General features: G+C 58.6%; 54 protein-coding genes (1 of these 54 cut by a window edge). 25 read left to right on the top strand and 29 right to left on the bottom strand.

What is annotated here, in order from left to right; all coding sequences use genetic code 11:
• The first annotated feature begins 227 nt into the window (after positions 1-227).
• Both GFN93_RS07530 and GFN93_RS07525 read left to right on the top strand, forming a co-directional pair.
• On the top strand, positions 228-3578 hold the full coding sequence (locus GFN93_RS07530; RefSeq protein WP_153500223.1) for a hybrid sensor histidine kinase/response regulator: 3351 nt from the start codon (positions 228-230) through the stop codon (positions 3576-3578).
• Positions 3575-4465: a response regulator transcription factor gene (locus tag GFN93_RS07525; RefSeq protein ID WP_153500221.1), complete on the top strand. Its 891-nt coding sequence runs from the start codon at positions 3575-3577 to the stop codon at positions 4463-4465. Before GFN93_RS07530 ends, GFN93_RS07525 begins: the two co-directional genes overlap by 4 nt.
• A gap of 133 nt (positions 4466-4598) precedes the next feature.
• Here the strand turns inward: GFN93_RS07525 and GFN93_RS07520 are convergent, their stop codons facing one another.
• On the bottom strand, positions 4599-5123 hold the full coding sequence (locus tag GFN93_RS07520; protein ID WP_153500219.1) for a hypothetical protein: 525 nt from the start codon (positions 5121-5123) through the stop codon (positions 4599-4601).
• A gap of 278 nt (positions 5124-5401) precedes the next feature.
• On the opposite strand from GFN93_RS07520, the gene GFN93_RS07515 reads away from it, so the two are divergent.
• Entirely contained in the window at positions 5402-6664 is a 1263-nt protein-coding gene (locus tag GFN93_RS07515; protein ID WP_153500217.1) for a 6-phosphofructokinase, read from the top strand.
• 154 nt (positions 6665-6818) lie between these two features.
• Here GFN93_RS07515 and murI read toward each other — a convergent pair whose 3' ends face one another.
• The 3 genes from murI to upp form a co-directional block, all read right to left on the bottom strand.
• Positions 6819-7610, bottom strand: a complete 792-nt coding sequence (murI, locus tag GFN93_RS07510; RefSeq protein ID WP_153500215.1) for a glutamate racemase — start codon at positions 7608-7610, stop codon at positions 6819-6821.
• Positions 7611-7718: 108 nt separating this feature from the next.
• On the bottom strand, positions 7719-9023 hold the full coding sequence (locus GFN93_RS07505; protein WP_153500213.1) for a uracil-xanthine permease family protein: 1305 nt from the start codon (positions 9021-9023) through the stop codon (positions 7719-7721).
• A 61-nt stretch (positions 9024-9084) separates the two neighbouring features.
• Entirely contained in the window at positions 9085-9711 is a 627-nt protein-coding gene (upp, locus tag GFN93_RS07500) for a uracil phosphoribosyltransferase (protein ID WP_153500211.1), read from the bottom strand.
• Between the two features lie 142 nt (positions 9712-9853).
• Between upp and GFN93_RS07495 the strand changes: the two genes are divergently transcribed.
• The 3 genes from GFN93_RS07495 (at position 9854) to ppa (ending at position 11092) form a co-directional block, all read left to right on the top strand.
• On the top strand, positions 9854-10039 hold the full coding sequence (locus tag GFN93_RS07495; RefSeq protein WP_153500209.1) for a hypothetical protein: 186 nt from the start codon (positions 9854-9856) through the stop codon (positions 10037-10039).
• A complete protein-coding gene (locus GFN93_RS07490; protein WP_153500207.1) occupies positions 10036-10401 on the top strand; it encodes a rhodanese-like domain-containing protein in 366 nt (121 codons plus the stop codon). Before GFN93_RS07495 ends, GFN93_RS07490 begins: the two co-directional genes overlap by 4 nt.
• A gap of 160 nt (positions 10402-10561) precedes the next feature.
• A complete protein-coding gene (gene ppa, locus GFN93_RS07485; protein WP_153500205.1) occupies positions 10562-11092 on the top strand; it encodes an inorganic diphosphatase in 531 nt (176 codons plus the stop codon).
• A 235-nt stretch (positions 11093-11327) separates the two neighbouring features.
• Here the strand turns inward: ppa and GFN93_RS07480 are convergent, their stop codons facing one another.
• Complete coding sequence (locus GFN93_RS07480) at positions 11328-12356, bottom strand: helix-turn-helix domain-containing protein (protein ID WP_153500203.1); 1029 nt, start codon at positions 12354-12356, stop codon at positions 11328-11330.
• A 160-nt stretch (positions 12357-12516) separates the two neighbouring features.
• Between GFN93_RS07480 and GFN93_RS07475 the strand changes: the two genes are divergently transcribed.
• Complete coding sequence (locus GFN93_RS07475) at positions 12517-13380, top strand: metal-dependent hydrolase (protein WP_153500201.1); 864 nt, start codon at positions 12517-12519, stop codon at positions 13378-13380.
• A 172-nt stretch (positions 13381-13552) separates the two neighbouring features.
• Here GFN93_RS07475 and GFN93_RS07470 read toward each other — a convergent pair whose 3' ends face one another.
• Genes GFN93_RS07470 through GFN93_RS07440 form a run of 7 tightly spaced genes read right to left on the bottom strand, consistent with a single transcriptional unit; the run spans position 13553 to position 19470 of the window.
• Complete coding sequence (locus GFN93_RS07470) at positions 13553-14560, bottom strand: DUF2333 family protein (RefSeq protein ID WP_153500199.1); 1008 nt, start codon at positions 14558-14560, stop codon at positions 13553-13555.
• A 28-nt stretch (positions 14561-14588) separates the two neighbouring features.
• A complete protein-coding gene (locus GFN93_RS07465) occupies positions 14589-15923 on the bottom strand; it encodes an ATP-binding protein (RefSeq protein WP_153500197.1) in 1335 nt (444 codons plus the stop codon).
• Positions 15920-16585, bottom strand: coding sequence for a response regulator (locus tag GFN93_RS07460; RefSeq protein ID WP_153501882.1), 666 nt, complete (start codon positions 16583-16585; stop codon positions 15920-15922). The genes GFN93_RS07465 and GFN93_RS07460 overlap by 4 nt, the downstream gene beginning before the upstream one ends.
• Positions 16566-17486, bottom strand: a complete 921-nt coding sequence (locus GFN93_RS07455) for an FAD:protein FMN transferase (protein ID WP_153500196.1) — start codon at positions 17484-17486, stop codon at positions 16566-16568. Before GFN93_RS07455 ends, GFN93_RS07460 begins: the two co-directional genes overlap by 20 nt.
• Positions 17487-17505: 19 nt before the next feature.
• A complete protein-coding gene (locus GFN93_RS07450) occupies positions 17506-18789 on the bottom strand; it encodes a DUF3570 domain-containing protein (protein WP_153500194.1) in 1284 nt (427 codons plus the stop codon).
• A gap of 10 nt (positions 18790-18799) precedes the next feature.
• Positions 18800-19027, bottom strand: a complete 228-nt coding sequence (locus GFN93_RS07445; RefSeq protein ID WP_153500192.1) for a DUF4266 domain-containing protein — start codon at positions 19025-19027, stop codon at positions 18800-18802.
• The gene (locus tag GFN93_RS07440) at positions 19024-19470 is read right to left on the bottom strand and encodes a TlpA family protein disulfide reductase (protein WP_153500190.1); all 447 of its coding nucleotides are present in this window, start codon (positions 19468-19470) and stop codon (positions 19024-19026) included. Before GFN93_RS07440 ends, GFN93_RS07445 begins: the two co-directional genes overlap by 4 nt.
• A gap of 146 nt (positions 19471-19616) precedes the next feature.
• On the opposite strand from GFN93_RS07440, the gene dsbD reads away from it, so the two are divergent.
• From dsbD to GFN93_RS07380, 12 genes are all read left to right on the top strand, one after another.
• Entirely contained in the window at positions 19617-21485 is a 1869-nt protein-coding gene (dsbD, locus tag GFN93_RS07435; RefSeq protein WP_153500188.1) for a protein-disulfide reductase DsbD, read from the top strand.
• Positions 21486-21934: 449 nt separating this feature from the next.
• Positions 21935-22378: a type II 3-dehydroquinate dehydratase gene (gene aroQ, locus GFN93_RS07430; protein ID WP_153500187.1), complete on the top strand. Its 444-nt coding sequence runs from the start codon at positions 21935-21937 to the stop codon at positions 22376-22378.
• Between the two features lie 17 nt (positions 22379-22395).
• The gene (gene accB, locus GFN93_RS07425; RefSeq protein ID WP_153500185.1) at positions 22396-22854 is read left to right on the top strand and encodes an acetyl-CoA carboxylase biotin carboxyl carrier protein; all 459 of its coding nucleotides are present in this window, start codon (positions 22396-22398) and stop codon (positions 22852-22854) included.
• 14 nt (positions 22855-22868) lie between these two features.
• Positions 22869-24215 (top strand): acetyl-CoA carboxylase biotin carboxylase subunit, encoded by a 1347-nt coding sequence (gene accC, locus GFN93_RS07420; RefSeq protein WP_153500183.1) that lies wholly within the window; start codon positions 22869-22871, stop codon positions 24213-24215.
• Between the two features lie 277 nt (positions 24216-24492).
• On the top strand, positions 24493-25374 hold the full coding sequence (gene prmA / locus GFN93_RS07415) for a 50S ribosomal protein L11 methyltransferase (protein WP_153500181.1): 882 nt from the start codon (positions 24493-24495) through the stop codon (positions 25372-25374).
• A 129-nt stretch (positions 25375-25503) separates the two neighbouring features.
• Complete coding sequence (locus GFN93_RS07410) at positions 25504-26730, top strand: zinc-ribbon and DUF3426 domain-containing protein (protein ID WP_153500180.1); 1227 nt, start codon at positions 25504-25506, stop codon at positions 26728-26730.
• A 178-nt stretch (positions 26731-26908) separates the two neighbouring features.
• Positions 26909-27949, top strand: a complete 1041-nt coding sequence (gene dusB / locus GFN93_RS07405; protein WP_153500178.1) for a tRNA dihydrouridine synthase DusB — start codon at positions 26909-26911, stop codon at positions 27947-27949.
• A gap of 44 nt (positions 27950-27993) precedes the next feature.
• The gene (fis, locus tag GFN93_RS07400; protein WP_022984641.1) at positions 27994-28278 is read left to right on the top strand and encodes a DNA-binding transcriptional regulator Fis; all 285 of its coding nucleotides are present in this window, start codon (positions 27994-27996) and stop codon (positions 28276-28278) included.
• Positions 28279-28372: 94 nt separating this feature from the next.
• A complete protein-coding gene (gene purH, locus GFN93_RS07395) occupies positions 28373-29941 on the top strand; it encodes a bifunctional phosphoribosylaminoimidazolecarboxamide formyltransferase/IMP cyclohydrolase (RefSeq protein WP_153500176.1) in 1569 nt (522 codons plus the stop codon).
• Positions 29942-30061: 120 nt separating this feature from the next.
• A complete protein-coding gene (gene purD / locus GFN93_RS07390) occupies positions 30062-31348 on the top strand; it encodes a phosphoribosylamine--glycine ligase (protein WP_194285764.1) in 1287 nt (428 codons plus the stop codon).
• A 349-nt stretch (positions 31349-31697) separates the two neighbouring features.
• Complete coding sequence (locus GFN93_RS07385) at positions 31698-32762, top strand: cyclic nucleotide-binding domain-containing protein (protein ID WP_235901724.1); 1065 nt, start codon at positions 31698-31700, stop codon at positions 32760-32762.
• A complete protein-coding gene (locus GFN93_RS07380) occupies positions 32725-35526 on the top strand; it encodes a hybrid sensor histidine kinase/response regulator (protein ID WP_153500172.1) in 2802 nt (933 codons plus the stop codon). The genes GFN93_RS07385 and GFN93_RS07380 overlap by 38 nt, the downstream gene beginning before the upstream one ends.
• Here GFN93_RS07380 and GFN93_RS07375 read toward each other — a convergent pair.
• A complete protein-coding gene (locus tag GFN93_RS07375) occupies positions 35468-36496 on the bottom strand; it encodes an AraC family transcriptional regulator (protein WP_153500170.1) in 1029 nt (342 codons plus the stop codon). The two genes, GFN93_RS07380 and GFN93_RS07375, sit on opposite strands and share 59 nt — an antisense overlap.
• Positions 36483-37958 carry an AAA family ATPase gene (locus GFN93_RS07370; protein WP_153500168.1) on the bottom strand — a complete coding sequence of 492 codons (1476 nt, stop codon included), beginning with the start codon at positions 37956-37958 and terminating at the stop codon, positions 36483-36485. The genes GFN93_RS07375 and GFN93_RS07370 overlap by 14 nt, the downstream gene beginning before the upstream one ends.
• A 157-nt stretch (positions 37959-38115) precedes the next feature.
• Between GFN93_RS07370 and coq7 the strand changes: the two genes are divergently transcribed.
• On the top strand, positions 38116-38778 hold the full coding sequence (gene coq7, locus GFN93_RS07365) for a 2-polyprenyl-3-methyl-6-methoxy-1,4-benzoquinone monooxygenase (RefSeq protein WP_153500166.1): 663 nt from the start codon (positions 38116-38118) through the stop codon (positions 38776-38778).
• Between the two features lie 515 nt (positions 38779-39293).
• Here coq7 and speD read toward each other — a convergent pair.
• Positions 39294-40154, bottom strand: a complete 861-nt coding sequence (speD, locus tag GFN93_RS07360; protein WP_153500164.1) for an adenosylmethionine decarboxylase — start codon at positions 40152-40154, stop codon at positions 39294-39296.
• An 84-nt stretch (positions 40155-40238) separates the two neighbouring features.
• Positions 40239-40655 carry an OsmC family protein gene (locus GFN93_RS07355; RefSeq protein WP_153500162.1) on the bottom strand — a complete coding sequence of 139 codons (417 nt, stop codon included), beginning with the start codon at positions 40653-40655 and terminating at the stop codon, positions 40239-40241.
• A gap of 289 nt (positions 40656-40944) precedes the next feature.
• Here GFN93_RS07355 and crp point away from each other — a divergent pair, with 289 nt between their 5' ends.
• A complete protein-coding gene (crp, locus tag GFN93_RS07350; protein ID WP_035233015.1) occupies positions 40945-41574 on the top strand; it encodes a cAMP-activated global transcriptional regulator CRP in 630 nt (209 codons plus the stop codon).
• A gap of 393 nt (positions 41575-41967) precedes the next feature.
• Here crp and trpC read toward each other — a convergent pair whose 3' ends face one another.
• Genes trpC through trpE form a run of 4 tightly spaced genes read right to left on the bottom strand, consistent with a single transcriptional unit; the run spans position 41968 to position 45903 of the window.
• Positions 41968-42765, bottom strand: a complete 798-nt coding sequence (trpC, locus tag GFN93_RS07345) for an indole-3-glycerol phosphate synthase TrpC (RefSeq protein ID WP_153500160.1) — start codon at positions 42763-42765, stop codon at positions 41968-41970.
• An 11-nt stretch (positions 42766-42776) separates the two neighbouring features.
• Positions 42777-43820 carry an anthranilate phosphoribosyltransferase gene (trpD, locus tag GFN93_RS07340; protein ID WP_153500158.1) on the bottom strand — a complete coding sequence of 348 codons (1044 nt, stop codon included), beginning with the start codon at positions 43818-43820 and terminating at the stop codon, positions 42777-42779.
• Positions 43817-44410, bottom strand: coding sequence for an anthranilate synthase component II (locus GFN93_RS07335; protein WP_194285763.1), 594 nt, complete (start codon positions 44408-44410; stop codon positions 43817-43819). Before GFN93_RS07335 ends, trpD begins: the two co-directional genes overlap by 4 nt.
• Positions 44410-45903 (bottom strand): anthranilate synthase component I, encoded by a 1494-nt coding sequence (gene trpE / locus GFN93_RS07330; RefSeq protein ID WP_153500156.1) that lies wholly within the window; start codon positions 45901-45903, stop codon positions 44410-44412. The genes GFN93_RS07335 and trpE overlap by 1 nt, the downstream gene beginning before the upstream one ends.
• A 408-nt stretch (positions 45904-46311) precedes the next feature.
• Between trpE and GFN93_RS07325 the strand changes: the two genes are divergently transcribed.
• The 3 genes from GFN93_RS07325 to GFN93_RS07315 all read left to right on the top strand — a co-directional run bounded on the left by GFN93_RS07325 (position 46312) and on the right by GFN93_RS07315 (position 47932).
• Positions 46312-46767 carry an MOSC domain-containing protein gene (locus GFN93_RS07325; RefSeq protein WP_153500154.1) on the top strand — a complete coding sequence of 152 codons (456 nt, stop codon included), beginning with the start codon at positions 46312-46314 and terminating at the stop codon, positions 46765-46767.
• Between the two features lie 260 nt (positions 46768-47027).
• On the top strand, positions 47028-47594 hold the full coding sequence (locus GFN93_RS07320) for a DUF1415 domain-containing protein (protein WP_153500152.1): 567 nt from the start codon (positions 47028-47030) through the stop codon (positions 47592-47594).
• On the top strand, positions 47591-47932 hold the full coding sequence (locus GFN93_RS07315; RefSeq protein WP_328594377.1) for a DUF3301 domain-containing protein: 342 nt from the start codon (positions 47591-47593) through the stop codon (positions 47930-47932). Before GFN93_RS07320 ends, GFN93_RS07315 begins: the two co-directional genes overlap by 4 nt.
• A gap of 81 nt (positions 47933-48013) precedes the next feature.
• Here GFN93_RS07315 and GFN93_RS07310 read toward each other — a convergent pair whose 3' ends face one another.
• From GFN93_RS07310 to cyoA, 8 genes are all read right to left on the bottom strand, one after another.
• Entirely contained in the window at positions 48014-48436 is a 423-nt protein-coding gene (locus GFN93_RS07310; protein WP_153500150.1) for a VOC family protein, read from the bottom strand.
• A gap of 180 nt (positions 48437-48616) precedes the next feature.
• Positions 48617-49168 (bottom strand): response regulator transcription factor, encoded by a 552-nt coding sequence (locus tag GFN93_RS07305; protein ID WP_153500148.1) that lies wholly within the window; start codon positions 49166-49168, stop codon positions 48617-48619.
• 1 nt (position 49169) lies between these two features.
• Complete coding sequence (locus GFN93_RS07300; protein ID WP_235901722.1) at positions 49170-50504, bottom strand: ATP-binding protein; 1335 nt, start codon at positions 50502-50504, stop codon at positions 49170-49172.
• Positions 50505-50546: 42 nt separating this feature from the next.
• A complete protein-coding gene (locus GFN93_RS07295) occupies positions 50547-51242 on the bottom strand; it encodes an SURF1 family protein (RefSeq protein ID WP_235901720.1) in 696 nt (231 codons plus the stop codon).
• 127 nt (positions 51243-51369) lie between these two features.
• The gene (cyoD, locus tag GFN93_RS07290; protein ID WP_153500145.1) at positions 51370-51726 is read right to left on the bottom strand and encodes a cytochrome o ubiquinol oxidase subunit IV; all 357 of its coding nucleotides are present in this window, start codon (positions 51724-51726) and stop codon (positions 51370-51372) included.
• Positions 51723-52352, bottom strand: coding sequence for a cytochrome o ubiquinol oxidase subunit III (gene cyoC, locus GFN93_RS07285; RefSeq protein ID WP_153500143.1), 630 nt, complete (start codon positions 52350-52352; stop codon positions 51723-51725). Before cyoC ends, cyoD begins: the two co-directional genes overlap by 4 nt.
• A complete protein-coding gene (cyoB, locus tag GFN93_RS07280) occupies positions 52345-54345 on the bottom strand; it encodes a cytochrome o ubiquinol oxidase subunit I (RefSeq protein WP_153500141.1) in 2001 nt (666 codons plus the stop codon). The genes cyoC and cyoB overlap by 8 nt, the downstream gene beginning before the upstream one ends.
• 38 nt (positions 54346-54383) lie before the next feature.
• On the bottom strand, positions 54384-55376 hold the full coding sequence (cyoA, locus tag GFN93_RS07275; RefSeq protein ID WP_153500140.1) for a ubiquinol oxidase subunit II: 993 nt from the start codon (positions 55374-55376) through the stop codon (positions 54384-54386).
• A gap of 148 nt (positions 55377-55524) precedes the next feature.
• Between cyoA and GFN93_RS07270 the strand changes: the two genes are divergently transcribed.
• Positions 55525-56826, top strand: coding sequence for an MFS transporter (locus tag GFN93_RS07270; protein WP_153500138.1), 1302 nt, complete (start codon positions 55525-55527; stop codon positions 56824-56826).
• Positions 56827-57209: 383 nt separating this feature from the next.
• Here the strand turns inward: GFN93_RS07270 and GFN93_RS07265 are convergent, their stop codons facing one another.
• Positions 57210-57286: the final stretch of an NADH:flavin oxidoreductase gene (locus GFN93_RS07265; protein WP_153500136.1), read on the bottom strand. 1033 nt of this gene lie beyond the right edge of the window; only the last 77 of its 1110 coding nucleotides appear in the window; the start codon falls outside the window, past its right edge — the gene reads right to left on this strand; its stop codon occupies positions 57210-57212.

Here is a 57286-nt window from a genome sequence, read left to right as displayed (position 1 = left end):
GCCTCCCATTCGGTGATTGCGCCATCGCACTACGTCATTTGACGCATACCCTCCGCCAGCAATGCCGCCTACCGTAATGCGCGTACACATGCGGGCACGATATATGCATAAAGCTGAGAAGGTGAATTTTGTTCACATATTGCAGCCGCTGACCGGGCAAGGTGGCCCGGCAACGATTCCTGACGGCATCCGCGAAACGGACCTCCGCAGCCGGCAACGGTACTGACATGGCCATTGAGCAACGCATCTTTCGCGTACGCCGCAGCTACAACCAGTGGGTAGCCAACCAGACACTGGAAGACTTTGCCTTGCGCTTCACCGGCAAGGGAGCCCGGCGTTGGTCTGCTGGAAGGGTGGCCGGCACTGCCATCGGCGCGATAACCTTCCTTGCCCTGGAAGCCATCGGTGGGGCGCTCACGCTGAACTATGGCTTTACCAATGCAGTAGCTGCCTGTGTGGCCGTGATGGCGGTGATCTTCCTGCTTGGTCTGCCGGTAAGCTATTACGCCGCCCGCTATGGAGTGGATATCGACCTGCTCACCCGCGGTGCCGGCTTCGGGTATCTGGGCTCTACCCTCACCTCGCTGATCTATGCCTCGTTCACTTTCATTTTCTTCGCGCTGGAAGCCGCCATCATGGCCATGGCGCTGGAGATCCTGTTCGGCATCCCACCGACGATCGGCTATCTGGTCAGCTCTCTGGTGGCCATTCCTCTGGTGATCCACGGTATTACCACCCTGACCCGTTTCCAGCTGTGGACACAGCCGGTCTGGACGATCCTGCAGCTACTCCCTTTCGTCTTCATCCTGCTGCAGGACCCCTCCACCCTGCCGCGCTGGGCCTCTTTCGAAGGGCTGAATAACAGCACCGGCGGATTCAATCTGGTCATGTTCGGCGCAGGTGCCACGGTAATGTTTTCGCTGGTGGCCCAAATCGGGGAACAAGTGGATTTTCTGCGCTTCATGCCGGAAGCGCAGAAAGGCAAACGCGGGCGCTGGTGGCTCGCCCTGCTGTGTGGCGGACCAGGCTGGGCCGTACTCGGCGGGCTCAAGATTCTCGCGGGCTCGTTCCTGGCCGTGCTGGCGTTCTACCACGGCCTGCCGCTGGAGCAGGCTCAGGAGCCCATGCACATGTATCTGGTGGCATTCAGCCATATCACCACCAACCCCACCATGCTGCTGGCACTGGCCGGTATCTTCGTGATTCTCTCCCAGCTCAAGATCAACGTGACCAACGCCTACGCGGGCTCCATCGCCTGGTCCAACTTCTTTTCCCGACTCACCCACAGCCACCCCGGCCGGGTGGTGTGGCTGGTGTTCAATGTGGTGATCGCCCTGGTGCTGATGGAAATCGGGATCTACCGGGCGTTTGAATCCATTCTGGGCAGCTACGCCATGGTGGCGGTGGGCTGGATGGGCGCGCTGGTGGCGGATCTGGTGATCAACAAGCCACTGGGTCTGAGCCCAAAACATATCGAGTTCAAACGCGCCTATCTGTATGACCTGAACCCGGTGGGTTTTGGTTCCATGCTCATCGCCACCGGCATCGGCCTCAGCGCCATGACCGGCGTCTGGGGCGAAACCATCCATGCACTGGCCTCGTTCATTGCGCTGGCCAGCACCTTCATCACCACGCCCTTGCTGGCCATTCTGACCCGCAGCCGCTATTACATTGCTCGCACACCGGACTCCAGCCGAGAACTGGAAGGTCGCGCTTGCTGTATTTGCGAGCACACCTTCGATCGGGAAGACATGGCCTTCTGCCCTGCCTACAACGGCCCGATCTGCTCGCTGTGCTGTTCGCTGGATGCCCGCTGTAACGATAGCTGCAAGACCAACGCGCGCGTCTCTGAACAAGTTATCGACTGGGTCGGAGGCTTCCTCCCGGCTGGCCTGATCAGCCACTTGCGTTCACGGCTGGGTCACTTCCTTGGCCTGCTAGTCACTATCACCCTGATCATGAGTGGCTTCCTGGCGCTGGTGTACTACCAGATTCCGGTCGTCGACCCCCATGTCAAAATCCTGATGGCCGATACGCTCACCAAGGTGTTCGCCATCCTCATCATCATCAGTGGCGTGATCGCCTGGCTATTTGTCCTTGCCCACGAAAGCCGGGTGGTGGCCCAGGAGGAGAGCCGCCGCCAGACCCGCATGTTAATGGAAGAGATCAAGGCCCACGAAAAGACAGACCGGGAACTGCAAAAGGCAAAGGAACTGGCTGAAGCCGCCAACCAGGCCAAGAGTCGCTACCTCACCGGTCTCAGTCACGAACTGCGCTCACCGCTCAATGCCGCCTTCGGTTATGCCCAGCTTCTGGAGCAGGACCCTACCATTCCCGAAAACCGCCGCGATGCCATCGGCGCGATCCGTCGCAGCACCGAGCACCTTTCTGACCTGATTGAAGGGTTGTTGGAAATTTCCAAGATTGAGGCCGGCCGGCTGGAGCTGTATCGCAACCAGGTGTGTGTGCCGGAGCTGATTGATGAGCTCGTCACCATGTTCCAGCTGCAGGCCGCCGAGAAAGGCATCGGCTTTGAATTCCTCAGCAAGAGCACCATCCCCAATTGGGTCACCACGGATGAAAAGCGGCTTCGCCAGATTCTGATCAACCTACTCTCCAATGCCATCAAATTCACCCGCGAAGGTCAGGTGACCATGACCTTCCGCTATCGCAATCAGGTGGCGGAATTCCGCATTGCCGATACCGGTGTCGGCATTGACGAGGAAGACTTGCAGCGGATTTTCAGGCCCTTCGAGCGAGTGCGAAAACCCGGCATCCCCAGTGTCCACGGCACCGGTCTCGGGCTGACCATTACCAAACTGCTGGCCGACATCATGGGCGGCGATATCCAGGTCAGCAGCGTACCCGGTCAAGGCAGCGAGTTCCGCCTGTCGGTGATGCTCTCGCGTCTCAACGGCCCCGACCCGGTGAACCCGGAACGGCGCCCGGTGATCGGCTATACCGGCGAACGCAAAAGCCTGCTGGTGGTGGATGATGATCCGTCTCATCGTGGCCTGATCAGCGACCTGCTGACGCCGCTGGGCTTCATCATCAACGAGGCTCCAGACGGAGAAACCGGCATGCAGCTGGCCCGGCATACCCAGCCGGACCTGATACTCATGGATATTTCCATGCCCGGCATGAATGGCTGGGAAACGGTGCAACACATTCGCCGCCAGGGCTACCGTGGTCCCATCGTCATGCTGTCTGCCAACGCCCGGGAGAATCACCCGGACATCCCTGACGGCATGCACAACGATTACCTGACCAAACCCCTGAAACTGAGCGCGCTACTGGACAGCTTTGCTCGCCTGCTCAATCTTGGCTGGCTACACCAAGCCACCGAGCCCAAACGCATCCCGGTGGTCACTGCTGAACCGCATGCCTCTCTTGACCAGGACGTGCGCGATGAACTGCTGGCTCTGGCCGAGATCGGCCACCTCTCTGGTCTGCGCGAGCGTCTTCATCAGGCAAAAGCCCAAGGGCTGCTGCCGGACACACTGGCAGCAGATCTGGATTCCCGACTGACCCTGTACGATTTTCAGGCGGTAATCCGCCTGCTGGAGAATGCCTCATGAGCGCCGCTCAACGGAAAGACCTTATCCTGGTAGTGGATGATTCACCGGACTCCCTCGGCATGATTCACCAGGCGCTGGATCAGGCCGGCCTGACGGCACTGATTGCCCTGGAAGGTGAACAGGCACTGGGCATTGCCGAGAAGATGACGCCGGACCTGATTCTCATGGATGCCCTGATGCCAAACCTGGACGGTTTCGAGACCTGTCGCCGACTGAAGCAGAACCCGATGCTGTCTTCCGTACCGGTGATCTTCATGACCGGCCTGACCGAAAGCGCCGATGTGGTGCGTGGCCTGGAAGCTGGCGGCGTGGATTACGTCACCAAGCCCGTGCGCCCCAACGAATTGATTGCCCGTATCAAGGTGCACCTGAATAACGCACGCATGACCCAAAGTGCACACACCACCCTGGATCGGCTTGGGCAAAGCAGTTTTTCCACGGACAACACAGGGCGATGGCGCTGGGGCACGCCGCAGGTGGATCAGCTTCTGGAAAAAACCGACGTGGAGCGGGACGCACTCTCGGAGCAGGTGGGGCAGTGGCTGCGACACAGCCCGGAGCCGGGACAGCAACTCAACCAACTACCCGGCAACCTGCAGCTGCGTTATCTGGGGCAATCGGAAGCCGGCGAGCATCTGTTCCGCCTGCTCCATATCGACAGCGATGCGGAACTGGAGCTACTGAAAAATTCCCTGCACGTCACCCAACGCGAAGCCCAGGTACTGGTGTGGATCGCCCACGGCAAGACCAACCGGGAAATTGCCCAGATCCTGGAACTGAGCCCACGGACCGTGAACAAGCACCTGGAACAGATCTTCCGCAAGCTGGGGGTGGAAAACCGCACCGCGGCGGCGGCCATGGTGATTCAGTATCTGACTCGGTATTGAGAAGCAGTTTCGAGGTACGAGTGACGAGGAGCGAAAGGCAAACAACAGCCCGTATCCGGGTCAGGTTTTGATTTTCGAAACTCGCTTCTCGTAACTCGGTCCTTGAGCCCCGACCCCAGACAGGAGACCAATGCTAGGACGCAGGCACCAGCACGGAAGGCAGCACCGTCGCAATGGTGCCGAAACTCAGCACCAGCAACATCATGGCAATGGCCAGCCCGAGGAACGGACCCACATTCAGGGCGCGGTGAAAAATGAATGCCTGGGCAGCCAGCTGCCAACTGACCAGCAACAGATAGAAGACCTCGAGACCTCCTGAGGCCCCACCCAGCAGAACGCCCGCCGCCAGCAACGGCAGGTTGACGATAGAAAGCACCACGTCCACACCCACCAAGGCGATAGCCGTCTGCATCCAGCGGCCAGCCAACCCCTTGAAGGACAACAACACCAGAGTACTAAAGAGCAGTATGCCCAACGCCAGCCACTGACTGACCAGCAACAGCCCCGCCGGCACATCGTTCTGAGACAGACCAACCACCAGCTGCAGGCCAGTCCACATCATCAACACCACGGCAAGAATGGTGGGGGAATACGGCGTATCTTCCGGCCCGGCCCGAAAAATCGCCAGCCGCCAGAACAAAGTCATCAAAGCTTTCATGGGAGGCTATTCTTCCAGAGCGGGAGGGAAAGGCAAGCGGAGGGACAAGCTACAAGCTTCAAGCTGCAACACGAGCACCTGCATCGCCACACCTTGAACGCTTTCTCCGCGAACCACAACGCCATGGTCGCGGGCACAGCATCGTCGATGCGGTAGCCTGAAACCGCGCCTTGTAGCTTGACGCTTGTGGCTTGCAGCTGCTTCGTCCGACAACATCGGGTGTGTTTCCGCCCCGCCTTCGCTAGAATGCACGCAAATCGAATCAAGGGGTCTGTCACATGGCGCGTAAAAACGCTTTCTACGCTCAGTCCGGCGGTGTTACCGCTGTCATCAATGCTTCCGCCGCCGGTGTTATCGAAGCCGCACGCGAGAACAAGGATGTGATCGGCAAGGTCTATGCCGGCCGTAACGGCATTATCGGTGCCCTCACGGAAGAACTGATCGACACCAGCAAGGAAAGCAAAAGCGCCATCGACGCGCTCAAGTACACCCCCGGTGGCGCTTTCGGTTCCTGCCGCTACAAGCTCAAGGACCTGAAAACTTCCCAGCGCGAGTACGAGCGTCTGATCGAAGTGTTCAAGGCCCACAACATCGGCTACTTCTTTTACAACGGCGGCGGCGACTCTGCGGATACCTGCCTGAAGGTGTCACAGCTGTCCGAGAAGATGGGCTACCCGATCCAGGCCATCCACGTGCCCAAGACCGTGGACAACGATCTGCCCTTCACCGACGTGTCCCCTGGCTTCGGTTCCGTGGCCAAGTACACCGCCGTGAGCTGCCGCGAAGCGGCGCTGGACGTGGCCAGCATGTGCGCCACCTCCACCAAGGTGTTCGTGATGGAAGTGATGGGTCGCCACGCAGGCTGGATTGCTGCTGCCGCCGGTCTGGCCAAGGAAGAAAACGACGACGCTCCGCACCTGATCCTGTTCCCGGAAATCGCCTTCGACAAGGCGGCTTTCATGAAGAAGGTCGAGGCCACCGTGAAGAAAGTGGGTTACTGCGTGATCGTGGTCTCCGAAGGCGCTCGTTACGAAGACGGGACCTTCCTGGCCGACGCAGGCACCACTGATGCCTTCGGTCACAAGCAATTGGGCGGTGTTGCCCCGGTGATTGCCCAGATGGTGAAAGACGAGCTGGGCTACAAATATCACTGGGCAGTGAGCGATTACCTGCAGCGTGCCGCTCGCCACATTGGTTCTGCTACTGACATGGAGCAGGCCTATGCCGTAGGCCGCGCCGCCGTGGAATTCGCCGTGGCAGGCAAAAACGCGGTGATGCCCACCATCGAACGCAAGAAGACCAAGAAATACAGCTGGACCATTGGCGAAGCACCGCTGAAGAAAGTGGCCAACGTGGAAAAAGCCATGCCCCGCAAGTTCATCACCAAGGATGGCTTCGGCATCACCCCGGCGGCGCGTGAATACCTGCAACCGCTCATCGGTGGCGAGTCCTACCCTCCCTACAAGGACGGCCTGCCCCAGTTCGCCAAGCTCAAGCTGGTGCCGGTGGCCAAGAAGCTGAACGATCACTTTGAGGTGTAATGAGCCTTAAAGCGGACACAAAAAAAACGCCCTGCATTGCAGGGCGTTTTTTTTGTGTCCGCTTTAAGGACGCCTGAAGCTGGACGCCTGAAGCTGGACGCCGGATGCCTGACGCGAAACACCGCCTACAGCCAGCTCCTGGCCATATCGGTATTTATGAAAAGGGGTAAATCATTCCACCCTCGCCCCATAGCGTGTCGACCTGGGTTCTGAAGCGAGCCTGATCCCCGGTGGAAACAAACCCAGCCAGTCCTTCCCTGTCGCCTGCCGCCAGTAACCCGTGCTGCTCCAGCCGCCGCGCCACTTCCCGTGCCACTGCCTGCTGGGTGCTGATGATGGTCACATCCGGTCCCGCTACGGCGGCAATCTGCTCGGCTAGAAAATGATAATGGGTACAGCCCAGCACAATGGTATCCGACCCTTCTGCCAACAGCGGAGAGACATATTCCTGCAGCAGGTCATGGGTAATGACGCTGTCGAAATCCAGCGCTTCAATCTGGTGAACCAGACGCGGACAGGGTTGCACCAGCAATTTCACATTACTGCTGAAACGCGCAGCCAGGCTTTCAAAGGAATGGGTTTGCAGGGTTCTCGGTGTGGCCAGAACGCCCACCACACCACTACGAGTACTCTCCACCGCGGGCTTTACCCCAGGCTCCACGCCGATGATGGGAATGGCATAACTGTCACGCAGCTGCGCAATGGCCGCCGTGGTAGCGGTATTGCAGGCCACCACCACCGCCTTGGCCCCGCGGGACAGCAACACCTCGGTAATCGCATGCATGCGATCACGGATAAAATCATCGGCCTTGTCGCCATAGGGCGCATGGCAGGAATCCGCTACGTAGAGAATATCTTCGCCGGGCAAACGCTCGCGCACCGCCCGGGCCACAGACAGGCCGCCAATGCCGGAGTCGAAAATACCGATGGGTGAAGACAGGTTCATCAAGCGATCAATTCAGTCATGCCATTACAGGAAGCCGATTGTACTGTAATGCCGGCTCCGGTCGCAGAACCCAGGTCGGCTTTTTACAAACAGCCCAGGCCCACATTTTCATGGCTGTTTCTTCTCTCTGGCATGTTCCAGCAAGTCATCAACAAACGCCTGCTCTTCATGGAGGTCATCCGCCACCACAGGCGCATCCGGTAAAACCTGGTTGAGAATGACCGCCACCAGCCCACACAGGCTGATGCCCTGCAGGGTGAAATCGCCATTGCCCACCACCATGCCGCCAATACCAAAGATCAGGGTCACCGCCACAATCACCAGGTTACGCTGGGCATGCAGGTCCACCCGGGCCTTGATCAGCGTGTTCATGCCCACGCTGGCGATGGAGCCAAACATGAGGATCAGGATGCCCCCCATCACCGGGGTAGGAATGCTCTGCAGCAACTGCCCGAACTTGCCGATAAACGCCAGGCCAATGGCAAACAGGGCAGTCCAGGTCATCACCACCGGATTGAACACCCGGGTCAGCATCACCGCTCCGGTCACCTCTGAATAGGTGGTATTGGGCGGGCCACCAAACAGGGCCGCCACCATGCTCGCCACACCGTCGCCGGTGAGGGTGCGATGCAGACCGGGCTTGCGTATATAGTCGTTGCCGGTGACGTTACTGATTGCCAGCACATCCCCCACATGCTCAATGGCCGGAGCCAGCGCCACGGGGACCATGAACAGAATCGCAGGCCAGTAAAAGGTCGGGGCAATAAAGGCGGGCACTTCCAGCCAGCGCGACTGGCTGACCGTGGTGAAATCCACCATGCCCATGGCCAACGCGGTGAGATACCCCACCAGCACACCACACAGGATCGGCAACAGCCGGAACAGACCATGGCCCAGCGTGGCCACCAACAAGGTAGTCAACATGGCTGCCATGGAGACCAGCAAGGCATCTGCATAAGGGAACATCTCCATGTCGCCAGTGCCATCCAGGCCCATGGCGAAATTCACCGCGGTAGGGGCAAGGCTGAGCCCGATCACCATGATGATCGGCCCGGTCACCACGGGGGGCATCAACTTGTGCAGGAAGCCTGGCCCCCGCCACTTCACCAAAGCCCCCAGCACCACGTAGACAATGGCCGTACAAAACAGCGCCCCCATGGTGGCGGGCACGCCCCACTGCTTCACTGCGTGGGAGATAGGCGCAACGAACACGAAGGAAGACGCAAGGAAAACGGGAATGGAACGTCGGGTGATCCACTGAAACAGCAACGTGCCAAGCCCGGCAGTAAACAGTGCGACACTGGGGTCCAGCCCCGTCAGCAGCGGCATCAGCACCATGGCGCCGAAGGCCACAAACAGCATCTGCGCGCCAATCAGGATAATTTTCCAGTTCCAGAAGCCAGGCTGATTCATCAACACTTCCCCTCGCCATTTCCTTCGTGATTCAGGCTGCCAACATGGCGCCTTCGACCAATCAACGGGTCCCGAAGATTTTGTCACCGGCATCGCCCAGGCCTGGCACGATGTAGCCATCGGCATTCAGCCCCTGATCCACCGATGCGGTATAAATCTCCACGTCGGGATGGGCGGCCTGCACCTTCTTGATCCCTTCAGGAGCGGCCACCAGCACCAACGCGCGGATCTGCTGGCAGCCCGCTTTCTTGAGCATATCGATACAGGCGACCAGCGACCCGCCTGTGGCCAGCATGGGATCAATGACCAGCGCCAGGCGCTCGTCGATGTCGTGGGCCAGCTTCTCGAAATAAGCCACCGGTTCCAGGGTTTCCTCGTCCCGATACACGCCCACCACGCTGACCTTGGCACTGGGAATCAGCTCCAGCACACCATCCAGCATACCAAGCCCGGCACGCAGGATAGGCACCACAGTCACTTTTTTCCCCTTGATCCGTTGGGCCGGCGCCGGGCCCATCCAGGTGTCCACACTGTAGTCTTCCAGCTCCAGATCCCCGGTCGCTTCGTAGGTCAACAGACTGCCGATCTCCGACGTCAGTTGACGAAAGCTACGGGTGCTCAGGCTCTGCTGCCGCAGCAGGCCAAGCTTGTGTTTGACCAGGGGATGGCTGACTTCATGTACTGACATGGTTCGGACTCCTTGCAGACGGGCCTGTCATTCAGGCTCTTATTGTGCCCGTTACACCCCAAAAGTCACCGATTAGACGCCACCGCTATGCTCCCCTCCCTCGCAGTGCTAACGTGGGGAAAAGAACAAAAAAGGAGAGAGCGTGACCAAGTCCCTTGCTGACATGAGCCGAAAAGAGTTTGTATACGAGTGTGCCAGTCGCGCGCTGGCAGCCAGCTTCTCCAACCCTGCCGCCAAGCCATCCATTGCCAGTATGGTTCGGGATGCCGACAAGCTGTGGGATGAACTTGAGGAATGGGATAACACCCGACAGGAGTCATCATCATGAAGGCGCTACTTGCAACATTGACGCTGTTATTTGTCTGTCTCAGCTCCCCGTTATGGGCTGCAGACAGTATTACCGTCGAGCAACTCAAGCAGGAAATGTCGAGCCAGCAGAGCCCTATCATTATTGATGTGCGGGATGAGGATGAGTTTCTGGCGGGCCATATCCCCGGAGCCATCATGGTGCCGGCCAAAAATATTGAGCACCACCTGGACATGCTCGAACAGTATAAAAAAGACGAAATCGTGCTCTACTGTGTCTCCGGACGCCGTGCCAGTGCCGCAGCAACCGCATTGGAAGATGCCGGTTTCAGGAAAGTGCGTCTGCTGGAGGGCAACTACCCGGCCTGGCAGGCAGCCCAATAGCTTAAAAATTGCATACGCGGCGCCCGCCCGGGCGCCGTTTTCCCTCCAGAATAAGCTTATTCCGATTCTTTAAGCCCCTTCGACCTTCGCCCATTAGCCGCGAGGCCTTGCCGTTGCTATAATCCGCGCCCACCACCAACCCTGTTGAGAAGGACAGACCATGGATTTTGATAAGGTTCCCGCCGGGAAAGACGTCCCTAACGATATCTACGTGGCCATCGAGATCCCGGCCAATGCCAGCCCGATCAAGTACGAGATCGACAAGGACAGCCACGCCATCTTCGTGGACCGCTTCATGGCGACCCCCATGTTCTATCCGGCCAACTACGGCTACATCCCCAACACCCTGTCTGAAGACGGCGACCCGCTGGACGTTCTGGTAGTCACCCCCTACCCGGTGGTTCCTGGCTCCGTGATCCGTTGTCGCCCGGTGGGCATCCTCAACATGACCGACGAAGCCGGTAAGGATGCCAAGCTGGTTGCGGTACCGCACAGCAAGCTGACCAAGTCCTACGACAACGTGCAGGACATCAACGACCTGCCCGAGCTGCTGCTGGCCCAGATCAAGCACTTCTTCGAGAACTACAAGGATCTCGAAGCGGGCAAGTGGGTGAAGGTAGATGGCTGGGACGGCGTTGAAGCTGCTAAAGCCGAGATCCTGAAGTCTGTTGCTGCTTTCGAGAACAAGTAAGACTTCCGCCAACTGGCAAGCGACTGTCAGTTTATAAAAAGGCCGCGCCCGGCATCGGGCGCGGCCTTTTTTGTTGGCGAGTTTCGAGTTTCGAGTTTCGAGTTTCGAGTTTCGAGTTTCGAGTTTCGAGTTTCGAGTTTCGAGTTTCGAGTTTCGAAAAGCAAAATCCAAAGCGCCTCTCTGCGGAAGGGTTTTGATCTTCGTAACTCGAAACTCGTCACTCGCTTCTGCAGTGCTAATGCTGCTCCCGATACCCCTTCGGCGTCAGCCCACTCCAGCGCTTGAACGCCTTGGAGAAGTTGGCCACATCGCTATACCCCAGTGTGTAGGCCACTTCACTGACGCTGTTTTCCGGGCTCGCGAGCAGACGCTGAGCCTGGCGATAGCGCTCTTCATCCTGCAATTGCCGGTAGCTCAGACCGGCCTGTTGAAGGTGGCGCTTCAGGGTGCGCGCCGACACCGCCAGCTTGTCGGCCATGGCTTCCAACGATGGCAACGGGGCTGGCCGGTCCTGCAGAGCAGACCGAATCCGCTCGGCCATCACCCCCTCTCCCTCGGTGCGCCACTGGCGAAACTGCATCTCGCACTGTTCACGGGCAATAGCCGCCACCTGTGGATCCGCCAACCGGGGCCGGGCTTCAAGGGCTGACATGGGAAACACCAGCGCATCGTCTGGCTGATCGAACAGCACCGTCACCCCCACATCGTGCTGCAGGGCATCCAGATAATCCGGCGCCGGTCCTCGGCGGTGGATCTCCACCCCGTCAGGCAACGCCTCCAGCAATTGCTCCACCATGAACGCCAGCCCCACCAGCATGGCCTCAATCACAAAGTCATGGGCCACCCCCAGCGGCACCGTGGAACGCAATTTCAGGTGGGCCATTTCCCCCTGACGAGTCTGCTCAATTTCCAGAAAGGGAGCACGCAGACCGAGAAAACGGCATGCTGCCGCCAGCGCATCCTGGGCACTGGCACTGGACAGCGCAAGCAGGCCAACGGGCCCATGCAAGGTAATACTCATGGCACGGGCATAGCGAAAGCCCAGCCCTCGCGCGCCCACCATGGCCACGCCGCGCTCGGCCACGGTCTGAGCCAGCGACATGGAGACCCGCCGATCCGGCGCCAGCAACTCGTCACGACTGACGCCCAGTCCAGCCAGCAGCGCGGGCGCATCCAGCCCAAGATTGACCAGCAGGTCGTACAACAACACCACGTAAATGCCCGGCACACCGGCATTTCCCCAGGGACGGCCCGAACTCACCATTTGTTGGCCCTCCACGACAAGACCCTTGAATGCAAGACACCGCATAGTAGTTGTCATTGAACAATGTCATCAATCTTCAATCCATAGGCCAGCAATGCTTTATGAGCCATTTGCTGAAACCATCTGGATTCAGGGTTGAGTATTCATGGCAGGAGACAACATGAAACTTTCACTGAAGAAAAACAAAAGCACACCCGTGGTACCGATTATTCCGCGCAGGATGGGCTTTTCCTTCGATGGCATCCAGCACGATGACTACTGGTTCGATAACGATCCGGTCCTGACCCACCTGCTCAATATTCTGTCACTGACTTTTCCAGACGGTGAACGCTTCTTTGTGGATTCCGTGCGCGCTCTGCGCGATCAGGTGGATGACCCCGAGCGGCAGAAAGACATCTCCGGCTTTATCGGCCAGGAAGCCATGCACTCCCTTGAACATCAGGCTTTTAATGACCTGATTGCCGAAGGCAAATACGACGATATCGTCAAGCATGCCCTGGCGGTGACCAACAAACTGCTGAACGGGGCCCGCCACTACCTGAGCAAACGCCAGCAGTTAGCTGCCACGGCCGGGCTGGAACACTTCACCGCCATCCTCGCCGACGCCATCCTGCGTCGCCCGGATCTCATCAACAAAATGGACCCGGCTGTTCGTAACCTGTGGGTATGGCATGCCATTGAAGAAACCGAGCACAAGGCGGTGGCCTATGACCTTTACAAGGATGCGGGCGGCACCTATCTCGAGCGTCAGCGCCTGTTCCTGTCCAGCACAGCCTACTTGATTGGCTTTTCCAGCTACTTCACCTGGCAAATGCTGAAACGCGACAACGTGCACAAAAAACCGCTTACCCTGGCGAAGGGGCTGTGGAAAGGGTTTGGCTACCGGGGCATGATCAGCAGCATCATTCCAGATTGGTTCACCTACCTGAAACCCGGCTTCCACCCCTGGGACGACGATAACAGCGCGTTGATCGAGGAATGGCGCAAGTCGCTGCCTGTGCCGAAGGGAAAGAACGCGGCGTGAGTTTAGTGAACAGTTAACAGTGAATAGTGAACAGTTGCGCGTCCAGCGCCTGCTGTTTTCCGAAACAAAGAGGCCGCGCCCAACCCCTGGGCGCGGCCTCTTTCGTTTCAAACCTTATAAAACTTGGCTCGCGACGCTGTTAACTATTCACTGTTAACTGTTAACTGCTCTCTCACCCTTCCACCAAAAGCTTGCGCAGATCAATCAGGGCGGCATTGGCCCGTGAAACATAGTTGGCCATGACCAGCGAGTGGTTCGCCAGCATGCCGAAGCCATCACCGTTGAGAATCATCGGGCTCCACACGGTTTCCTGGGTCGCTTCCAGTTCGCGCACCATCTGGCGGAAGCTGACGGTGGCGTTCTTCTTGCGCAGTACTTCGGCGAAGTCCACTTCGGCCGCACGCATCAGTTGGGTCAGGGCCCAGGTGGCGCCACGCGCTTCAAAGAAGGCGTCATCGATTTTCAACCAGGGGGTTTTGACGAAGTCCTCATCTTCAGTGGCCTTGGCCACCGCCAGCGCGCCGTCCTTGTCCACATTCAGCTGACTACGGCCCACACTCTGGCTGAGCTTTAGGCTGAGCGAGCCGAGGCGGTTCTGTACTTCATTGAGCCAGTAGTTGAGGTTGTCCGCACGGGCATAGAACTGGCCATCATTTTCGTTGGCGTCAGTGAGACGATCCAGATAACGCTGCAGCGCCTTGATACCACGACGATACTCACTCTCAGTGGCCGGCATGGCCCAGCTCTTGGCATCAAAGTTGAACTGCGGCTCGGCAATCGCCAAATCCTTGTCTTCCTGACTCTGGGACTGGGAGCGGCTCATGTCCCGGCGCAATACCCGGGTGAAGTCACGCAGCTGCACCAGCACGCCATATTCCCAGTTGGGCATGTTATCCAGCCACAGGCGATGGGGCAGAACATCATTGCTGAGATAACCACCGGGCTTGTCCAGCAGAGTGTCGGCCACAAAGATCAGTTCGCGGGCGGTGGTTTCCCCCACCACGGCATCCGGCCGGGCGGACACTGGACGCAAATCCGGTTCCTGGCTCCAGTACCAGCTGAACAGCACGTCCACCACCAGTAGCAACGCCAGCAACCAGAGCAGGCCTTTCCAGATGCGGTTATTACGCGGATCCAGCATGGCGTCCCCGACCCGTTCGCTGAATTTATCGTTAGTCATGATCACTCCCAAGATCGACGAACCGCTACTATACCTCCTGGTGAGCAGCGGGGAGTAACACGATAGCAGCTGCGGGACTCTGCGCACACCGTTTACGGTAAGTCAGGCTGCCGCCATACAGGGACAAAACGCCATTGACGATGGACAATCCGAGGCCGGCGCCCTCGGTATCTGACTGCCCCCGGCTGAAGCGCTCGAAGTAACGTTGCCATTGCTCCTCGTCCAGCCCCTCACCACTATCGCTCACCTCAATGCAGACCTGGTCTCCCCGCAGCTCTGCATCCACGCTGATCACGCCCGGCGTCGCGTAACGACAGGCGTTATCGACCAGATTACGCAATACCAATTGCAAAGCCTCCTCGGGAATATCCGCCCACAAGGGTGCTTCCAGACGCAACTCCAGCTGCTGTTTGAACCGATCGCCCAGCGGCACCAGAGAGGCCAGCGTATCGCGCGCCACCCGCAGGATGTCAGCACGGGCACCATGCTCCGGTGTGCCTCTGGCAGGATCCAGTCGTGCCAGCACCAACAACTGTTCCAGCATGCGTTCGGCACGGCCTACTGCCTCCTGCAACTTCTGCAGAGACTCATCCCGCTGTCGCGGGTCGGAAAGGGAGAGGGCGTTATCGGCATGGAGACGCAACACCATCAACAGCGTACGCAATTCATGGGCCGCATCCGCGGTAAACCGTTTTTCACGGTCAATACCGGCTTCCAGCCGCTGCAGCAATTCATTAATCGCGTTCTTCACCGGCTCCAGCTCACGGACCCGCCGGCCATCGGTGAGCGGCTTGAGGTTATCCGGCGAGCGCCGACTAAGCGAACTCACCAGATCGGACAACGGTGACAACCCAAGACGAATCGCCATCCAGACCAGAAGCATTATGAAAGGAACACTGATCAGGTAAGGCGCCAACAATGAACCCGCCACATTCTTCACCATGGAATGCCGGGCGTAATCACTCTCGGCAAGGATCAGCCAGCGACGGTTGGAAAGCGGCAAGGAGTAGGCATGCCAACCACGGGCTTCCTCATAATGAGGCTGATCGTTGAGCGCCACCAACGGCGTATCAGGGAACCCCTCGCTGGCCGACACCAGCTCGCCGTCCTGCCACAATTGATAAATGAAGTAGCGCAGGTAGCGGGACTCCTGGTTGTCCAGCACAGACAGGGAAGCCTCCGGCGGATGACCATCCTGCCAGAAACCGGCGAGCAGATGAGCGCTCTGGACCAGCTCCGCATCGTACTGCTCATCCAGTTCATGATAGATGGTGCGGTAGGTAAGGAAGGCCAGCAATAAACCGCCACCGATGATGACCATCAGGATTGCTGCAACCAGAAAACGACGGATGGAAAAGGTCATTCCTGCCCTCCCCCAAGGCTGTAACCCACCCCGCGCACGGTACGAATCAGGGTGCTGCCAAGCTTTTTCCTGAGGTGGTGGATATGGACCTCAAGCGCATTGCTTTCCACATCCTCATTCCAGCCGTACAGCCCCTGCTCAAGTTGGTCGCGGGTCAGTACCCGCCCGCGATGACGCACGAGTTGCAACAGCACGCTCATTTCCCGGCGCGAGAGACTCACCGGTTGGCCACCACGGGTGACAGTGAAGCGCTCCGGATCAATTTCCAGATCCGCAATCTGCAGGGTTTCACTGCCGGGCGTTTCGCGGCGTCGCAGGCGAGCACGAATACGGGCAATTAATTCGACGGCGGAGAAGGGTTTGACCAGATAATCATCTGCGCCACAGTCCAGCCCTTCAATACGGTCATCCAGCGCGTCACGGGCGCTGATGATAATGACGGGAATTTGTTTATCCTGCTGGCGAAGCCGTTTCAGTACAGCCATACCATCCAGCCCTGGCAGGCCCAGGTCCAGCAGCACCAGCTCAAAACCACCCTGTTCCAGCGCAGGCATGACCAGATCGCCCCGGTCGATGTGATCGACCGTATAGCCTTCCGCACGAAGCGCTCTCTGCAGGCCATCCGCCAGCAGGGCATCATCTTCAACCAGTAACAGGCGCATCATCCCCCCACTGAATCCAGTATTGCACGCCCGCTTCCCTGAGCAGGGCTTCAGCCTCACGGCCCTGGAGCAGGGCAAGCGTAGACAACAGCCCTGCCTGGGTACATTGCTGGCCGAACACAGTGACCGCCCTTGGAGCATCCGTTACCGGCCAGCCGCTGCGCGGATCCAGCACATGACTGTAGCGGATGCCATCGCGCAGCAAATAACGACGACGGTCACCACTGGTGGCCAGAGCACCGGAGGTGAACTGCAGCTGACCCGCCATGGGTCTGGCGGTGCCTTCCATGCCGACCTGCCAGGGGTTACTGGCAGCCCGCGCCACCAGATCACCGCCGAAATTCACCAGCAGGTCCGCATCGGTGAGTTTGCCAGCCAGCTGAAACGCACTGTCCACGGCGTACTCCTTGCCGATGCCACCGAGATCCAGCTCCATACCTTTCTGAAGACGTATCTGGCCAGCCTGACGCTCGACCTTGTCCCATCCCACCAGCGGCAGCAACGCCGCCACCTGTTCCGGTTCGGGAACCCGGTCAGAGCCATCAAAACGCCAGACGCGACGCAATACACCGGAGGTGATATCAAAGGCCCCTTCACTGAGCTGCCAGCACTGATCGGCAAAATCCAGCAGCCGAGCCGTTTCATCGTCCAGGCTGACCCAGCGTTCGTCCCCCGCATTGATCGCCGCAATCAGGTTGTCATCGCGGTAACGGGAGTATTTATGCTCAACCCGCCAGGCCTCTTCGGCCACCGTTTCTGCCAATTGTCGGGCCTCACGCGCACTCACACCCCGAACCAGACACTCGCAGGGACTGGCCATGGCAGTGAAACGCCCCCGCCAAAGGGGGCCATCCTGCTCAAGGGCAATGTCCAGACCCTGTTTCGCTGCGCCCTGTTTCATTCAGGCTCCATCATATCGGCTACCAATAGAAGGTATACCCGACCTGCGTGATGAGTGCATCCAGCTCAGAGGCATCACTGTCACCGCTCTGAGTGAAGCTTTCTACCCGCAAACTCAGCTGCTGGTTGTTGTCCCACTCCTTACCCACCTTGAAACCATAGGTGGTATCGGTGAGATTCCCCAGCCGGTAATCCGCAGACACTTCACTTTCGCTGTTCTGCAAATCGGTGAGCTCGGCAGCAGTAATGGATTCCCTGTAGAAGTCAGCCTCACCCTGGTCGTACCAGCGCACATGAGGTTGCAAATACCAGCCATTGTCGAACTGAGAGCGATACTTCACATCCACCGTGTGAGACGAGATACCCCAGTCATCGGACATGAAGCGATAACCCACCGCCAGCACATCACGATTGAAGTGATAACGGTTTTCCCAGTAAATCGCGTTCTTGGTACGGGAATCCGGACGCAACTCGAAAATCTGCGCATCACCCGCACCGATATCGGTCGCACCGAAACTCTCCGCTTCCAGCGGATCGCCATTGGCATCCACCACCGTGACCACCTTGTAGGGGTCGGTGTGGTAGCCATCAGAAACCGACAGGTTGTAGTTGAACTGCATGATCCAGCGACGGTTGATCACCTGGGTGACACCGAACAGGAAGTCATTGATGGAACGGTCTTCGGTGCCGTCCGTCTTGTCTTCCTCAGTCTGGAAGGTCAGGCCAACAGGGGCGCCACCCACCGGATCAATGGTGTCCGCTTCATGGGCCAGACCAAACGTCAGGGTGGTGTTCTTGTTGTTCAGGTCCCACAACAGGCCTGCGTTCAGCCCCAGCGAAGTGAAGTCATATTCATTGGAAAAATTCAGGCCACCTGTCCAGCGCAAGGTGCGGGTAAACGGGCGGGTGTACTGCATGTTGGCCGCCACACGAGTGTCCTTGAAAGCATCATCCAGCGGCACCTCATTGGTCACCTCATAGGTGCTGCCACCGGAAGGCGAGGTAAACGTCTGCGGCTTGTCAGAGGTAATTGCGCCATTGTGAGAGGCCCCGGTCAGGGTATCCAGCGTCAGCTTCAGTTCCAGTTCGCTTTCATCCTGAAACTGCTTCTTGCCACGTACCACCGGCTCCACGGCAGTGACCCGATCCTGCTCGCTGTAATACAGCACCGCAGAATCAAATTGCCAGGCATCGTCGGTATCCTGGGCCATCACCGGCTGCCCCAACAGGGAACAGGTGGCCGCCGCCAGACCCGCAGCCAATTTCTTTCCATCCAACGTCTTTCTATCCAGCGTTTTTTTCATGGTTCGTTCCTCAGTTACAGCCACAGCCGCCGCCGCCAAATCCTCGCCCACCACTGGTCGCTTCCTTGCTGAAGTAAATGTGGTCATCCAGCGCATCATCGAGACCATCGGCAGCCCCCGGCGTCATCACCGGCTTGGCCAGCAGATCCCGCTCCCACGGCTGCACCCCCAGGTTCTGACACCCGGCAAGGGCGCCAAGGACCGCCATCACGGCCACCAGACTCATCAACCTTTTCATTGCTTTGCCTCCAGTAACCGGACAATTTCCTGCTCGTAGTCATCTTTGTGTTTTTCCGAGAACCCGATGTGACGAGACAGCTCCCGGCCATCCGCCCCCAGCAAGATCGAGCTGGGCATACCCTGAAGCTGATAGCGGGTGGCCAGTTCCCCGTTTGGGTCGTAGACCAGCGGGAAGGTCGCCGGGTATTTGTCGAGAAAAAGCTGGGCATCCGCCTTGTCCGGGTCCACATTGACACCGACAACGGTGAACCCCTTTTCCCGGTATTTGGCCTGCATCTCATTCAACCAGGGGAACGAGCGCCGACAGGGTCCGCACCAGCTGGCCCAGAAATCCACGTAAATCACTTTTGCGTCTATCACCTGCTCTTGGGAAAATGGCAGGGGCTCGGCGTGGGCCAGCCAGGGAGTGGCCAGCAAGACAAGTACCCGTAGGAAGCGCATGAGGTTCTCCTTATGTTGAGACCACAGCTTCCTGCCCGTGCCTTAAAGCAACCTTAAGGCACCGTTAATAAACGACCCTGAAACTTATCTGCCATGTGGGCATCGAAGAGGTGCCGCTTTTGCGATCGGGGTTTGAGGAGAAAGTAATGCACATAACCTGGCAACGACTGGGACTGGCACTGACACTACTACTGGCCTGGTCTACCAGCATGGCGCAGGACCTGTTTGGTGAGGAACGCCTGCCCACTGTGGATGAAGCCATTCAGCTGGTGACTGATGCGGACTGGGACAACCAGCAACTGCTGCTGGATTTTGAGCTGATCGACGATGTTTATCTGTATCAGCACCGCTTCGGGTTCACCCTGAAGGATACCAACGGCAATGTGCTGGAAAGCTTTGACGACATCACCTTGCCTGAGGGCAAACCCAAAACCGACGAAATTTTCGGTGACGTCATTGTCTATTTCCATAACCTTCGCTTGGCATTGCCGGTAAAGAGTGTGCCGCTGGTGGATACCCAGCTGGAAGTGCGCTACCAGGGCTGCATTGAGGATACCCTGTGCTACCCGCCCACCAGGAAAACGTTCGATTTCAGTAGTCCACAGCCTGCAAAAAAGCCCCAGGCCGCTACGGCGGCCAGTCCGGCCAGTAGTACCGACGGCTTCCTGGATACCCTGCAGTCAGAAGACGCCAACGCCTTTAATCAATGGATGGAGAACCAGTCCATCAGCCTGATCATTGGCCTGTTCTTCGTGGGGGGGCTGCTGCTGGCGTTCACCCCCTGCGTATTCCCGATGATTCCTATTCTCTCCGGTATCATTGCCGGTGAAGACAACCCCAGTGCCAGCCGTGGTTTTGTGCTGAGCAGCGCCTACGTACTAGGCGTCGCCGTGCCGTACACCCTCGCGGGTCTGCTGGTCGCCCTGTTCGGCGCGGGTCTCAATCTGCAGTTCATGCTGCAACAACCGGCAGCCATCATTACCTCTGCAGTGATTTTTGTCGCACTGGCCCTGTCCATGTTCGGACTCTATGAACTACAACTGCCTCATTTTCTGCGCGACAGGCTGCATCAGCCCGGGGCTGAAAAGCGTGGCAGCCTGATTGGTGCTGCCCTCATGGGCGCAATCTCCGCACTGGTTGTGTCCCCCTGTGTCACCCCAATCCTGGCAGGAGCCCTGATCTACGTGGCTGCCAGCGGTGATGCGGTCACCGGTGCCGCCTCCCTGTTTGCGCTGTCCATTGGCATGGGCATTCCCCTGATTATTGCCGGTACCGGCGGCGGCAGCCTGCTGCCCCGTGCAGGCATGTGGATGGAAGAGATCAAGCGCTTCTTCGGGGTGGTCATGCTGGGTGTCGCCATCTGGCTGCTCAACCGGATCATCAATGACACCATCACCCTCGGCTTGTACGGCCTGCTCTTTGCAGTCTATGGGGTGCAGCTGGGCGCGCTGGAGTCTGCTGGCGAAGGGCTGGCCCGTCTCAAGCGCGGGCTGGCACTGGTGCTGGCTCTGTATGGTTCAGTGATGATTATCGGCGCGCTGGCTGGCGGCAAAGACCCCCTGCAACCTCTGGAAACACTGGCCAGCACTTCTGCCTCATCGGTGGCCAGCACTGGCAAGGACGGAACAAACCGCGAAGATCATGGCCCCTGGAAAACCCTGGTGGGCAAGCAGGCCTTGGCACAGGCCCTGGCCAACTCCCGCAGTGCAGGCAAACCCGTGCTGGTGGATTTCTTTGCCGAGTGGTGCGTTGCCTGCCGGGTACTGGAAGAAGAAACCCTCTCCAACCCGGCCGTATTGTCAGAAATGACCGGATTTGACCTCTATCGCGTGGACATCACCGAAATCAACGACGATAGCCAGGCCATCATGGAGCACTACAACATCCTTGGCCTGCCTGCCCTGGTGTTCTTCGATACCAGCAGCAGTGAAGTCCCCAACGCCCGGGTACTGGGTGAAATGGGCCCTGACCGCTTTATCGAACACCTCAACGCCAAGGTGATGCCGAAGCTCTGAGACCGTAAAGCGAAAGAAGTGCGTTTCGAGTGACGAGTTGCGAAAGGCGAAATCGGTTCTCAATAGCCTGGTTTTGCTTTTCGAAGCTCGCCACTCGTCACTCGCCGCTGTTCCCCTCCAGCCCCGCCACCCTTGATCGCCCTTCGGTCGATGCCATGCTTCGCATGGTTCGCTCAACAAGTTGAGTCTCCTGCAAACCATGCAGCTCCGGGCCAAGTGGTAGCCCACGCCAGACTATCCCTGCCTTGAAGCTCCGCCTCCTAAACAAAAAACGTGAAACAGTACCGATTTCCCGCCATCTTCCGGCAACTTGTAACGAATGTTGTAAAGCCCTTTTCTCCCCCCTGATTTCGCCCTAGTATTGCACGAGTGCGAGAAAGCTTGGGCTTAGCCGTGTTTTTCCTGCACGTTCACAACAAATAACGACACTTTTCCCAGGGAGACCCGTCTTGGCTTCCATTCTGGTCTTACATGGCCCCAATCTGAACCTGCTTGGCACCCGCGAGCCGGAGAAGTATGGGCACACCACCCTGGCTGATATCAACCAGCAACTGCAGGATCAGGCCAGCGCGGCCGGCCACCACCTGCAGCATCTGCAAAGCAATGCAGAATACGAGCTGATTGAGCGGATCCACGATGCGCGTACCGAAGGCATCGACTTCATTCTGATTAACCCGGCAGCCTTCACGCACACCAGCGTCGCCCTGCGTGATGCCCTGCTGGCTGTGGCGATTCCCTTTATTGAAGTGCATCTGTCCAACGTGCACGCCAGGGAGACGTTCCGCCACCAATCCTATTTTTCCGATATCGCGAGTGGTGTGATCTGCGGACTGGGAGCCATTGGCTACCAGCTGGCGCTGACAGCCGCCCTTGAACAACTGGCCCCCGAATAACTGGATGGTTTAGAGACATGGATATTCGCAAAATCAAGAAACTGATTGAGCTGCTGGAAGAGTCCGGCATTGAAGAGCTGGAAATTTGTGAAGGCGAAGAGTCCGTTCGCATCAGCCGTGGCAGCCGTCAGCCTGCAGCACCGGCACAATATTACGCTGCCCCGCCGTTGGCGCCGGCAGCCGCACCTGCAGCAGCCCCTGCGGAGCCAGCAGCAGCGCCTGCCGCAGCCGAGGCTCCCAGTGGCCACATGGTTCGCTCCCCCATGGTAGGTACCTTCTATCGCTCCCCGGCTCCGGGCGCTCCGATGTTTGCCGAAGTAGGCAAGAAGGTTCAAGCCGGCGATGTACTGTGCATCGTTGAGGCCATGAAGATGATGAACCAGATCGAAGCAGACAAATCCGGCACCATTGATGCCATCCTGGTGGAAGACGGCGAACCGGTTGAGTTTGACCAGCCTCTCTTCTCGATCGTTTAAGGGAGGCATCTCTCATGCTGGAAAAGGTTGTCATTGCCAACCGTGGTGAAATCGCCCTGCGTATCCTGCGTGCCTGCAAGGAAATGGGCATTCGCACCGTGGCGGTCTACTCCAAGGCCGATCGTGACCTCATGCACGTCCGCCTGGCTGACGAAGCTGTTTGCATTGGTCCGGCTCCCTCCGTGGATTCGTACCTGAACATCCCTGCCATCATCAGTGCTGCGGAAGTGACCGACGCGGATGCCATTCATCCCGGTTATGGCTTCCTGGCCGAAAACGCCGACTTTGCTGAAAGCGTGGAACGCTCTGGCTTCACCTTCATCGGTCCAAAGGCAGAAACCATTCGCCTTATGGGCAACAAGGTGGCCGCCATTGAAGCCATGAAGAAAGCGGGGGTTCCCACCGTACCGGGTTCCAACGGCCCGGTAGGTGACGATAACGATGCGGCACTGAAAATGGCCCGCGAAATCGGTTACCCGGTCATCATCAAGGCTGCTGCCGGCGGCGGTGGCCGCGGCATGCGCGTGGTGGAAGAAGAGCGCACCCTGCTCAACGCCATCACCCTGACCCGCTCCGAAGCCAAGAACGCCTTCGGTGACGCCACCGTTTACATGGAAAAGTTCCTGCAAAAGCCACGTCACGTGGAAGTGCAGGTACTGGCTGATGGGGCCGGTCACGCTATCCACCTGGGTGACCGAGACTGCTCCCTGCAGCGCCGCCACCAGAAAGTCGTGGAAGAAGCGCCCGCACCGGGAATCCCCCAGCATCTGAAAGATGAAGTCGCTCTGCGCTGTGTCAATGCGTGCAAGGAAATCAACTACCGTGGCGCTGGCACCTTCGAATTCCTCTACGAAAATGAAGGCTTCTACTTCATCGAGATGAACACCCGGGTACAGGTTGAACACCCTGTCACCGAGATGATCACCGGTGTGGATATCGTCAAGGAACAGCTGCGTATTGCCGGCGGTGAAGGCCTGCAGATTCAGCAGTCTGACGTAAAATTCCAGGGCCATGCCATTGAAGTGCGGGTTAATGCCGAAGATCCGATACGATTTACTCCGTCTCCAGGCAAGGTGACCTACTTCCACGCACCGGGTGGCAATGGCGTCCGCGTAGACTCACATATCTACAGTGGCTACACCGTACCTCCCTACTATGACTCCCTGATCGGCAAACTGATCACCTGGGGCGAAAACCGCGACATCGCCATGGCGCGCATGCGCAACGCTCTTGATGAAATCGTAGTGGAAGGCATCAAGACCAATGTGGACCTGCACCGTGACAAGATCTTCAAGGATGAAGCCTTCCTGAAAGGCGGCGTGGATATCCACCATCTGGAGAAGAAGCTGGGGTCGCACTAAAAGCAATTAATAGTGAACAGTTAATAATTAATAGTTCGCGATTACTGCTGGTTGCTATTCCTCATCGCCGAAGCTGCGCACAGAGCCTGTGCGCGGCTTCGTGCGTTTAACAACCAGAAAAGATCTACCCATAACCCTCCGGCGCGCCTTAACTGTTATCATTCTTGCCATATTGCACCCAGAGTGCCTGCGCGGCGCTCGGCCTTTAAGCTACCCAAGCCCCTCCCGCGCAGCTATTAACTATTCACTATTAATTATTCACTAGAGCGAAGCGACCATGGCCTGGCTGCAACTCCATCTTGCCACCACTGAACAACATGCGGACGCCTTCCAGGCGGCCCTGGAAAACCTCGGCGCCTGTGCAGTCAGCCTCACCGATGGAGCAGACCAACCTGTGTTCGAGCCGCCGCCAGGAACGCGGCCTCTCTGGCAGAATACGGTGGTCACTGCCCTGTTCGATCCTGAGCACGATCCCGACCTGATCAAGGCAGCACTGGAGCTGCAGGGGCTGAGCGCCGACGCCATGCATCACGAAGTGCTGGAAGACCAGGCCTGGGAACGCGCATGGATGGATGATTTTGCTCCCATGAGATTTGGTGAGCGACTCTGGATCGTACCCAGCTGGACTGAAGCCCCGGACACCAAAGGCATCAACCTGAAACTGGATCCGGGTCTGGCGTTTGGCACGGGCACCCATGAAACCACCGCGCTGTGTCTTGAATGGCTGGATGGTAACAACCTCACCGACCAGACCGTGCTCGACTTTGGCTGTGGCTCCGGGGTGCTGGCTATTGCGGCTCTCCTGCTGGGAGCCCGCGAGGCGGTTGGCACTGACATCGACCCCCAGGCCTTGATCGCCAGTGAAGACAACGCCGGCAATAATGGCGTCGCCGAGCGGCTGTCATTGCACCTGCCCGAAGAGATGCCCCAGCCTTTCCACTGTGATGTACTGGTGGCCAACATCCTCGCCGGCCCGCTGGTGGAGTTGTCCGCATTGCTGGCAGGTTATTGCCGTCCGGGTAGCAAACTGGCCCTTTCCGGCATTCTTGCCGAGCAAGCTGAATCCGTGCGTGAGGCTTATGCGCCCTGGTTCGATCTCAACCCCACCTCCCAGAAAGGTGACTGGGTACGTATCGACGGGATTCGCAAGGACGGATAATTGCGGTCCAGGTCCTTGCGAGCAAAGCCGCTTTTTCTGTAAAAAGAATAGCTATCGGCTATATGCATCATCGCTTTCGGGGTGCGTGAGCATACAGCGGATTTAACCAATAACGATCAGGCGACATTCATGGCCACCCAGTACAAGACGCGCTGCCCGCACTGTGCAGCCCAGTTCAAGATCACTGAAGAGCATCTCAAGCAAGCCAATGGCGCAGTACGCTGTGGCTCCTGCCTGCAGATCTTTCAGGCCACGGATCACCTGGTGGACCCGCCCTCCAATGACAAAAGCACTTCAGAAGATCGTTGGGCCGGAGCCCTCGATAACAGTAGTGCCACGCCGCCACCACCTCGGGAGAAAACGCCTCCCCCTGAGGAAGACCTGATCAAAAGCCCCGACGGCCTCAGCATGGAAGGCATGGAGCTGAGCGACTCGTTCATGAGCCTTGAAGAGGGGAGCGACGAGGACGGCCTCGGCGAAGACTTCTCCGATATGGCCGGCGCCGGCCGCTCCACCCATAATGAGGGCGCCGACGAGTCATGGGCAGAAGCCTTGCTCAATGAACTGGAAGATGATGACGAGCCTGTGTCCGCACAGCCAAAGTCACCTCCACCAGCCACCTTTGCTCCACGGGATGAGCAGCCCCGTCAGACACCGCCTTCTGCGGCCAGGCCCAGTGGCGGGCAAGCCACTCCAGCTACCAGGAAGCCACAACAGAAAGAGAGAAAGGAGGACGACTCCCTGTTCGGCGGTCTGGATCTGTTCGGAGACGACCTCAATGACGAACCGGTTGCCATCCCGTCTCGCCCCGTGCGTGAACGCGATCTACCCTTCAAGCCCCACTATGACTGGCAGGGCCTGATCAAATGGACCGCACTGTCGCTATTAGCCGCAGTAGTCCTTGTCGGTCAGTATGCCTACTTCAACTTTGACCACCTGGCACGCACCCCACAATGGCGCCCGGTCTACCTGCAAGCCTGCGATGCTCTTGGCTGTAGACTGCCAAGCCGTAGTGATATCAGCAAACTGCGGGGCGCCAACCTGGTCGTCCGCAGCCACCCTGAATACAACAACGCCTTGATTGTGGACGCCATCCTTTATAATGAAGCACGCTACCCACAGCCCTTCCCGGATCTGGAGCTGCGTTTCAGCGCCCTGGATGGCAGTCCCGTGGCCAGCCGTCGTTTCAAACCCGAGGAATATCTGCATGGGGATCTGCGTGGCATGGACAACATGCCGACCAAAACCCCCTTGCATGTATCACTGGAAATCGTGGATCCCGGCAATAAAGCGGTGAACTATAATCTGCGTCTGCTCCCAAGCCTGAAAAACGCCAGTCAGGTCAGCCAGCGATAAAACCCCTGGCGCCTGACTCCAGTAAGCGTGCCAGGCGTCAAGCCCGGCATCACCGCCGGCCATGCCCAACACAGCACCAGCTGACAGACGGGGACGAAAAGTCCCGGTCTGCCCTTTCATCCCCCCGCCCCGATCACTATCATTAGCTCCCTTTTTAACCAGCTGCCATCGTGTGATCATGCAGATCGGACCCTACATGCTGCCCAACTCGCTGATCCTGGCCCCCATGGCCGGCGTCACCGATCGCCCGTTCCGGCGCCTTTGCCGGGACCTGGGTGCGGGTCTGCTGGTGTCAGAGATGGTGACCTCGGATACCCGCTTGTGGAACTCCCGCAAGTCCCGGCAACGGCTTGATCACGCTGGCGAACCTGGTCCGATCTCGGTGCAGATTGCCGGGGGCGAACCACAGATGCTGGCAGACGCCGCCCGCGCCAATGTGGATCAGGGCGCCCAGATCATTGATATCAATATGGGCTGCCCGGCCAAAAAGGTATGCAAGCGGGCAGCGGGGTCAGCCCTGCTAGCCGACGAGGATCTGGTCGCGCGCATCCTCGATGCGGTAGTTGGCGCAGTGGATGTCCCGGTCACTCTCAAAATCCGGACCGGTCCGGATCGTGAGCGCCGTAATGCCATCCACATTGCAAAGATCGCAGAAGCCGCTGGTATTCAGGCACTGGCCATTCATGGTCGCACGCGTGCCGACAAATTTAACGGTGAAGCAGAATACGCCACCATCGCCGCGGTGGTGGACGCCGTTAATATTCCGATCATGGCTAACGGCGACGTGGATAGCCCGGAAAAAGCTAAACAGGTACTGGAATCCACAGGAGCCGGTGGTATCATGATCGGCCGCGCTGCTCAGGGTAACCCGTGGATCTTCCGGGACACCCTGCATTACCTCGAGCACGGCTCGCTGCCTGCAGCGCCGTTAGTAACGGAAGTCCATGATTGTGTGCAACAGCACCTGGCTGAACTCCATCAGTTTTACGGGGAGTTCATGGGGGTGCGCATCGCGCGCAAGCATCTGGGTTGGTATACACAGAACCTGCCCGGCGGGGAGGACTTCCGGCGTGGATTTAACACACTGGAAAATGCCACCGAACAACGCGTGGCGATCGAGCAGTTTTTCCAACAGATCAACGCCAGTACCGACCGGGTTCGCTTCGGTCGTTACGGCGAAGTGTCTGCCAGGAAGAAAAACGGAGCCTTGGCCGCATGACCCTTTCTTCAGTTAACACAGCCGCTGCACGGACACTTACTGAAATGAACACCGCAGAAGCACGAAAGCAGCCGCATCTCACTATTGCGCGTAGTGAAACCCACGACACTCTGCGTAATTGTGTGCGTCGTTCGTTGAACGACTATTTCAACCAGCTGGACGGCGAGCCCGTCAGCGAGCTGTACCAGATGGTACTGGCGGAGATGGAAATTCCGCTGCTTGAGAAGGTGCTGGAGTACACCCGTGGCAACCAGACAAAGGCAGCCGAGCTGCTGGGCCTGAACCGCGGCACCCTGCGCAAAAAGCTCAAGCAGTACGGTCTGCTGTAATACAGACCTGCTATATCAAGGGCAGTGACCACACTGCCCTTTTTTTGTTTCTGGCCCTCGTATTAATTAAGACAACGCAACTTGGTGAAATCCCATGAGCAAAGCCGTTGAACGTGCACTGATCAGTGTTTCCGACAAGACTGGTATCGTTGAATTTGCCCAGGCCCTGGCCGGCAAGGGTGTGGAGCTGCTGTCCACAGGCGGTACCTACAAGAAACTGCAGGAGGCCGGCATTGCGGTGCGCGAAGTCTCCGAATACACCGGTTTCCCGGAAATGATGGATGGCCGGGTGAAAACCCTGCACCCGAAAGTGCACGGCGGCATTCTCGGCCGTCGCGGCCAGGACGATCAGGTCATGGCCGATAACGACATCAGCCGCATCGACCTGGTGGTAGTGAACCTCTACCCGTTCGAAGCCACCGTCGCCAACCCGGATTGCTCCTTGGAAGACGCCATCGAGAACATCGATATCGGCGGCCCGACCATGGTGCGCTCTGCCGCCAAGAACAATGCCCATGTGGGCATCGTTACTGCGGCTGGCGACTACCAGCGCGTGCTGGACGACATGGAAGCCAACGGCGGCGCCCTGTCCGACACCCTGCGTTTCGACCTGGCTATCAAGGCCTTCGAGCACACCGCCGCTTACGACAGCGCCATTGCCAACTACTTCGGCAAGATGGTTGGCGAAAACAATCAGGATTTCCCGCGCACCATCAACCTGAACTTCGAAAAAACCCAGAACATGCGCTACGGCGAGAACCCGCACCAGAAAGCGGCCTTCTACACCGAGCGCACCCCGGCCCCGGCATCCATCGCCACCGCGAAGCAGCTGCAGGGCAAGGAACTGAGCTACAACAATATCGCCGACACCGACGCGGCCCTGGAGTGCGTGAAGTCCTTCACCAAGCCCGCCTGTGTCATCGTCAAGCACGCCAACCCCTGTGGCGTGGCGGTTAGCCTGGACGGCATCGGCAAGGCCTATGACCTGGCCTTCGAAACCGACACCGAATCCGCCTTTGGAGGCATCATCGCCTTCAACCGTGAGCTGGACGCCACCACCGCCAAGGCCATCGTGGATCGTCAGTTCGTGGAAGTGATTATCGCTCCCAGCGTGAGCGAAGAAGCACTGGCCATCACTGCCGCCAAGCAAAATGTGCGGGTATTGGTGTGCGGCGAAATCACCGGCCCGACCGAGGGCGGCCTGGACTACAAGCGCGTCAACGGCGGCCTGCTGGTGCAGGATCGTGACATCGGCATGATCACCGAAGGCGACCTGAAGGTGGTCACCAAGCGCGCCCCCACCGAAGCCGAGATGCACGACCTGATCTTCGCCTGGAAGGTGGCCAAGTTCGTGAAATCCAACGCCATCGTCTACGCCAAGAATCGTCAGACCGTGGGCGTGGGCGCGGGCCAGATGAGCCGCGTGAACTCTGCGCGCATCGCCGCCATCAAGGCCGAGCACGCGGGGCTGCAGGTAGAAGGTTCAGTAATGGCGTCCGACGCCTTCTTCCCGTTCCGTGATGGCATTGATAATGCTGCCAAGGTCGGCATCAGCTGCGTGATCCAGCCGGGCGGATCCATCCGCGACGAAGAAGTGATCGCCGCCGCCGACGAAGCCGGCATGGCCATGGTCTTCACTGGCATGCGTCATTTCAGGCATTAAATGCTGGACGCCCGACGCAAGACGCTATCCTGACGTCCGGCGTCGAGCCTCTGGCGTCAGGCTCGTTGACAGTAGCGACACCCGTTCAGGTATCACCATTCATAGCAAATGGATCACCCCATGAAGGTACTCATCATCGGCGGCGGTGGCCGCGAGCATGCGCTGGCATGGAAAGTGGCTCAGGCCGAGCAGGTAGAGAAGGTTTTCGTGGCCCCCGGCAACGCCGGCACCGCCCGTGAAGCCAAGCTGGAAAATGTGGCTATCGATGTGCTGGATCAGCCGGCCCTGCTGGCTTTTGCCAAGGACAACGGCATTGATCTGACCATCGTCGGCCCGGAAGCGCCACTGGTGGAAGGCCTTGTCGATACCTTCAAGGAAAACGGCCTGAAGTGTTTCGGTCCCAGCAAGGCCGCTGCCCAGCTGGAAGGCTCCAAGGCCTTCACCAAGGACTTTCTGGCCCGCCAGAACATCCCGACAGCAGCGTACGGCAACTTCACCGACATGGACGAGGCCCTGGCCTACGTCCGTGAGCAGGGCGCCCCCATCGTTATCAAGGCCGACGGCCTGGCAGCCGGTAAAGGGGTTATCGTGGCCATGACCCTGGATGAAGCCGAAGAAGCCGTGCGCGACATGCTGGACGGCAACAAGTTTGGCGATGCCGGCCACCGCGTGGTGGTGGAAGAGTTCCTGGAAGGCGAAGAAGCCAGCTTTATTGTCATGGTGGACGGCAAGAACGTCCTGCCCATGGCCACCAGCCAGGATCACAAGCGCGTAGGTGACGGCGACACCGGCCCCAACACTGGGGGCATGGGCGCCTACTCCCCCGCCCCCGTGGTCACTGATGCGGTCTACCAGCGCATCATGGAAGAAGTGATCAACCCCACCGTGGAAGGCATGGCAGCTGAAGGCATGCCCTACACCGGCTTCCTCTACGCCGGCCTGATGATCAGCCCGGAAGGCGCTCCCAAGGTCATCGAGTACAATTGCCGGTTTGGCGACCCCGAAACCCAGCCGATCATGATGCGCCTGCAGTCTGACCTGGCCGGCCTGTGCCTGGCGGCACTGGACGGCAAGCTGGACCAGACCGAGATCCAGTGGGATCCGCGCCCCACCCTGGGCGTGGTCATGGCGGCCGGCGGCTACCCGGACGACTACGCCAAGGGCGACGTGATTGAAGGTCTGGATCAGGCAGATTCTGACACGGTAAAAGTCTTCCATGCTGGCACCGCCGAGAAAGACGGTCAGGTTGTCACTAGCGGAGGCCGCGTGCTGTGTGTTACCGGCGTCGGTGCCACCGTGAGCGAAGCCCAGGCCAACGCCTATGTGGGTGTGAAGCAGATCACATGGCGTGACGCCCAATACCGTACAGACATCGGCTACCGTGCAGTCGCCCGCGAAAAGGCATAAAGTTAAAGGCAACTAATAATCAAGGAGCCTCTGAATAACTCCTTGCGTACTCAGCGTGGCCTGGAGCGTGCAGCCGTTGTGTCTTGTCTCGATGGTCAGGGTTGCTCCCTTCCCAAGAGGCAAGGCGCAGCGGATGGGCGCTCCAGGCCGCGCCCTTCGGGTCTCCCAGGCTGCCCCACACTCGTTGTTGCACTTTCTCGACAGGCAGCCAGCATGCCTTCAAAAGTGCGCCTAGATTGTGGGCCAGCCTGAAAGACTGAGTATGCAAGGAGTGATTCAGAGGCTCCTCAAGGCTGAGTCTGCCGGGACCTGCAGGCTCAGCCACTTTTACCCGAAACAAGGGGTTGCCATGTCTACAACAGCGGCGGAAATGTCCCGCCTCGAAAACTTCATTCCCTTCGACTGTCTCAGCGAGTCCCACCTGCAGGAAATTCAGGGCCAGATCGAAGTCATTAAACTGGCGCCAGGCCGACTGCTTTTCAAACGTGGCCAGACCAGCGACAAGGCTTATTTCCTGGTAGAGGGCTCACTGGACCTTACTGATGCCAGTTTTCAGGTTCGTCACTTTACTGCTGATGACGACGAAAATTATCTGGCACTGGATAACTACCCCGAACACACCATTAATGCCATTTCGGCGGAAGCCACTACCCTCTACGCCATCGACCGCAACAAGCTGGATCTGCTGATGACCTGGACCCAGGCGGCAGAGTCCATGCTTGATGAGGGCGACGATGAAAGCGAGCGGGACTGGATGGACGCCCTGCTGTCCTCAGAACTGTTCGCCGCAGTGCCCCCCGCCATGATCCACAGCCTGTTCGTGAAGTTCGAGGAACGGGAAGTACAACTGGGGGAAACCATCGTCACGGAAGGCGAAGACGGCGATACCTTTTTCGTCATCAAGCAAGGCAAGGCCATGGTCAGTCGCAGCAAAGGCGCCAAGCAGGAAACCCTGGCGGCCCTGTCGGCAGGCCGCTTCTTCGGTGAAGATGCCTTGATCAGCGACAGCCCGCGCAACGCCACGGTCACCATGACCAGTGATGGCATTGTCATGTGTCTGGGCAAGAAGGACTTCCAGTCGATTCTTCAGGATTCCGTAATTCGTCACCTCACCGAAGATGAACTTGATACCATGGTGCTGGAGGCCGACACAGCGTGCATACTGGTGGACGTGCGCCTGCCCATGGAATTTCGTCACGACCGCACCCCGGGTGCCCGTAACATTCCACTCAATGAATTGCGCAGGGAAGTGCATAACCTGGAAAAAGATTTTTTCTATGTGGTTTGCGGAGACGGTCGACGCAGTGAGCTCGGTGCCTATATCCTCTCCGAAGCCGGGCTGAATGCCTATGTGCTTGATCGGGGAAAACCAGCGGATGCAGAGCAACAAAACACTATGGTGGAACAGGCCTGAACAGTTTGTCTGGCTAATGGTCATTGCGCTGCTGTGCCTGACCGGCATGGCACAGGGCGCAGCAGAACCACCACCACCTTACATCATCCACAGTCTGCCGAATGATGCCCGAGTCACCATATATTCGGAGTATCTGCAGGATACGAACGGCGATCTGACTATTCACCAGGTCAGCAATGGCCCGATCGCGGATCGCTTTCAGCCTGCCACCCGTTTCGTCGAACGACTGGGTATCCAGCAAAACCCCTGGTGGGTTCGCCTGGCTATCAAGAATGAATTTCGCGAGCAACAGACCTTCTCTCTACAGCTACGGGGTAATCCCAATGCCAGCCTGTTCGTGCCCAACGACAACGGCGTGGGTTATCAGCTAGCCGATAACCGTGCCCGCATTCCCGGACGGGATGCCAGCTTCCGTATCCATCTGCCGGTGGGTGAGGAGCAACTGTTCTATATCAAGCTGCAGCCACGGGGTTACCTCACCTACGGACTCAGCCTGTCGACGCTCAACGAGCATCTGGCCAGCAATCAGCGCCAGGACAACCTCTATATGCTCATGGCTGGCGCCCTGGCGACACTGATCATCTACAACCTGATCGCGGCCATCATGCGAGGCGGCAGCACCTATTACTATCAGGCCGGTTTCCTGCTGTGCATTACCCTCATCAGCCTGCTGCTCGCCGATTTCCTGCCCTATAGCCTGACCGATGGAAACCAGCTGCAATCCCGACTGCTGTTTCCCTTGATGCTGATTGCCATGGCGGCCGCAGCCGGGGTCACCCGTTGCTACTTCCGGCTGCAGCGTAGCAAGGGCTGGCTTGACTACTGCACCCGCACCCTGCTGATTGTGCCCTTGCTCTGCCTGCCCCTGGCATTCTTATTGCCGCTGCCCCTCGCCGCCTATCTGTGTTTCTCTCTGGTGAGCATCGCCGCGTTGCTGCTGATCGCCATGGGATATACCACCTGGCACCGTGAACAAAATGGCGGAGGCCTGTTTTTCATTACTACACTCTTTGTGTGCCTGCCTGCATTGGTACTTGGCCAGGCCTACCTGGGTCTGCTGCAAACCAGCGCGGAGCTGCCACAATGGCTAATGGCCTCAACCATAGTAGAAGCCCTGACGCTTGGTATTGGACTGCGGGTAAGAGTCTCCCATCAGGCTCAGCTGCGCATTGAGCAACAACGCTCCGAGGCCGTTGCCGAAACAGTGGAAAGCACAAGGCGTGAAACCCTCGCCCGCATTGGCCACGACATTCGAACCCCCCTCAGCGGCATCCTCGGCATGTCAGAAATTCTGGCAGACACCCCTCTCACGCCGAACCAGAAGGAGTGCGTGGGCGCGATCCAGCACGCCGGGGACAACCTGCTGCGAATCATTAACGATGTTCTGGAGCACTCCCATCTTTCCACCGACAGCAGTGATGTGAACCAGGCCTCCCTGGATGTGCATGACCTGCTGATGGAGGCCATCGACCTGTTCAAGGAGCGGGCCGAAGAGAAGCAGATCGAGCTGATTACCCATGTGCATACCAATGTCCCCCCACGGGTATTGGGTGATGCCGGGCGACTGCGTCAGGTGCTCACCAATCTGACCGGTGCCCTGATCCGTCATGGCACCCCCGGTGAGCTGATTATTGATGTATCCCTGGAGCCCACTGGTCAGGCAGACCGGGTACGTTTCGGATTTTCCGGTAGTGCACTCAGTGAAGAAGCGCTGAAACGACTACAGAATTCCCAACGGCAGAACGAAAGCAGCCATCTGAGCCTGGTGATTGCCGAGCAGCTGGTCGAAGCCCTGCATGGTCGCATGGGTAATCTGCAGGATCAGCGCGGCACTCATTACTGGTTTGTCATCCCTCTCCCCGCCGACCAGTCCGCACCGCCCCGCGCACCCAACGTGGACACTTCCTGCCTGGAAGGGCGCAGCCTGCTGGTGGTGGATGACTCCAGTACGGTCACCCGGGTTTTGCGCCACCATGCCCTTTCCTGGGGAATGCGAGTTACCGCCTGCCATGACCCACGCGAGGCGCTTGCCTCCTTGCGCACCCAGGCAAACATCAATGAACCCTATGATGTGGTAGTACTGGATCAGCAGATGCCCGGCATGGACGGCATGCAACTGGCCGCCCGCATCCATGAAGATCCGGTCATCATTCACCCCACTGTGTTGGTGATGCTCACCGGCATCCAGCAGGCTCCCAGTGCCACCATGGCACGTAACGTGGGTATTCACAGGGTGCTCTCCAAGCCAGTGTCTGCACCGCGTCTGCGTCAGGTGCTGGCTGAAGAATTGTCCACTGGCCCCACCCCCAAGGCTGAAACGGTAGACGCCAGACCCAGCCCGGATTTGCGCATTCTGGTGGCGGAAGATCACTATCTGAGCCAGAAGGTAATTCGCGGCATGCTGGGCAAGCTGGGGCTGAAAGCCGACATTGCCAGTGACGGCCAGGAGGCCCTCGCGCTGGCCGAAAAGAACCGCTATGACCTGATCCTGATGGACTGTGAAATGCCGGAAATGGATGGCTTTGAAGCGACCCGACGTATCCGGCAGCACGAGCAGCGCCACGCCCTGCCATCGACGCCTATCGTGGCACTCACCGCGCACATTCTGAAGGAACACAAGGACCGCAGTTTTGCCGCCGGGATGAATGACCACCTTCCCAAACCAGTGGAGCTGAACGTCCTGCGGGAGACGATTCTGCGATTCACTAACAGCGACGGTACTGGTTCGGACTCACCCCTCGCCAGCGGCGAAATGCTCGACTGAAAGAACTGGACTCTGCAAACCCCAGCAGCAGGGCAATCTCGGTTAACGACAGGGATTCGTCCTGCAGGTACAGCTCTGCCAACGTCTTGCGCAGGCTGTCCAGCATCTCGGGGAAGCGCAGTGACTGCGCGGTTAACCGCTTGCTCAACACCCTGGCGGTCAGCCCCAACGCCTGGGCCACGCTCTCCAGCGAGGGCTCGCCCCCTGCCAACTGTCGATAGATGGCCGCCCGGACCGCACTGGCAAGATTGGTATTCACATCGAACTCTGCCAGCAGCTCCCTGGCCTCCCGTTCCATCATCCCGGCCAGCCCGGGATCGGCCGTATTCAGCGGGGCGTTCAGCAACTCGGCATCCAGCACTACGCCATCAAAGTCAGCGTCAAACTGAACCGGGGCAGCAAAGTACTGCTGGTAACGCGTGATATCCGCTGGCGGCGCATGGCGGAAACAGACGGCCTGAGGAGCCAGGCGCTCTGGCAGCAGCGGCCGGATAAAGGCGACCCAACCAGTAATCGCGGCTTCCACCAGATACCGGGCCGGCTCACCACTGAGTGGGCACAACCACTGCAGGCGTACCACACCATCACCATGATCAATCCGGGTTTCACCCAACTTGCCTGACAGGCTTTCAAAACGTATGAGGCGATCAATGGCCTGGCCCAGGTCACGGCTGGCCAGAATCACATAGCCCAGCACCTGATAGGAGCGGGGTCGCACCCTGCGCCCGATCTCGAATCCCAGCCCGGTATCACCACTGGCCTGCATGATCACCAGAAACAGGCGCAGCACATCAACCAGAGGCAGCAACTGTTCCGGACGGGAAAAGCGCTCTTCCTCTATCCCTGCGCGGGCAAGGATGTCCTCACGGGATAACCCGTAATGGCATAGCAGATCCGGCAGCACCGCATCCACATAGGCCGCAGACAGGCTCTGGTCAGAGCCGGCCAGTGCCGGGTCAAGCACCGGCATTCACCGCCCTGCCCTGACACCAGTGCCGCAAACGTGCCAGCGGCTCAGCCATGGTCACAGACAGCGGCACGGTAGCTGCCAACTCCGCCTCCAGCAAGGACTGGTCCAGCGCCCGCTCTGCCGCACCGGCGCTGTACAGCCCGGCCACCACCGCTTGCTCGATTTCAGCCCCGGTGAAACCTTCGCTGCCAGCCGACAACGCAGCCAGATCAAAGCTGGAGGCTGGTAGCCCCCGTTTGTTGAGGTGAATGCGAAAGATGTCTTCACGCACCGCCGCATCCGGCAGATCCACAAAGAAGATCTCATCCAGGCGGCCCTTCCGAATCAGCTCCGGCGGCAACCGTTCAATATCATTGGCCGTGGCCACCATGAATACCTTGCTCTGGTTCTCCGCCATCCAGGTCAGCAGCGTACCCAGAACCCGCCGAGAGGTGCCGCCATCGTTGTCACCCACGGCGATACCCTTCTCGATCTCGTCGATCCACAGCACACAGGGAGACATGGTTTCGGCCATTCGCAATGCTTCACGTACATTGCGCTCAGACTCACCAAAAAACTTGTTGTAGATGGCCCCCATATCGAGACGCAATAACGGCAAACCCCACAAGCCCGCTACCGACTTGGCTGCCAGGCTCTTACCGCCGCCCTGCACCCCCACCAGCATCACGCCACGGGGGGAGTCAATGTCAGTGTCACCATGAAACGCTTTTTCGCGCTTGCCCAGCCACTGCTTGAGCCCCTGCAACCCGCCCACATTGGCAAAGCTTTCGGTGTCGTACTCGTAGCTGAGAACCCCATCCATTTCCATCAGCGCGAACTTGGCCTTGTTCACTTCCGGCAGGTCCGCTTCGGTGATGGCACCGTCATGGAGGATGGCACCACGGGCCAGTTTGCGCGCATCCTCAACGCTCAGACCACGCAGGTTTCTGATCAAGCGATCCAGCGACTCGCGATCCGCACGCACCCGCTCGCCTTTCTCCTGCTTGAAGCGGCGCGCCTCATCCTGAACGATGTGCTCCAGCTGCTTTTCATCCGGCATGGAAAGGCTGAACCGGGCCGAGTACCGGCGAATTTCCGCAGGTATCTCAAACTGGTGGCTGATCAGCACCAACGAGTGCTGGAGCCGTTCATGATGAAGGGCAATCTCCTTGAGCAGACGAACATTTTTCGGCTCATCTTTAAGGAAAGGGTGCAGATCGCATAACGCATAAATGCCTGGCTGACTGGTGCCACGGATCTGGCCCAATACCGCTTCCGGCTCCACCGTATGCTTCTGGCTGGGCACATCATCAAACTCCAGCCGACGCAGGCCATCCACGGCATTCCAGGCAAACACCGGTCGTCCTTCCTTCATTCCCAGCCGCCGGATCAAATCCAGCGCTCTCAGCTCTTCCCAGGTCTCGATCACCACAATCGGATAGCGGGAGTCGAGCAGCATTCTCAGGTCGTTCAGATCACTCATTTGGAGTACGCAACAGGCGTCGCAGCTTCACGCGGCGCTGTAATGTCCTTGTTATTGTGTTGAATCAAATGCTGAAGTCACTGGCTTCGGCTACACTAGAATCTCTGTAACCAACCCTGCGTGCAAGCCTGTTGCATGCTGTGTGAAGCATATAGCCATGACCGAACGCCGACTTTCTCCTCTCGATCGCCTGCTGGCCCGTGCCGACAATGCCCTGCGCACCCTGACACCGGGCACCATTCAGGCGGAACGCGAACCCACCGCCACGCCGGACAGCCCGGGCGGGGTGGCCCAGCCTGGCAATCTGCCGAAGGATCATCGTCGTCATGTAATGGGGCTGATGCGAATCAATCATACGGGCGAAGTTTGCGCCCAGGCGCTCTACCAGGGCCAGGCCAGTACCGCCAGCCTGCCGCATATCCGCCATGCCATGGAAGAAGCGGCCAAAGAGGAAGAGGATCATCTGGCCTGGTGTGAAGAGCGTATTCGCGAACTGGGGGGCACTCCCAGCAAGCTCAACCCGATCTTCTACGCCATGAGTTATGCCATGGGTGCCACTGCCGGATTGATTGGTGATCGCTGGAGCCTGGGCTTTGTCTCCGAAACGGAAAACCAGGTGGTGAAACATCTGGAGTCCCATCTGTTCCAGGTACCGGAAAGTGACTTGCGCACCCGCGCCATTCTCGAGCAAATGCGCACGGACGAGCTCAAGCACGCCGTCACCGCCAAAGACGCCGGCGGCGCTGACCTCCCCCCCCCTATCCGCCATGCCATGACATTGATGAGCAAGGTGATGACGTTTACGACCTACCGGGTTTGATTAGTTAACAGTTAATAGTGAACAGTTAACAGCGTGGCGCCAAACATCATCAGGTACTGATAACAAAGAGGCCGCGCCCATATCCCGGATGCGGCATTTTGTTTGACTGCCTGACGCCAGGGATGAAACCGCTGTAGGAGCTTGCCTGCAAGCGACCCGAGCCCTGGCGAGGAAATGAGTTTCGAGTTACGAGAAGCGAGTTTCGAAAGGCAAAACCTCAAACCTCGTGCCTGGTTATTATCTTTTGATTTTCGAAACTCGCTTCTCGTAACTCGCTTCTGGAATCCTTACCTCGCCAGGGCTCGGATCGCTTGCAGGCGAGTTATTCGCTCCGCTCACCCTTAGGGCACGCACTACGTGCGTTACTACACTACGTTCCTACTGCGGCATCGAAATAAAAGTTGTCACAAACAAAAAGGCCGCGCCCAATCTATGGGCGCGGCCTCTGTAGTTTCAGCTGGCAGCTGCGCTGATCGCGCAGCTATTCACTGTTAACCATTAACTCTTAACTGCTTTTAGCCCAGATTCCGGCTGTAGAAAATCTCCAGCATCTCAGTCTTCAGGCGCTCCTCAATCTGATCCAGCTCTTCCTGATCAAACTCGTCGCTACCGGCACCGAACAGATAGTTGTCGATGTCGAAATCCTTCAGCAGCATCTTGGTGTGGAAGATGTTTTCCTGATACACATTCACGTCGATCATTTGATAGGCGTTCTGGGTATCTTCGGTGAGGAAGTTCTGGATCGAGTTGATGTCGTGATCGATGTAGTGCTTGGTACCATCCAGGTCACGGGTCATGCCTCGCACCCGGTAATCCACGGTCACGATGTCGGAGTCGAAGCTGTGGATCAGGTAGTTCAGCGCACGCAGCGGTGAAATAACCCCACAGGTCGACACGTCCACGTCCACCCGGAAAGTGGAAATACCATTGTCCGGATGAGACTCTGGATAGGTGTGAACCGTCACGTGGCTCTTGTCCAAGTGAGCCACCACGGTATCCGGCAGCGGACCCGGCGCTTCCTCATCCCAGTCAGAACCGTCCGGCGGCGACTCATGCTCGGCAATCAGCATGGTCACGCTGGCGCCCTGCGGGTCGTAATCCTGACGAGCCACATTGAGAATGTTGGCGCCAATGATCTTGGTCACATTGGTGAGAATCTCGGTGAGACGCTCAGCGTTATACAGCTCATCAATATATTCGATGTATTCCTTACGATGCTGCTCAGTCTTCGCGTAAGCAATATCAAAGATATTGAAGCTCAAGGATTTGGTCAGGTTGTTGAAACCGTGAACCTTAATCTTGGGATTGGGATCTTTCACCACAGCCGTACCCCATGGGCGTTTCACCGCCACATTAGAACTAACACAACGCCGCATTACTGCGACCACCTGTCTGCGAAGCCGTTAAACGCTTCGCCTCACACCCCGGAATCCCGGGTAAGATCAACCTGACCGAAAGGATCAGGCCTCAATGGTATAACTATGGGTGATCTCAACACCACCGCGCCCCAGCATGATGCTGGCTGAGCAATATTTCTCGGCAGACAGCTCAACGGCACGCTTCACCTGAGTCTCTTTCAGGTTATTGCCGCTGACGATGAAATGCAGGTGGATCTTGCTGAAGACCGCCGGCACTTCATCCACGCGCTCTGCAGTCAGTTCGCAGCGGCAGTCGGTCACGTCCTGTCGGGATTTTTTCAGGATATGCACCACATCAAAGGAGGAACAGCCTCCCACACCCAGCAGCAGTGTCTCCATGGGGCGAGGACCACGGTTCTCGCCACCATGATCCGGAGGGCCATCCATCAGCACGGTATGGCCGCTTTCGGTCTGCCCTTCATAGCAGGCCGCTCCCTGCCATTTCACCACTGCTTTCATGGCTGTCTCCTGAGTCTGTTCGTCCCGGGGAACAAGCCCCGTAAAAAGGCGCGCAGAGTACCATACGGGGGGGGCTACGCCACCCCCTTTTCGTCACCCACTGCCCCCCCCGTTGCGGCACGACCTGGCCGCCGGCCCCTCCGTTGGGAGGGGCTGGTCACGACTTTACCACCGCTGGAGCCGTGAAAACCGAGAGTGAGAGCCAGTTCCCTTGGCATGTCTGATAAAAACAGGCAATATCCATGGTCTTATTGGCTAAGACATTTTTCTGGCTTAAGACTGAGCGCCCATGACTGAAGGCAACAAAATTATTCCAAATCTGGACCATTTCCTGGCCAATTGTCACCGTCGCAAGTATCCGGCGAAGAGCACAATTATCTATGCCGGGGATGAGTCAGATGCACTTTATTACATTCTGAAGGGGTCTGTGACCGTCATGATTGAGGATGATGACGGCCGCGAAATGATTATGGCCTACCTCAATGAGGGGGACTTCTTTGGTGAAATGGGATTGTTCGAAAACGATCCGTCCCGTTCTGCCTGGGTCAAGGCCAAAAGCGAGTGTGAAGTAGCGGAAGTCAGCTACGCCAAATTCAAGCAACTGGCCCGTGAGGACGCCGACATCCTGTTCGCTGTGTCCGCCCAGATTGCCGGACGTCTGCGCGCCACCACCCGCAAGGTAGGTGATCTGGCGTTCCTGGACGTTACCGGTCGTGTCGCGGGCACCCTGCTGGATCTGTGCAAGCAACCCGACGCCATGACCCACCCGGACGGCATGCAGATCAAGGTGACCCGCCAGGAAATCGGCCGCATTGTTGGCTGTTCCCGTGAAATGGTGGGCCGGGTACTGAAGAACCTGGAAGAACAGGGTCTGGTGTCCGTGAAAGGCAAGACCATGGTGGTTTACGGCACGCGGTAAACAGCAATTAACAGTTAATAATGAATAGTTAATAGCTGCGCAGATTGGCACCATCCTGATCTGAAAACAAAGAGGCCGCACCCGGAACCCGGGTGCGGCCTCTTTGTTTTTACAAACGTGTTGCTAAGCCACCGTAGGAGCCCAGCTTGCCTGGGCGATCCGAGCCCAAACGAGGTATAGCTTCAGGCCTCGACATAGTTATCTGGCGAAGCCAGGTCTGACAGCCTTGATCGATCATGCTTCAACCGTGCCGTGCTTCGCACGGTTCGCCCAGGCAAGCTGGGCTCCTACAACGGCTTGCACTGGTTACATACAACGAAGCCGCCCCCGGATTCCGGGCGCGGCCTCGAACCTTATCGCTAACACCCTCGCTTCCCGCGCAACTGTTAACTGTTAACTGAAGAACAGCGCCTTCAGCCCCGCCCCCGGGTCGTCCTGACGCATGAACGCCTCGCCTACCAGGAAGGAATGGATGCCGTTGCTGCGCATCAGCTTCACGTCGGCAGCGGTGTGGATGCCACTTTCGGTGATGATCATGCGATCACCGGGTACCTTCTCCGCCAGTGTCAGGGTGGTATCCAGGCTGGTCTCGAAGGTGTGCAGGTTACGGTTATTGATGCCGATCAGCTCCGCATTCAGCTTCACCGCCCGCTCCAGCTCTTCCTCGGTATGCACTTCTACCAGCACATCACAGCCGGCCTGCTGGGCGGCATGGTTAAGCTCGTCCAACTGGGCATCAGACAGGGCCGCCACAATCAGCAGTACCGCATCGGCCCCCATAGCTCGGGATTCAAAAATCTGCCACGGGTCGATCATGAAGTCCTTGCGGATCACTGGCAGGCTAACTGCATTACGGGCAGCTCTGAGGTAGTCGTCGTGGCCCTGGAAGAAATCCTGATCGGTCAGCACTGACAAGCAGGCAGCGCCGTTTTTTTCATAACTGCGGGCGATGGCAACGGGATCAAAATCATCACGGATTACCCCCTTGCTGGGCGATGCCTTCTTGATTTCAGCGATCACCGCAGGCTGCTTGTCACGCACCCGATCGAACAAGGCGCGGGCAAAGCCACGGGCCTTGCCCTGATTCTCTGCCATGGACTGCAGATCACCCAGGGTGTAATTGTTCTTGCCCACCGCAATCTCTTCCTGCTTGCGGGCAATGATTTTGTCGAGAATGGTCCCTGTACTCATAATGGCTCTCCCTAGTCAGCAGCCTTCAGGGCGTTACTGAACTGAGCCAGCTCACGCATGCGTTCGGCTGCCTCCCCATTGTGTATCAGGTCTTCCGCCATTCGTACCCCCTCTTTGTGAGTGCGGGTAATGCCGCTCACATAGATGGCTGCGCCGGCATTCAGTGCAATCATGTCCGCCGCCTTGTTGGCCGCCTCGGTGGAGCGCTTGCCGAGGGCATCCTTGATCAGGGCCAGGGAGCTGTCCGCGCTGGTCACATCCAGCCCTACCAGAGAGGCGGAGTCGAGACCGAGATCTTCCGGGGTCACGTCATATTCCGTGACCTGACCGTCCTTGAACTCCGCCACATGGGTACGGGTGGCCAGGGAGATCTCGTCCAGACCATCCTTGCTGTGTACCACCATCACATGCTCACCACCGAGACGGCCCATCACCTCCGCCATGGGGCGGCACAGCTTCTCGCTGAACACCCCCAGCACCAGACGTTGCACGCCCGCCGGGTTGGTCATGGGGCCGAGAATATTGAACAGGGTACGCATACCCAGATCCTTGCGCGGCCCTACCGCATACTTCATGGCCTTGTGGTGATTGGGCGCAAACATGAAGCCTACACCCACATTATCCACACAGCTGCCGATCTGCTCCGGAGTGAGATCCAAAGCAATACCCGCGGTTTCCAGCAGATCAGCAGAACCACTACTGGAACTCACCGAACGCCCACCATGCTTGGCCACATGGGCACCGGCCGCCGCCGCCACAAAGGCACTGGCAGAGGACACATTGAACAGGTTGGCACCATCACCACCGGTACCCACGATATCCACCAGGTACTGGCGGTTGGCCACCGGCACCGCCGTCACCAGCTCGCGCATTACCTGCACACCGCCGGTAATTTCATCCAGAGATTCGCTCTTCATGCGCAGGGCCACCAGAAACCCACCAATCTGGGCATCAGTGGCACCGCCAGTCATGATCAGGCGCATCACGTCCTGCATCTCGTCCACGCTCAGGTCGATCTGGTCGACCACCTTGGCCAGCGCTTCCTGAATGTTCATGCGCCTTGCTCTCCTTTCAGAAAATTATCGAGCAAAGCATGGCCGTGCTCACTGAGAATGGACTCGGGGTGATACTGCACCCCTTCGATGGGCAGGGTCTTGTGTCGCATGCCCATGATCTCGTCCATGCTGCCGTCGTCGTGCTGAGTCCAGGCGGTAATCTCCAGACAATCCGGCAGGCTGTCTTTCTCCACCACCAGCGAATGGTACCGCGTCGCTGTATAGGGCGACGGCAGGTCACGGAAGATGCCCACCCCACTATGGTAGATCGGCGAAGTCTTTCCGTGCATCACCTGGCGGGCCCGCACCACCTTGCCCCCAAAGGCCTGGCCAATACTCTGATGCCCCAGACACACGCCCAGAATCGGCAACTTGCCGGCAAAATGCGTGATAGCCGCGATGGAAATGCCGGCCTCATTGGGCGTACAGGGCCCCGGAGAAACCATCAGTCGATCCGGGTTAAGGGCTTCGATTTCTTCAAGGGTAATCTGGTCATTGCGATGCACCAGCACCTCGGCGCCCAGCTCCTGCAGATACTGGACCAGGTTGTAGGTAAAACTGTCGTAGTTGTCGATCATCAAGACACGCATTACCGCTGCCCTCCGTCTGCCAGGTTGAGACCACCCAAAGCCAGATTCACCGCCCGGAATACCGCCCGGGCCTTGTTCATGGTCTCGTCCCACTCCGACTGGGGCACCGAGTCGGCCACAATGCCGGCACCGGCCTGCACGTACAGTCGCTCGTCCTTCACCACCGCAGTGCGGATGGCGATAGCCGTGTCCATGTCTCCGTTAAACCCGATGTATCCCACTGCGCCACCGTAGATACCGCGCTTGGTGGGCTCCAGTTCATCAATGATTTCCATGGCGCGAATCTTTGGCGCGCCACTCAGGGTACCGGCCGGGAAGGTAGCACTGAGCACATCCAGCGGGCCCTGGCCGTCCTTCAGCTCGCCTTCCACATTGGACACGATATGCATCACGTGGGAGTAACGCTCCACCACCATCTTGTCGGTGAGGCTCACCTTGCCAGGCTTGGCCACCCTGCCCACGTCATTGCGACCCAGATCAATCAGCATCAGATGCTCGGCGATCTCCTTGGGGTCGGCCAGCAGGTCGGCTTCCAGGGCGTTGTCCTCTTCCACCGTGGCACCGCGCTTGCGGGTACCGGCAATGGGGCGCACCGTCACTTTGCCCTGCTCCGCCCGAGCGAGAATCTCCGGCGAGGACCCGGCGATGTGGAAATCGTCCAGATCCAGATAGAACATGTACGGTGACGGATTCAGGTAACGCAGGGCCCGGTACAGATCCATGGCCGGCGCCTTGAACGGACAACTCATGCGCTGGGCCGGCACCACCTGCATCACGTCGCCGGCCAGAATGTACTCGCGCACCTTCTCGACACCCGCCTTGAACAGGTCTTCCGGGAACTCACTCTGGAAATCGCTCTCGTCCACCGGGTCGCCGTACACCACATGTTCTGGCTCGGGCAGCGGCGCACGCAGCTGCTGCTCCAGAGCTTCCAGACGTGCCTCCGCCTGGGCCGCCGCCCCTTCTGCTCTGGGGTCCCCATGCACAATCAGATAGAGGGCGCCACGCAGGTTATCGAACACCACCACCTCTTCGGAACGCATCAGCAGGATGTCCGGCACCCCGAGCACATCCTTGCCCGGAGCGGGCCCCAGACGGGGCTCGAAATAGCGCACGCTGTCATAACCGAAATAACCCACCAGACCGCCGTTGAAACGGGGCAGGCCAGGCAGTTCCGGAGACTGATATTGCTGACGGTAGTCCTCAATCCAGCGGATCGGGTCGTCCACATCCTGACGGGTTTCCCCCTCGGCATTGCTGACCGAGACGGTCTGCCCGGTGATGCGAATGACCTCCGACGCAGGCAGGCCAAGAATGGAGTAACGACCCCAGCGCTCCCCGCCCTGTACGGATTCAAACAGATAGCTGTAGGGCCCCTGGGCCAGCTTGCGGTATGCCGTCAAGGGGGTATCCAGGTCCGCCAGCACTTCGCGGACAAAAGGGACCCGGGTATAGCCCTGCTCGGCGTAACGTTCCAGTTCTTGTGGTGACATGGTTTTTCCTTATCCGACCTTTTCCAGGCAGGCCGATATCGAGAACGCAGATTGTAGAGAAAAATGAAGCAAAAGGGGCGTGCCAGTGCATCAACGCAGGCACAGGGGGAGCGTCACCATCGCCAGCTGGCGGGTGCGGACAGGAAAGCAAAGCTGTTGATCGGGGCGCAGTCCAAGGGGACGTCCTTTCTCAAACCAAATCGATGAGTGAAATTGTAGTCAATGCAGACGCCAGACGCCAGACACTGAATGCCTGACGTCTACCTACGCCCTTCAGGTATGCCTGCAAGTGATATATCGCCAGCAGGCTGGCTCCCACACTGGCTACACTCATGTAGACTAGACTCATCATCCACCGGACAGATTGATCGTCAGGCGTCGGGCTTCCGGCGTCAGGCCAAATACTTCATGAATATTGTCGCCCTCTACACCGCTGACGAGTCACGCGGGCCCATGACCGGCCATGAAGCCGTTCAATTACGGGCTGGCTGCGGCATTGTTGGCGATCGTCACTGCAAGCGGAACACCAAACCCGAAGAACAGCTGACCCTGATCGAGCACGAAGCTGTGGACGCTTTCAACGAGGAGTTTGGTCAGGAAGTCCAGCCACACCAGCTGCGCCGCAACATCGTTACCAAAGGCGTGGACCTGAATGCCCTGGAAGGCCGCGAGTTCATGGTCGGCCCGGTGCGGGTGCGCGGTATTGAACGGTGCGAGCCTTGCTCGGTAGTAGGTAAACTGCTGGCCGGCGAGCTCACCCCCACCCGCATCATTCAGTCCTTCATGGGCCGTGGTGGGCTGCGCTGCGAGATCCTGTCCACCGGGGTCGTCCGAGTGGGCGACGATATCGACATACTGGACTAACGCTTAGTGCAGGAGCGCTCCGGGCCCTTCAGGGTATGCCTGCAAGCAATCCGAACCTCGGAGGTATTGATTCCAGAAAGCGAGGTACGAGGTTCGAGTCACGAAAACCTGAACAACCGGGATATTCCGGATTTTGCCGTTCGAAACTCGTCACTCGACACTCGCTTCTTGTTTGCCTCGCTGTGGCTCGGATCGCTTGCAGCCGAGATCCCACAAAACCGGGCATACCGCCCTACGACACATATAGAGCGCATCACAGAATGAACGACGTGGAAAAAACCCGCTACATCAATCAGACCCGCCAGTGGCTGGAACAAGTGGTGATTGGCCTGAATCTGTGCCCCTTCGCCCGCAAGCCGTTCCAGAAAGGGCAGGTACGCTTCGCGGTCAGTGACAGCCGCAATGTGGAAACCCTGCTGCAGGACCTTTACGACGAACTGGAAACATTGGCCACCACCCCCGCCAGCACCATCGATACCACCTTGCTGATCATCCCCGATCAACTGGAAGACTTTTACGACTACAATGACGTGCTGGATCTCGCCGATGCGCTGCTGGAACAGCAGGACTGGGTTGGCACCTTCCAGATCGCCAGCTTTCATCCGGCCTACCAGTTTGCCGACACGGAAGCAGATGACCCAAGCAACTACACCAACCGCGCGCCCTTCCCGATTCTGCACCTGCTGCGTGAGGACAGCCTGGAACAGGGCCTCGCCAGTTATCCGGACCCGGAAGCCATTCCCGAGCGCAACATGGACACACTGGACAACCTCACCGAGGAGCAGTGGGTCAGCCTGTTCGGCAGCCTGCCGGGAGCCTCACGGTGAACCTGCAACTCGGCGATATCTTTCTGGTCACCGCCGTGATCATCATCGCGGCCCTGTTCTGGCGCTCCCACGGCATCCGCGAACGGGCGCTGGGCTACACACGCAAATACTGTGAGCGGGAAGAAGTGGAATTTCTCGATGACACGGTAGGCATGGACAAGCTGGCTCTGCAACGGGACGGCAACGGCAAGCTGCGCATCACCCGCATCTACCGGTTTGAATTCACCGTCACTGGCGGCGAGCGCTACCAGGGGCACACCATCGTCATGGGCGGCGTTGTGCAACGGGTAGACCTGCCTCCCCACCGCTACACCCCTCCCCCGGAACGCCTGCACTAACGTAACCCCATACAACCTCACCCCGTAGGAGCCATGCTCGCATGGCGATCTCGAGCCACAGCGAGGGCTATGCCCCTAAAATTACGGCATGGGCTTGTCGCAGTTCACCATCCAAGGTACGCCAAACCGGTCGACGCACATTCCGAACCGCGTTGCCCAAAAGGTCTCTTCCAGCGGCATGGTGACCTTGCCTCCTTCACTCAACTGGGCAAACACGGCTTCGGCCTTCTCCGCGGTTTCCACCCCGATATTGATAATGGTCCCCTGCGGGGTTTCATACTGATCCGGCGGACAATCAGACCCCATCAGCGTTAGCCCATCGCGCTTGAGACAGATATGGCAGATACGATCATGCATCGCTTTGGGCACCTGATCCGCCATCGGGGATTCCCCCATGGTAATCAGAAATGCCACCGGCGCTTCCAGTATGCGGGCATAGAGGTCGAAGGCTTCACGACAGTTCCCGGAAAAATTCAGGTAGGGGTTGATCGACAGATCAGACATGGTTTCTCTCCTTGAGATGATTGGCTATCCATAGCTAATCGAATGACATGACAACAATTCGACAGGGGAGGAGTTTTTTTGAAGCGACGCCAGCGACGCTCCTGCGCAACGCTTATCTAACGCATAATATTTTGAATTTGAATTTAGCTATTAACTATTCACTGTTAACTATTAATTGCTTTACTTCACCCGCTGTTTTTCCAGCTTGCGGGCCAGGGTGCGGCGGTGCATGCCCAGGCGGCGAGCGGTTTCGGAAATGTTGAAGCCGGTCTCGGCCAGGGTCTCGTGAATGCGCTCCCACTCCAGCGTTTTCAGATCCGAAGAGCGTGCCGTCAGGGCCACCTCGGTGGTGCCTTCGGCACGCTGGAAGGCATCTTCAATGTCATCGGTATTGGAAGGCTTGGCGAGATAGTGGCAAGCCCCCAGCTTCACCGCTTCCACCGCCGTGGCGATGCTGGCATAGCCGGTCAGGACCACAATCAGTGTCTGTGCATTGTGCTTGTGCAGCGTCTGCACACAGGCCAGCCCGGAGGCTTCGCCCTTGATCTTCAGGTCCACCACGGCGTAACCCGGGTTATGGGTTTGGAGCACGGTTTCCATCGCCTCATGGCTGTCCGCCGTCACCACGGTATAGCCGCGACGCTCAAAGGAGCGACCCAGGGTACGGGCAAACGCTTCGTCATCTTCAACTATCAACAACAGGCGCTCTTCATTCTCGATGGCATCAGACATGTCAGCCCTCCTCTTCCAGCGTGACCGTGTTCAGGGGCAGCGACAAGGTCACCAGCGCACCACCCTGAACCAGATTGCGCGCGCGCAGATTGCCGCCCAGGGTGCGCAAGACATTCATCACCAGGAACAGCCCAAGGCCACTGCCCGGACGCCCCTTGGTGGACTGATACGGCCGGCCAATGCTGTCGAGCATTTCTTCCGGGAACCCTGGCCCCCGGTCTGTCACCGAAATCAGCAGTGTTTCGTCTTCGCGGTGCACATCCAGCCGCACCCAGTTCGGCGACGCCTCCAGCGCGTTATCCAGCACGTTGTGAATGCTTTGCTTGAGTGCGTCATCAGACACAATGCGCAGATCCGTACCGAAATCATTCATGTAAATGAAATCCTTCACCGGCCGGGTATCGCGCCATTCGTCCACCAGCTCGTCCAGGAACTCACGCACCGTGGTTTCTTCAGAGGCCTCGCCACGGGTTTCCCCGGCAGACAGCAGAATTCCGCTCACGATGGACTTGCAACGCAGCACCTGGGTCTGCATTTCGGCGATTTCCTGGGCCATGTCCGAATCATTCCTGAACGGTTCCATGTGCTTCCAATCACCCAGAATCACCGACAGGGTGGCCAACGGCGTACCCAGCTCATGGGCCGCTCCCGAGGCCAGCAGACCCATGCGCACAATGTGCTCCTCCTCCACCGCACGCTGACGCAGCTCTGCCAGACGCTCATCGCGCTGGCGCTTGTTGCGATTAATGCGATTGATGAAGATCACCAACAGGCCGCCGTTCAGCACAAAACAGATCAGCATGCCTTCGATGTACAGACTGAACAGCCCCTTGGAATGATCCAGTGGCATCGGCAAAGGATGCCCGTACCAGGCCAGCCAGCCGAAACACAGCGTGGTCACAATCAGGATCACCCAGGTAGACCAGGCCTCCAGCAGCACCGCGCCGAGAATGACCTGCAGCAGGAACAAAAACACGAAGGGATTGGTGGCCCCGCCGCTGAGAAACAACAGGATGGTCAGAGTGCCCACGTCCACCAGCAACGAGCAAAACAGTTCGGTATTGCCAATCGGACGGCGAACGCGAAGGCGCAGTACGCTGAGGGCGTTAAACAGCAACAGACCGAACAGCACGACCAGCATGTTCGACACCGGCAGCGGCACATCCAGCCCGAAGCGCACCACCAGAATGGTGGCGAACTGGCCAAACATGGCCAGCCAGCGCAGCTGAATCAGCAGCTGCAGGTTCTTGCGGCCCGTCGCATCATCATTGCCACTACCCAGCATGCTGCGCAGGGCAGATAGCGGATGCCGGTTGGCGGAATCGGTTGTACTCATGTTATCCATGCCGCCAAGTGTAACGGCTTCCACGTGAAAGCGTCAGCGATGCCGCAGCACCAGAACGCTGGCCAGCACCATACCCAGCGCGAGAGCGAACCAGGTAATGGCATACACCAGATGGTTGTTACGGAACTGGATAACGGTGAGCCCGCCCACCGGCAGGGCCTCCCTGGTTCGAGCCGCATCCACAAAAAAGGGCGCCACGGGCGCAATGCCCTGCCGGGCCGCCATGGCCTGCACATCCCGGGAGTACCAGCGGTTTTCGGCAGGCACATTGTCACGTAACACGCCACCACCGGGGTGACTCATGCGCAACAGCCCCGTCACCGTCACCGCCCCCTCCGGCGTGAATGTCCCGGCCTCGGCAGCCTTGCGCTCGGCCTGCGGCACAAAGCCCTGATTGATATACACCCAGCGGCCATCGGCCTGCTGCAACGGCGCCATCACCCAGTAGCCCTGCCCCTCTTCCGTGGCCGCCGCCACCAGTGACACGGCCTCCGGGCGATACTCGCCGCTCACTGTAACGTGCTGGTATTCGTGGCTGTCTTCCCTCACCGCGGGCCAATTCGCCGGTATCGCCACAGCCTCGGCATGCACTCGCGCCTCCACCCGGGCAATCAGATCTTCCTTCCAGGCCAGCCGCTTCACCTGCCAGATGCCCAGCGCCATAAAGCCGGCAAACGCCACGGCCGCCAGCAACAGAAACAGGAAAGAGAGAAAACGCCGACGAGCCATGATCATGCCTCTTCAAACGTGGAGGAGAGGGGAAGAAATCCGTAGAAGCCTGCCGGCAGGTGATCCCTCACCAACAAAGACAGATTCGCCTGCAGGCAGGCTCCTACGGTGGGATGAACCAGCTAAGCTAGTTGATCATCCCCGGCATCATGTTCACGTTCAGGTTGTACATCACCCACAGGGAACCTGCGAGGGTGATGAACACCAGGATCAATGTGAAGATCAGCGCCAACATGTTCCAGCCGCCTTCCGAATGGAAGTTCATGTGCAGGAAATACACCATGTGCACCACAATCTGCACCAGCGCAAACGCCAGGATCACCATGGCGGTGGTGGTGGAGCTGTCAAACACATCGCCCATCACCACCCAGAACGGAATCACGGTGAGGATCACCGCCAGCACGAAGCCGGTGACATATTCCTTCAGGGTAACGTGGGGACCTTCCACCTCGTGGTGGTCATGATCGTGTGTATGCTCACTCATGGCAGCACTCCCATCAGGTAAACGTAGGTGAACACGCCGATCCAAACCACGTCCAGGAAATGCCAGAACATGGACAAACAGAAGACGCGACGCTTGTTTTCCGGAATCAGGCCACGCTTCTTCAGCTGGAACAGCAGGGTCACCAGCCACACGATGCCGAAGAACACGTGCAGACCGTGGGTGCCCACCAGCGCAAAGAAGGCGGTCCAGAAGCCACTGGTTTGCGGGCCAGCGCCCACGTGAATCAGGTGATGGAACTCATACAGTTCCAGGCCCAGGAAGCCGGCGCCCAGCAGGCCGGTGATAGCCAGCCAGAACATGGTGCCCTTCACCCGGTTGGCCTGCATTTGCAGCATGGCGAAACCGTAAGTGATGGACGACACCAGCAGCAGGGAGGTGTTCATGGCCACCAGAGGCAGATCGAACAACTCCATGCCGGTGGGCCCGCCCGCATAACTGCGGCCAAGCACACCGTAAGTGGCGAACAGACAAGCGAAGATCAAACAGTCGCTCATCAGGTAAATCCAGAAGCCCAGCAGGGTGCCGTTCTGGGGGTGGTGATCCCCCTTCACGAGAAATTCCAGCGGGGCCTTCTGCGCGTTGGCAGTCATGGTGTTATCAGACATTGGCAAGCACCCGTGTACGTTCCGCTTCAATCCGCTCTACTTCTTCCGCCGGGATGTAGTAGTCACGGTCGTAATCGAAGGTGTGGTAGATCGCTGTCGCAATCAGGGCCACGAAGGACACACCGGCCAGCAGCCACATGTGCCAGATCAGGGCAAAACCCACCACCACACTGATACCGGAGAGCACGATGCCCGCCCAGGTGCCTTTGGGCATGTGAATCGGGATAAAGCCGGACTCAGGGCGCTGGAAACCGTGCTGCTTCATCTGCCACCAGGCGTCCAGATCGTGCACGCGAGGCGTAAAGGCAAAGTTGTACGGCGGCGGCGGTGAAGAGGTGGACCACTCCAGGGTACGGCCATCCCACGGATCACCGGTTTCATCCTTGAGCGCCTCACGACGCTTGAAGCTCACCACCAGCTGGATCAGGAAGGCCGCAATACCTACGGCGATCAGCACCGCACCGAAGGCAGCAATCTGGAACCAGATCTGCAGGGACTGATCCTCGAAGTGGCTGACACGACGGGTCACGCCCATCAGGCCCAGCACGTACAGCGGCATGAAGGCAAAGTAGAAGCCGATCAGCCAGAACCAGAAGGAGATCTTGCCCCAGAACTCGTCCAGCTTGAATCCAGTGGCCTTCGGGAACCAGTAGGTGATACCCGCGAACAGACCGAACAGTACACCGCCGATGATCACGTTATGGAAATGCGCAATCAGGAACAGGCTGTTGTGCAGCACGAAGTCCACCGGCGGTACCGCCAGCAACACGCCGGTCATGCCGCCGATCACAAAGGTGACCATGAAGCCCACGGTCCACAGCATCGGCACATCGAACTTGATGCGACCACGGAACATGGTGAACAGCCAGTTGAAGATCTTCGCGCCTGTCGGGATCGAGATGATCATGGTGGTGATCCCGAAGAACGAGTTCACGCTGGCCCCCGAGCCCATGGTGAAGAAGTGGTGCAGCCATACCAGGTAGGACAGCACGGTAATCACCACGGTGGCATAGACCATGGAGGTGTAACCGAACAGCGGCTTGCGGCTGTAAGTGGCCACGATCTCGGAGAAGATACCGAACACCGGCAGGATCAGGATGTACACCTCCGGGTGACCCCAGATCCAGATCAGGTTCACGTACATCATGGCGTTGCCGCCCAGATCATTGGTGAAGAAGGCGGTATCCAGATAACGGTCCATGGACAGCATGGCCAGTACCGCAGTCAGCACCGGGAAGGCGGCCACGATCAGTACGTTGGTGCACAGGGAGGTCCAGGTGAACACCGGCATCTTCATCAGGCTCATGCCCGGGGCACGCATCTTCACGATGGTCACCAGCAGGTTCACGCCCGACAGCAGGGTACCCACACCGGCAATCTGCAACGACCAGATGTAGTAGTCGACCCCCACGCCCGGGCTTTGCAATATCCCTGACAATGGCGGGTAGGCCAGCCAGCCCGTCTTGGCGAATTCACCCACGAACAGGGACATCATCATCAGGACAGCACCACCAGTGGTCATCCAGAAGCTGAAGTTGTTCAGGAACGGGAACGCCACATCGCGAGTACCGATCTGCAACGGGATCAGGTAGTTCATGATCCCGGTGACCAGCGGCATGGCCACGAAGAATATCATGATCACACCGTGGGCGGTGAAGATCTGGTCGTAGTGATCCGGCGGCAGATAGCCCGCGGAATCCCCGAAGGCCAGCGCCTGCTGCAGACGCATCATGATGGCATCGGCAAAGCCGCGCAGCAGCATCACCAGGCCGAGAATGATGTACATGATGCCGATCTTCTTGTGGTCGATGGTGGTGAACCACTCGTTCCACAGGTAACCCCACAGTTTGTAGCGGGTAATGGCCGTCAGCATGGCAACGCCACCGATGGCCACCACGGCAAAGGTACCGAGAATGATCGGGTCGTGGAGAGGGATCGCCTCCCAGGTGAGGCGTCCGAAGATCAGCTTGGTCAGGTCCAGGTTTTCAAACATGGGCAACACCTGCTACTGCGTAAATCGGAAAGTCGGTCTTATTCATGATGGCCACCTTCATGCTGGCCGCCGTGAGCGTCTGCTCCGTCAGCCTGATGGGTGCCATGACCGGCGTGACCACCCTGTCCCGGGTGATACATCATGTCTTCCATGCAGACGGTGCCCGGCGCCACACAGCGATTGAGGATGCCGTGATACAGGGTCGGGTCCACGTCGGAATACAGCGTGACCGGCACCTTGGCACTGGGCACTTCCAGCTCGAGATAGGTGTCGCGGTCCAGGTTGAGCTCGCTGGCTTTCACCTTGGCCACCCAGGCCTCAAAGTCCGCCTCGGACAGGCCGTGGAAGTCGAACTTCATATGGGAATAGCCCGCCCCGCTGTAGTTAGCGGAGAAGCCCTTGTACACGCCCGGCTCGTTGATCACGCCATGCAGCTTGGTTTCCATGCCCGCCATGGCATAGATCTGCCCGGCCAGCGCGGGGATGAAGAACGAGTTCATCATGGTGGAAGCCGTGATCTTGAAGCGGATCGGATGATCCACCGGCGCCGCCAGCTCATTCACGGTGGCGATACCCTGCTCCGGATAGATGAACAGCCATTTCCAGTCCAGCGCCACCACTTCCACGGTGAGCGGCTCCAGATCAGCGGGTACCGGGGTCTGGGCATCGATGCGGTCCAGCGGACGGTAGGGATCCAGCTTGTGGGTACCCACCCAGGTCATGGCGCCCAGCGCGATGATGATCAACAGCGGCACCGACCAGATCACCAGTTCCAGCACGGTGGAGTGGGTCCACTCCGGCGCGTAGGTGGCGTCCTCGTTGGTCTCGCGGTAGCGCCAGGCGAACCACAGGGTCAGCACGATCACCGGCACAATCACCAGCAACATCAGGATCGTGGCCCAGACAAGCAGGTCACGCTGTTGCATGGCAATGTCTCCGGACGGGGACATTACCACCGTGTCGCAGCCGGTTAGCAGTGCGGCTGCCAGCAGGGTCAACACCACCCCACGCAAAAAGTTGGCTATTTGCATTGGCGTACTTCGGTTGGCTTATGGGATATGTGAGCACCTTAGCCAAGCAATGTGGTAGCCGGTATTGGACATTTTGTCCCATCGGCTTAAAGTCCTAAGTAGATCTGGATCAATGCAGACAACAACAAGGCAGAGTAAAGGCGCATTTATGACCCCTAGCATGACGGCCCCGGCGGGCCAGCATCACGCCGACGTCGCCCCCAACGAGATCGCGGTGGGCGTGGTCATCGGCCGCACTTCCGAGTATTTCGACTTTTTCGTGTATGGCATTGCCTCAGTACTGATCTTTCCCCAGCTGTTTTTCCCCTTTACCGGGCAGCTGCAGGGCATGCTCTACGCCTTCTCCCTGTTTGCCCTGGCCTTTGTGGCACGGCCCTTTGGCACCGCGCTGTTCATGTGGATCCAGCGCCAGTGGGGGCGCGGCGTCAAACTGACCGCCGCCCTGTTCCTGCTCGGTACGGCCACCGCCGGTATCGCCTTCCTGCCCGGCTATGAAAAGATCGGTGGCTACGCCATCGCCCTGCTGGCCCTGCTGCGCATCATGCAAGGCGTGGCCTTCGGCGGCTCCTGGGATGGTCTGCCCTCCCTGCTGGCCCTGAATGCTCCGAAAGAGCGACGCAGCTGGTACGCCATGATTGGCCAGCTGGGTGCCCCGCTGGGCTTTGTGATTGCCAGCGCCCTGTTCCTGTACCTCTATAACAGCCTCAGCGCCGCCGACTTCCTCGGCTGGGGCTGGCGTTACCCGTTCTTCGTGGCCTTCGCCATCAACGTGGTGGCCCTGTTTGCCCGCCTGCGTCTGGTGCTGGGAGATGAGTACACCGAAGCCATGCAGGAGAAAGAACTGGAGCCCATCCGCACCACCGAAATGGTGCGCGAAGAAGGCCACAACATCTTCATCGGCTCCTTCGCTGCCCTGGCCAGCTACGCCCTGTTCCATGTGGTGACCATCTTCCCGCTGTCCTGGATCGCCTTCCAGGGCACCCAGACCACGGCCCAGGTCCTCACCGTACAGATCGTCGGCGGCTTCGTCGGCATTCTGGCCACCATCGGCTCCGGCTGGATCGCCGCGCGCATCGGCAAACGCACCACCGTGGGCGCCCTGGCTGCCATGATCGGCGTGTTCAGCCTGCTCACCCCGCTGCTGATGGGCGGCAGCCCGGTCATGCAGGACACCTTCATCCTGCTCGGCTTTGCCCTGCTGGGCGTGTCCTACGGCCAGGCCTCCGGCACCGTCACCGCTAACTTCGCCCCGCGCTACCGCTACACCGGCGCGGCACTCACCTCCGATTTCGCCTGGCTGTTCGGCGCCGCCTTCGCCCCGCTGGTGGCCCTGGGCCTGTCCGCCAAGTTCGGCCTGCTGTCAGTCACGGTGTACCTGCTCTCCGGCGTGATCTGCACCCTCATGGCCCTGGCCATCAACCAGTCACTGGAAGATCAGGCAGAGGAGTAAGCCTCACCTGTAGGAGCCATGCTCGCATGGCGATGCTCAGCTGAAACCAAAGAGGCCGCGCCCGGATTCCAGGCGCGGCCTCTTCATTTTCGACTATCTCACTACAGCCCCGCTGTAGGAGCCCATGCTTGCATGGCGATCCCGAGCGCCAGCGAGGACATTATTTTCAAGGCTGCACAAACCTGATGGCCGCCGCGACACCCCACCCAACGCGTTAACACGCGCATCGCCATGCAAGCATGGCTCCTACAGCGGCTCCAAGGAAAGCCTTCAAACAAAACAAAAAGGCCGCATCCAACCTCTGGACGCGGCCTCTTCCTGTCCGACCCGGCAACCCCGGATCGCGTTTTTTACTCGCAGCTAGTAACTAGTGCTCGCAGCTGTTAACTCAGACTTCCCAGCGCCGCCTTGGTAAACGGCGTAATCTCGTCTTCCTTGCCGTCACGCATCTTCACCAGCC

This window comes from Alcanivorax sediminis, assembly GCF_009601165.1.
GTDB classification, from domain to species: domain Bacteria; phylum Pseudomonadota; class Gammaproteobacteria; order Pseudomonadales; family Alcanivoracaceae; genus Alcanivorax; species Alcanivorax sediminis.
The sequence above is the reverse complement of the archived record's forward strand: the minus strand, read 5'-3'. Positions and strand labels throughout refer to the sequence as shown.

Bases quoted from the DNA above. Each gene is read 5' to 3' on its own strand.
- GFN93_RS07530 (WP_153500223.1), top strand. From the start codon at position 228: ATGGCCATTGAGCAACGCATCTTTCGCGTACGCCGCAGCTACAACCAG.
- GFN93_RS07525 (WP_153500221.1), top strand. From the start codon at position 3,575: ATGAGCGCCGCTCAACGGAAAGACCTTATCCTGGTAGTGGATGATTCA.
- GFN93_RS07520 (WP_153500219.1), bottom strand. From the start codon at position 5,123: ATGAAAGCTTTGATGACTTTGTTCTGGCGGCTGGCGATTTTTCGGGCC.
- GFN93_RS07515 (WP_153500217.1), top strand. From the start codon at position 5,402: ATGGCGCGTAAAAACGCTTTCTACGCTCAGTCCGGCGGTGTTACCGCT.
- murI (WP_153500215.1), bottom strand. From the start codon at position 7,610: ATGAACCTGTCTTCACCCATCGGTATTTTCGACTCCGGCATTGGCGGC.
- GFN93_RS07505 (WP_153500213.1), bottom strand. From the start codon at position 9,023: ATGAATCAGCCTGGCTTCTGGAACTGGAAAATTATCCTGATTGGCGCG.
- upp (WP_153500211.1), bottom strand. From the start codon at position 9,711: ATGTCAGTACATGAAGTCAGCCATCCCCTGGTCAAACACAAGCTTGGC.
- GFN93_RS07490 (WP_153500207.1), top strand. From the start codon at position 10,036: ATGAAGGCGCTACTTGCAACATTGACGCTGTTATTTGTCTGTCTCAGC.
- ppa (WP_153500205.1), top strand. From the start codon at position 10,562: ATGGATTTTGATAAGGTTCCCGCCGGGAAAGACGTCCCTAACGATATC.
- GFN93_RS07480 (WP_153500203.1), bottom strand. From the start codon at position 12,356: ATGGTGAGTTCGGGCCGTCCCTGGGGAAATGCCGGTGTGCCGGGCATT.
- GFN93_RS07475 (WP_153500201.1), top strand. From the start codon at position 12,517: ATGAAACTTTCACTGAAGAAAAACAAAAGCACACCCGTGGTACCGATT.
- GFN93_RS07470 (WP_153500199.1), bottom strand. From the start codon at position 14,560: ATGACTAACGATAAATTCAGCGAACGGGTCGGGGACGCCATGCTGGAT.
- GFN93_RS07465 (WP_153500197.1), bottom strand. From the start codon at position 15,923: ATGACCTTTTCCATCCGTCGTTTTCTGGTTGCAGCAATCCTGATGGTC.
- GFN93_RS07460 (WP_153501882.1), bottom strand. From the start codon at position 16,585: ATGCGCCTGTTACTGGTTGAAGATGATGCCCTGCTGGCGGATGGCCTG.
- GFN93_RS07455 (WP_153500196.1), bottom strand. From the start codon at position 17,486: ATGAAACAGGGCGCAGCGAAACAGGGTCTGGACATTGCCCTTGAGCAG.
- GFN93_RS07450 (WP_153500194.1), bottom strand. From the start codon at position 18,789: ATGAAAAAAACGCTGGATAGAAAGACGTTGGATGGAAAGAAATTGGCT.
- GFN93_RS07445 (WP_153500192.1), bottom strand. From the start codon at position 19,027: ATGAAAAGGTTGATGAGTCTGGTGGCCGTGATGGCGGTCCTTGGCGCC.
- GFN93_RS07440 (WP_153500190.1), bottom strand. From the start codon at position 19,470: ATGCGCTTCCTACGGGTACTTGTCTTGCTGGCCACTCCCTGGCTGGCC.
- dsbD (WP_153500188.1), top strand. From the start codon at position 19,617: ATGCACATAACCTGGCAACGACTGGGACTGGCACTGACACTACTACTG.
- accB (WP_153500185.1), top strand. From the start codon at position 22,396: ATGGATATTCGCAAAATCAAGAAACTGATTGAGCTGCTGGAAGAGTCC.
- accC (WP_153500183.1), top strand. From the start codon at position 22,869: ATGCTGGAAAAGGTTGTCATTGCCAACCGTGGTGAAATCGCCCTGCGT.
- prmA (WP_153500181.1), top strand. From the start codon at position 24,493: ATGGCCTGGCTGCAACTCCATCTTGCCACCACTGAACAACATGCGGAC.
- GFN93_RS07410 (WP_153500180.1), top strand. From the start codon at position 25,504: ATGGCCACCCAGTACAAGACGCGCTGCCCGCACTGTGCAGCCCAGTTC.
- dusB (WP_153500178.1), top strand. From the start codon at position 26,909: ATGCAGATCGGACCCTACATGCTGCCCAACTCGCTGATCCTGGCCCCC.
- fis (WP_022984641.1), top strand. From the start codon at position 27,994: ATGAACACCGCAGAAGCACGAAAGCAGCCGCATCTCACTATTGCGCGT.
- purH (WP_153500176.1), top strand. From the start codon at position 28,373: ATGAGCAAAGCCGTTGAACGTGCACTGATCAGTGTTTCCGACAAGACT.
- purD (WP_194285764.1), top strand. From the start codon at position 30,062: ATGAAGGTACTCATCATCGGCGGCGGTGGCCGCGAGCATGCGCTGGCA.
- GFN93_RS07385 (WP_235901724.1), top strand. From the start codon at position 31,698: ATGTCTACAACAGCGGCGGAAATGTCCCGCCTCGAAAACTTCATTCCC.
- GFN93_RS07380 (WP_153500172.1), top strand. From the start codon at position 32,725: ATGCAGAGCAACAAAACACTATGGTGGAACAGGCCTGAACAGTTTGTC.
- GFN93_RS07375 (WP_153500170.1), bottom strand. From the start codon at position 36,496: ATGCCGGTGCTTGACCCGGCACTGGCCGGCTCTGACCAGAGCCTGTCT.
- GFN93_RS07370 (WP_153500168.1), bottom strand. From the start codon at position 37,958: ATGAGTGATCTGAACGACCTGAGAATGCTGCTCGACTCCCGCTATCCG.
- coq7 (WP_153500166.1), top strand. From the start codon at position 38,116: ATGACCGAACGCCGACTTTCTCCTCTCGATCGCCTGCTGGCCCGTGCC.
- speD (WP_153500164.1), bottom strand. From the start codon at position 40,154: ATGCGGCGTTGTGTTAGTTCTAATGTGGCGGTGAAACGCCCATGGGGT.
- GFN93_RS07355 (WP_153500162.1), bottom strand. From the start codon at position 40,655: ATGAAAGCAGTGGTGAAATGGCAGGGAGCGGCCTGCTATGAAGGGCAG.
- crp (WP_035233015.1), top strand. From the start codon at position 40,945: ATGACTGAAGGCAACAAAATTATTCCAAATCTGGACCATTTCCTGGCC.
- trpC (WP_153500160.1), bottom strand. From the start codon at position 42,765: ATGAGTACAGGGACCATTCTCGACAAAATCATTGCCCGCAAGCAGGAA.
- trpD (WP_153500158.1), bottom strand. From the start codon at position 43,820: ATGAACATTCAGGAAGCGCTGGCCAAGGTGGTCGACCAGATCGACCTG.
- GFN93_RS07335 (WP_194285763.1), bottom strand. From the start codon at position 44,410: ATGCGTGTCTTGATGATCGACAACTACGACAGTTTTACCTACAACCTG.
- trpE (WP_153500156.1), bottom strand. From the start codon at position 45,903: ATGTCACCACAAGAACTGGAACGTTACGCCGAGCAGGGCTATACCCGG.
- GFN93_RS07325 (WP_153500154.1), top strand. From the start codon at position 46,312: ATGAATATTGTCGCCCTCTACACCGCTGACGAGTCACGCGGGCCCATG.
- GFN93_RS07320 (WP_153500152.1), top strand. From the start codon at position 47,028: ATGAACGACGTGGAAAAAACCCGCTACATCAATCAGACCCGCCAGTGG.
- GFN93_RS07310 (WP_153500150.1), bottom strand. From the start codon at position 48,436: ATGTCTGATCTGTCGATCAACCCCTACCTGAATTTTTCCGGGAACTGT.
- GFN93_RS07305 (WP_153500148.1), bottom strand. From the start codon at position 49,168: ATGTCTGATGCCATCGAGAATGAAGAGCGCCTGTTGTTGATAGTTGAA.
- GFN93_RS07300 (WP_235901722.1), bottom strand. From the start codon at position 50,504: ATGAGTACAACCGATTCCGCCAACCGGCATCCGCTATCTGCCCTGCGC.
- GFN93_RS07295 (WP_235901720.1), bottom strand. From the start codon at position 51,242: ATGGCTCGTCGGCGTTTTCTCTCTTTCCTGTTTCTGTTGCTGGCGGCC.
- cyoD (WP_153500145.1), bottom strand. From the start codon at position 51,726: ATGAGTGAGCATACACACGATCATGACCACCACGAGGTGGAAGGTCCC.
- cyoC (WP_153500143.1), bottom strand. From the start codon at position 52,352: ATGTCTGATAACACCATGACTGCCAACGCGCAGAAGGCCCCGCTGGAA.
- cyoB (WP_153500141.1), bottom strand. From the start codon at position 54,345: ATGTTTGAAAACCTGGACCTGACCAAGCTGATCTTCGGACGCCTCACC.
- cyoA (WP_153500140.1), bottom strand. From the start codon at position 55,376: ATGCAAATAGCCAACTTTTTGCGTGGGGTGGTGTTGACCCTGCTGGCA.
- GFN93_RS07270 (WP_153500138.1), top strand. From the start codon at position 55,525: ATGACCCCTAGCATGACGGCCCCGGCGGGCCAGCATCACGCCGACGTC.